This is a genomic window from Bacillus sp. PAMC28748 (assembly GCF_014250415.1).
Lineage (GTDB): Bacteria > Bacillota > Bacilli > Bacillales > Bacillaceae > Bacillus > Bacillus licheniformis.
The window spans coordinates 1,728,002-1,785,385 of sequence record NZ_CP060192.1 but is presented as its reverse complement, the minus strand read 5'-3'; the positions used below and the strand labels follow the sequence as shown (position 1 = coordinate 1,785,385).

The window sequence follows — 57,384 nt, the reverse complement described above, 5'->3', positions numbered from 1 at the left end:
TTGGGTCCACCTCATTTTTAAAAACATTGAACAGGACAAATTCCGGGCGGCATAAACTAATACACGACACCCATACTCTTATGATAAGAGCCTGAGGAGGGATGAGCAATGCCGAATTGGCTCAAAAACCAGATGCAGAGAGCTTTTTATGAAAAAGATCATTACCAGATTAAATTGCTGAATCAGTGCTGGTATTTTTACAGAAAAAAACACTGCTGATGAGCAGTGTTCATCCGAGTCCGAATGGAATTTTCTTCTGTTTCCTCATCATCTTCACCGGTCCTTTTATCATCTCACACAATGGCGCCCGTTACTCCCCAAATGGAGCTGACCGCCCGATTTCGGGGAGCATGGGCGAATGGTTCTTCTGCGGATGGACGAGCCGTTTATTCTTTTCTTTTAAACGGAAACCAGTTGGCTGAGCCGAAGATCCGAACCATTACAGGGACGAACAGCGGCAGCATGACGAATGCATACAGCAAAAGACCCGTCAGCACAAGGGTGGCGATTTGCAGAAGCGATAAAACGCCGGACGGCAGCATCGCCGCGAAGGTTCCCGCCAAGATGACAGCGGCTGAAATAATAACCGATCCCATATTTTTCATCGATTCCGTCATCGCCGTCTTAATATCCGTTCCCCGGTATTCGTTAAACCGTTCCATCAGGAAGATCGAATAGTCCACACCAAGCGCCATTAAAATCACAAAGCCAAAGAAAGGCACCGCCCAGTTGAGGCCGGGATAGCCGAAAAACGCCGTGAAAATAAATTCGGTTACACCGATGGATGCAAAGTACGTCAAGACCAGCGATCCGACCAAATACACCGGCATGACGATTGAACGGAACAGCAGGACGAGGATCAGGAAGATTCCGATCATCATATAGATCACCGTGTTGCTGAAGTCCTGGTCTGACAGCTGCTTCAAATCGGCGTTGATGCTGGAAACGCCGCCGACGCCAAACGATGCATCGTGCAAATGCGTGTCGGGAAGAGCCCGTTTTACTGATGCTTCAATGTCTTTGACCTTGGCAATCGCTCCGTTTCCATACGGATTGTCTTCCAATATCACATCGATCGTCGTGATATGGCGGTCGTCTGACATATAGGAATTAAACACCTGCTGAAATTGCTTGTTTTTCAGCACTTCTTTAGGGACAAACCAGCCGGACATTTCTTGATCCGATGCGTTTTTCAGCTGATCCAGGTAGTCGCCTGCTCCCATCAGACCGCTTGAAATTTTTTCGAGGCCGTCCACGCTTGAATTCAGCCCTTTTGTTAATTGATCGAGCTGGCCGGCGAATTCTCCGACTTTTTCCTTCATCTGCTTTTGGCCTTCAGCGACCTCACCTGCGCCTGATTCGAGCTTAGGCAGCGAATCGGCGAGCTGTCCCTGCCCCTTCGATGTCTCTTCAAGCCCTTTTTCGATTTGGCCGAGGCCGTTTATCAGAGCATCGATTTTGCTTGTGTACACTTTTTGCTCTTCCTGCGCTTTTGCGATAAATGCATCTGCTGCTTCAAGCTGCTTTTTCGCGTTTGCCGCCTGCTTCGTGTAAACGGCCGCTTTCTGTGATCCCTGCTTGATTGCCGATGCAAGCTCTGTGTAAGAGCCTTTGATCGCCAAATAAGAAGGATTCTCCTTCACTTCGGGAATTTCGCTTTCAAGATTTTTGAAATTTTGATTTGTCTGCTCAATCATCTTTTGCACGTCAGCCGTTATGCCTTGGGCATTTTCGGCTTGAGACAATGCCGCTTTTAAGATTTTCGATATTTCTTTGTAGGTTTCGATTTGTCCATTTAATTGATCGACTTGCGCCGTCAGCTGTTTTTTCGCAGTTTGGATTTCTTTTTTCGCCTGGGCGACGCCTTGTTTGCTTTGGTCTGTTCCTTCCTTCAGCTTTCTCATGTTGGCTTCAACGTCGCTGATTCCGGCTTGGATCGATTCGGTTCCTTTGATCAGCTGGTTGATTCCTTTTCCGGACGCTTCGATTTGCGGCTTTTGATCCGCGATTGACTTGCTCGCTACTGCAAGCCCGTCTTTAATCTTTTTCAGACCTTTATTGCCGCTTTCAAGGCCTTTATTCAGCTCGTTCGCCTGTGTTTTGACGTACAGGTCGCTCAGCCCTTTTCCGACCGGCCGGGTCGCACTGCGAACTTTGCTGACGCCGTTTGTCTGTTCAATGGCGCGGCTGATTTTTTCAATCGCGATCAGCCCGTCATTGGTATCGAGCGCATCCGATGTTTTGAGCACGACCGTGACCGGCAAAGATTCTCCCGGCCCGAACTTGTCGGAAATGGTGTTAAATGCGCTGACGGATTCGTATTGATCTCCGATTTCGTCAAGGCTGTTGTAGGAAAGCGTTCCTTTATACATCAAGATCGGCGGCACGGCCACGGCCGCTACGATCAACAGGCTGATCAGCGGCTTACTGAAAGCGAAACGGCCGGCGGTTTCCCATAGCTTTGACTGCGGGTGCCCGATATTTCCTCTGACAGGCCAAAACAGCACTTTCCCCAAAACAGCCATGAAAAACGGCACGATCGACAGAAGCGCCAAAATCAAGACCGCGACACCCACCGCTACTGCGACCGCAGACTTGTAAAGCTGGAATTCGGCAAAGCCGATGCAAGTAAAACCGATCAAAACGGCGATTCCGCTGAACAGAACGGTTCTCCCCGCCGTTTTATACGTTGTCAGAATGGCTTCGATCTTGTCTTTCCCGCGGGCGATCTCTTCCTTAAAACGGCTTAAAAGAAGAATGCAGTAATCCGTGCCGATTCCGAACATGATCGCCACCATAAAGATTTGCGTAAACGTGGACAGCGGAAAATCAGCGTATTTGACTAGATAGGCGACGACGGACTGGCTCACAAGGTATGAAAGCGCGACCGCCAAAAGCGGAACAAAAGGCGCAACCGCAGAACGGAATACGAGAATCAGCACGATTAAAATAAAACCGACCGTGATATATTCGGTCTTCTTCAAGCCTTCCTGCGAGCTTGTCATGACATCATCATCGATGAGCGGCTGCCCGGTCATCTCGTAGTCAAGTTTTAAAGTTTTAAGCTTTTCATTGACCTTTGCTTTAAATTCGGCCGCACTGATTTTGTTTGCATCAAATGTGACAGGCACGAGCAGCGTCGTTCGATCCTTTGACAACAGCTGCTTTTGAATATCCTCATCCGCGTTAAAGTACGATGTAATATCTGAGACGTGAAGGGAGGAATCCTTCTCTAAAGTGGTGATCGCTTTTTTTAAAGCCGCCTCCCGATTCGGCAGGAGGTGTTTGTCCTGAAATACGACGACAACCGATTTGTTCGTATCCCCGTCTTTTGACATTTGTTCGAGAAGCTTGTTCGCATAAGAAGACGGATAGCCTTCAGGAACCGCTATCTGGCCCTTCTCCTTTGTTAATTGCCCCATATCGGGCGCCGTGATGAATAAGACGGCGGCCATTGCAATCCAGAGCGCCGCAATGATCCATCTCGCCTTTATAATCGTTCTCATTGATGTTTTATTCCTCCTCTATGAACTTTGCAGGTAGATTGATTTCTTTGTATTTTAAGAAAGTCGGCAGAAAAAGCCGCCTGCTAGCCTTGTCCTTGCTGTTTTTCATTACTTCACCACTTTATTCGCAAAAGTGAAAGATCATTCATTTTACAGGAAAACAGCTGAAACCGCTTGATTAACTTATCGGCTGATAGGCCATTGATATTTGAAGGTTTTAAAAAATAAACACCTATTGATTAATAAACACATGTTCATTATAATTTGGGGCAAATGGGGTGTTCAATCGGCAATTGGGGTTGAGATGTTCAATAATGAACAACATACGTAAATTTGTTTATAAACGGAGGTCACCGATGGAGGACAGAAGGTCAATTAAAACAAAAAGAGCGATAAAAGAGGCTTTTTTAAAGCTGCTCCATGAGAAAGAAATCAATAAAATTACCGTTTCCGATTTATCGAGGCGCGCTGATTTAGGGCGCGGGACTTTTTATCTTCATTATCGGGATGTTTTTGATTTGTATGAACAAATCGAGAATGAGTTGTTTGATCAGCTGGGGAAATTTTACGATGATTATTTTCCAAGCGAAGATCCGCACCATCTGCTCACCTTCATCGAAAAAACGACTGAATATATTTATCAAAACGCTGCAATCTTCACTTTATTGACGAAACCGAAAGGAAACATTTTGACCATCAATAAATTTAAAGATTTTTTCAAGCAGAAGATTTTCGAAGAATTGAGCATGATGCAGCAATCAGGTAATGAGATGGCATGCGATGAAATGGAAATTACATTTCTAGTATCCGGAGCGGTCGGCATTTTTGAAGAGTGGATCAACGGCGGCATGGTTCAGACGCCGGCACATATTGCAGGCGTCGTCCACCGCATCCTGTTGAAAATCGCGATGTAAAAGATAAGCCCGCCGGAAAATAAAGCTTCCGGCGGGCTGACTTCAAGTCCTATCGATCTTTTACCATCGATAAGGAGACCCTTCCTTTTGCAGCGTCGACATCTTCCACCCATACGGTGACGATGTCCCCGACCGACACAACGTCGAGCGGATGCTTGACGAAGGAATGGCTGAGCTTGGAAATGTGGACGAGCCCGTCCTGTTTCACGCCGATGTCGACAAACGCCCCGAAGTCAACGACGTTCCGCACTGTCCCCTGAAGTTCCATCCCCTCTTTTAAGTCCTCCAATTGAAGCACATCGGTTTTTAAGAGCGGTTTAGGGACTTCATCCCTCGGATCGCGCTCAGGCCTCGTCAGCTGGGCGCAAATGTCTTTCAGGGTGATTTCCCCGATCCCCAGCTGTTCAGCTGCTTCGGAAATATTCAGTTCGTTGATTTTGTCCTGAAGCTCTTTTGTGCCGATTTGGGCTGTTGAAAGGCCCAGCTTTTTCAGGAGCTCTCTCGTCTCTTTATAGCTCTCCGGGTGGATGCCTGTCCGGTCGAGCGGTTCATCGCCGTCAGGCACCCTTAAAAAGCCGATGCATTGCTCATACGTTTTCGCGCCCAGGCGCGGAATGTCTTTCAGCTCTTTCCGGCTCGTGAATTTTCCGATCTCATCCCGTTTTTTGACGATGTTGGCCGCGACTGTTTTCGATAGTCCGGCCACATATTGCAAGAGCGCGGCTGATGCAGTATTCACGTTGACGCCGACCTGGTTGACGACGGTTTCCACGACAAAGCGGAGCGAATCGTTTAGTTTTTTCTGGCTGACATCGTGCTGGTACTGGCCGACCCCGACCGACTTGGGATCGATTTTGACGAGTTCGGCGAGCGGGTCTTGGAGTCTGCGTGCGATCGACACGGCGCTCCGTTCTTCAACCTGCAGATCGGGGAATTCTTCCCTCGCAAGCTCTGATGCCGAATAGACGCTGGCTCCCGCTTCATTGACGATCAGATAGTACACCTTTCTGTCGATGTCCTTCAAGAGATCGGCGATAAACTGTTCCGTCTCTCTTGATGCCGTTCCGTTCCCGATTGCGATGACCTCGATTTGAAAGTCTTCGATGATGCGTTTTACTTTTTCGATGGCGGCGCTTTTCTTATTGACGGGAGGGTGCGGGTATATGACGTCGATCTTGAGCATCTTTCCCGTCTCATCCACGACTGCCAGCTTGCAGCCTGTGCGGAATGCCGGGTCGACGCCGAGAACGAGCTTTCCTTTCATCGGCGGCTGCAGCAGCAGCTTGCGCAGATTTTCGGCAAATATGTGAATCGCTTGGTCTTCCGCCTTTTCCGTCAATTCTTTTCTGATTTCCCTCTCGATTGACGGCTGAATCAGGCGCTTATAGCCGTCTTCGATCGCGCTTTTCAGGACATCTTGAGCACTTGTTTGCTTTTGTTGTAAAATCCGTTTTTCCAAGTAAGCTTGGATGCGGTCTGCCGGCGGCTCGACCGACGCTCTCAAAATCTCCTCTTTTTCGCCGCGGTTAACTGCGAGTACGCGATGAGGAACGATTTTTTGAATCGGCTCTTCGTATTCATAATACATTTCATAGATTTTCTTCTCATCCGCTTCGGCATCTTTTGCCGCGGACTTCAGCGTTCCTCTTTTAAAAGTCTCCTGCCTGATCCACTTCCTGTATTCCGGTTCGTCTGAGATCCGTTCAGCCAGTATGTTCTTTGCTCCTTCAAGCGCTTCTTCGGCGCTCATGACTTCCTTTTCTTCATTTATGTACTTGCGGGCTTCGGCTGCTACATCTTCATTACGCGGGAGCGAGATGATGAAATCAGCCAAAGGTTCAAGCCCTTTGCTTTTGGCGATCGTCGCCTTGGTTTTTCGTTTTTGTTTAAACGGTCTGTATAAGTCTTCAACTTCCTGGAGCTTGTCCGCTTTTTCTATATCCAGCTTCAGCTGTCCGGTCAGCTTGCCCTGTTCATCGATCAGCCTGATGACTTCGTCTTTCCGCTGATTTAAATGCTGAATGTATCCCCAGCGTTCGGAGATAGTTTGTATTTGGACTTCATCCATGGAGCCCGTTTGTTCTTTTCGGTATCTCGCAATAAAGGGGACGGTGTTGCCGTCCTCTAATAATTGAATGACACTCTCGACATGCTTTGGCGCAAGCCCCGTTTCTTTTGCGATTTGTTTGACGATTGACGCTAAAGTATCCATTGTAGCCTCCAAAAGAATGTTGTCTTCTTAGTGTACCAAAAGAAACGGAAAAACACCTATATCAAAGGGCAGCTTCCTTAAAAAAGCTGTCCAATGATATAGGTGAGATCGTCTTTTCCCATTCGTGTGTATGATTCAAGCTGATTCGATATATCTCCCGGTGTATGGTGCTGTTTTAAATAAGTCCGGAGGGCGGGTACTTCCAAACCGTCTGAATAAATGATGAATCTTGATCCTTTTTCATACGTATAGGTGAATGTTTTGTATGTTTGCGGTTTTCCCGACATGTATCCCGTCACAGGGAGAGGGTGGATATATTTGTCCGAAGGAGCGTATAAGATAAAGCGAATATTGCCTACAGAGCTGTAAGCGATCGTCCTTGTTCGAAAATCGACTTTTAAAATTGAAACGGTCGCACCGCGCTTATGTTTCAGCGCTTGATTGCACCGTTCCATCAAGCTTTCGACATCTTCATGGCCGTGCTCTTCGACAACTTCGCTGATGACCGAAGAGGATTCGCGTGCCAACGCACCGCTGCCAAGCCCGTCAGCCAGTGCGCACACCATGGTTTCGTCAGTCGCATGGAAATAAAAACTGTCACCGCAGACGGCTTTTCCTTCTTTAGGAAGCTGATAAACAAGCGCTTGCATGTGTTCATTCGACTCAGTCCAAATCATGGTTTAAGCTCCATATACGGATCTTCAGCCAATGCTTCCCTCAGCCTTTTGACAGCTTTGCGCTGCAGCCGTGAGACGTGCATTTGCGATATGCCCAGCATTTCGCCGGTTTCTTTTTGGCTTTTGTTTTGAATGTAAGTCAGCTCAATGATTTGCTTTTCACGGTCGGATAGTACGTGTAATACGCTTTCAAGCATCAGCTTTTGGTTCACCTTTTCATAGCCTTCCTCCTGCGAGCCGACGATGTCCAAGATCGTCACCGTGCTGCCGTCTGCATCAGCTTCAATGCTGTGGTCGACGGAAAGCGCCTGATAGCTTTTGCCCATCTCCATCGTTTCCAGCACTTCTTCTTCTGTAACGTCAAGAAACTCGGCAATCTCATCGACTCTTGGAGACCTTTGCGTTTCAGTCGTTAAATGATCCACCGCCATTTTGATTCTCGGCCCGAGCTCCTTGATCCTTCTCGGAACGTGGACGCTCCAGGTCTTATCTCGGAGAAACCGTTTGATTTCTCCGATGATGGTCGGAATGGCAAACGCTTCAAACGATTTTCCCACATCGGGGTCATAGCGTTTGATGGCTCCAAGCAATCCGAGCATCCCAACCTGGCATAGATCTTCGTGAAAGCTTTTTCCTTTTGAATATTTTTTGGCGAGTGTTTCCACCAGATTTTTATATGTTTGAACAAGGGTCAGCTGAGCGTCTTCATCCTGGTTCTCCTGATATTTTTTAATCAGCGTGTCGACTTCGGTTTTAGTTAGTTTCGTAGTTTTGGACGGTTGTGCCATCATCAACTCGCTCCCTGTTTAAGAACTTTGTCATCGAGACGGTTACGCCTGAGTCAATCTGGACATGCACTTCATCCATGAGCGTCTCCATTAAATATAAACCGAGCCCTCCTTCTGACAATTGATCTACCGTATGCTCAGGGGAATATGGTCCGAGCTCCTTCTGTTTATCCTGAATATCAAAACTGTCTCCCTGATCGGCGACGACGATTTCGAGGCGGTCTTCGAACACGCCGAATCTGACGGAGACCTCTCCTGTGTTGTTGTCTGCTTTATAAGCATGCTGCACAGCGTTTGTGCACGCTTCGCTGACCGCAATTTTCAAGTCTTCGATGTCATCATAAGAATACCCCATCTTGCTTGCAATCCCCGACAGGGTTAAACGAATGATTCCTACGTATTCTGGTTTGGCAGGTGACTTCATTTCAATGTAATCAGCTGCTCTCTTCATTATAATCCACCCTCTGACTTTCCAGAAATGTCAATGATGTCCTTTAAACCTGTAATATCAAACAAACGAATCAAACGCTCTGACAGATTTTCAAGCACTAAAGAACCCCCAGTTCTGTTTACCGCTTTGTAAATGCCGACGAATACACCCAGCCCTGTGCTGTCCATATATGAAACGTCTTTCAGACTAACTTTGAGATCTTTTCCTTCTTCCGCGAGCGGCATCAGCTCATCCCGCAGTGTTGGAGCCGTGTGCACGTCAATTTCGCCCGCAACTTTTACTTCTATCACATGGTCATTTTTATTCGTATCAACTGCCAAATTCACAATATCACCTCTGGTTCTCTTAATGAGCTACTGGTTTATTACCCAGCGAAGAGAAGCTTTAAACCTTTCTTTTTAAAACAATGAGAGTAAAATCATCATGAAGCTGAAAATCCTGAAGCTTGAGCAGATGTTCGTATATATTGTCAACCATTTGCTGAGCCGGTTTCTCCATATGTACAGTAATCAGGTTCTGCAAGTCAGACCGCTCCAAAAACCCGCTGTCTGTCCGGCATTCAGTTACACCATCTGAAAAAAGAACGATCATATCGCCAATATCCAGTTTTTGCTCGTACTGCTCATAGTCGTAATTTGATGAAATGCCAAGAACGAGGCCTTTTGCGTTTAAATCGTAAAATTTATTTTCCCTGCAAGAATAATAAAAGCCAGGTTCATGACCGGCAGATGAAAACGTAAATAGGTGTTTTTGAAGATGATAGTTGCCATAAAACATTGTAATAAACATGCTTGGGTCTACATTTTGTTCGACGACCCTGTTCAGGTTTTTCAGCACCTGTGAAGGAGACGTGCCCGAATCCGGCAGAGAGTCCATCGCATATTTGATCATCGACATGCATAACGCAGCCGGTATTCCTTTCCCGATTACATCCGCAATGGCGATATTAATCGATTCCTTGTCGCGCACAAAATGATAATAATCACCGCTCATTTGCTTGGCCGGAATGCTGACCGCACCGATTTCGAGCGCTTCAACTTTCGGAACCGTCGTCTCAAGCAGCGTTTGCTGGACATTCGCGGCAATTTCAATTTCCGATTTAATTTCCTGCTGAATTCCTCTTAATGTTTGATGTTCTTGATAGGCCAAACCGTATCCAATCATCACTTCAATTAAAAAATCGAGAGAATGGAACACATGGTCTGGAAGATCCGGATATAATTCAGACAGAACTTTTCGGTGTATGCTGATAATCTCTTCCGGCGGCACTTGATGTTCAATCGTTTTTCTGCTGAATTTCTGCCCCTGATAAAGGGATGTCTCTGTTAATTCAGATATATAACGGCTAAGCAGCTGTCGATAGCGCTGCTCAATCACTTCCCTGAAATCCATTCCTTCCCTCCTACCGCAGCCATTTTACGGCTTGTATATCCGTTCCATTTTCCGCGTCCGAATGCAATTCAAATTGGTCCATCAGACGCTTTACTCCCGGCAGGCCCGCTCCGAGGCCGCCTGAGGTTGAAAAACCGTCTTCCATCACTTTTTTGATGTCAGCGATTCCCGGCCCCTCATCCTCCGCTACGATTTTCAACCCCTTTTTTCCTTCTTCCTGAACCTGTTCGATGCAGATTCGGCCTTTTCCGGCATACAAATAAATATTACGCGCCAGCTCTGAGATGGCTGTCGTGATTCTGGCCTGGTCCACTGTGCCGAACCCCAGTTCTTTTGCGACATTTCGCCCAAGCTGTCTGGCGGCCACTATGTCCCATTCAGTCAAAATCTTCACACAGGATTGGTCTGCCATATTTATTCCCCCAATTCCCGCTGCAATGTCTCGAGCCCCTTTTCGAGATCGAGCGCCGTCTCGATCTCGTCCAAAGAAATGCCGAGTTCAATCAATGTCACCGCAACAGCCGGCTGGATGCCAGTCAGAACGACTTTGGCGCCCATCAGTTTTGACATTGTAATGACATCGCCAAGGACTTTGGCGATGAATGAATCGATGATGTCCACTGAAGTCAGATCGATCACCACTCCGTTCGAACCGGTTTCATATATTTTGTTCAGCAGGTCCTCTTGGAATTTCAGAGCGGTTTGGTCATCGAGCTCTACTTGAATGGATACCAATAAACAGTTATACAGCTTCAAAATTGGAATGTTAGGTACCCTCAAAGATTATTCCTCCAATGAAACAATTTTTCTGTCTGTCATTTCTAATGCGGTTTGAATTCCTTTTTGCAGGGTATTTTTTGTAATAACCTGAGTTAAATCGATTCCCAAATTCACAATCGTCTGCGCGATTTCCGGGCGGATTCCGACGAGCAGGCATTTAGCTCCGACAAGTCTGACGGCTTCGGAAGCCTGCATGATGTGGTGTGCGACCATCGTATCGACGACAGGCACGCCCGTAATGTCAATGAGCACGACTTCAGACCGGTGTTTGACGACGCCGCTCAACAGGTTTTCCATAATCTTTTTGGCCCGCTCCGTATCGATCGTGCCGACAAGCGGCATCACCGTAATATTTTCAAAAACCGGGATCAGCGGCGCCGAGAGCTCCTGTAATGCGACCTTTTGCAGAGCAACGGTTTTCTCCCAGGAGATCGCATACTGATTCAAGATTTCGCTGTTGATCGGTTCGATAAATTTATCGATTTCCCAAATCAAATCATAGCACTGCTGATCTTCCGGCACATCCTTGTTCATTTCATAGTAAAGGTGCTTCCAAAAAGCTGATAATCCCGACGACAGCAGCTTCAGCGGAACGCCGAGCTGTACGGCTTTTGAAGAGAACTGGTAGATGGTGTCGATCGATTTTTCATTCCCGTCCCCGGACTCATTCATGAGGATATGAATATATTCATTGCTGATCGTCTCATACATGTGTTCAGTCAGCTTCACGTTTGTCATGTTGCTGTTTAAGTCTTTCAGAATATCCGCCAAATTCCCGGCGAGTACATTTTGGTGTTCCGAGATAAATTTTAACACCGCTTGATTCGACATGTTCATCCCCCTGACTACATCTGATAACATTTTTTGGACTAACAGTTCCATTATATCGTTTGTTATTTTTGAACACAAAAAAAGTTGCTCTTTCGCCTCGAGCAACTTTCATCAATATTAAAAATCAATGAGTGCCAAACTGATTTGTAAGGCTTCGTTGACCTTTTCCATCATTTCATCATCGAGATGGGTGATTTTGTCCGTTAATCTTTGCTTGTCAATCGTCCGAATTTGTTCGAGCAATATAACGGAGTCTCTTTCAAAACCGTAGCGTTTCGCATCAATTTCGACGTGGGTAGGTAATTTTGCTTTCTGTATTTGGGCTGTTATGGCTGCAACAATAGCAGTTGGGCTGAAGCGATTGCCGATGTTGTTTTGAATCACTAAAACCGGGCGCACCCCGCCTTGTTCTGAGCCAACAACAGGAGATAGGTCAGCAAAATAAACATCGCCGCGTTTAACAATCAAATGATTATCCTCCGCTTACTAAGCGCTCTACTGTGTTTTCAGCCTCATACTCTGCAAATTGAGCCTCAGAAGAGATGTTCAAATTGATCTTGGCCATCTCCATATAACCGCGTCTCATCGATTCCCGAATTTGTCGATTTTTGCGTTCGCGTAAATACATTTTTGTGGCTTGGTAAATCAGTTCATTTCTGCTCCCGTTATCTTGCATGACGACACCATCCAGTTCTGATACTAAAGCTTCTGGCAAGCGAATCAATATTTCAGTTGTTGCGCTGGATTCAGACAAAAACATACACCTCCACCAAACTTACGGATACAACACTCTATCCATTCCATTCATAATCATATCATTATTCTTTTCGCAAGCAAAGTTGTTTTTCCGCTAATTCATCAATTTTCAGGATTGATCAGGCAAGATCGGATTCCTTATTTCCATTATACTCCCATTTTCCAAAAACATACGGGGCACCCTTGAACTTATCATACAGGTAATTTCATAATTGATCGTCTGCAAATTTTGGGCGATTTCGTCGACTGAGATCCATTCGTCTTTTTGCTTTCCGATCAAGGTAACCTTTGTGCCGACAGGGTATTCTTCGGCAAGGGAAATCATGAACTGGTCCATGCAGATTCTCCCTGCTATTTTTTGGCGTTTTCCGTCGATCAGCACTTCCGTTCCGGCCAGGCGCCTCAGCCATCCGTCGGCATACCCGACGGGGACTGTCCCGATCCATTCGTCGCGCTGAGCTGTATATGTCGCCCCGTAGCTGACGCTCTCGCCTTTTTTAATTTTTTTCACATGGGTGAGTTCGGTATGAAGCGAAAACACTTCCCGCAGACGAAACGGCAGCTCGTCTTTTATTTCGGTTGACGGCGCCAAACCGTACATGCCGATGCCGAAGCGGACGGCATTAAATAGCTGTTCCCTGAAGCGCAGACCCGCGGCGCTGTTTGACGAATGCACCATCAAACGGTCAAGCGGGAGGGGGCTGATCAGCTCTTTAAAGCGGTCAAGCTGCATGTTGAAATAATCGGTGTCCTTTTCGTCCGCCGTGGCGAAATGAGTGAACACGCCCGTACAATTGAGCTTATCGCTCGATTCGGTCATCTCCATCATTTCTTTGATCTCTTCTTCCGTTTTGCAGCCAAGGCGGCCCATGCCCGTGTCGATCTTCAAATGATATTCAAGAGGAGCTTCGGCCTCATTCAGAAAACCGAGCACGTCTTTCAGCCAGCCGACGGAGTAGCCAGTCACGATAATGCGCTTTTCCGCGGCAATGCTTGCATATTCGGGCGGCACTGCACCGAGGACAAGAATCGGTTCTTCAATCCCCTGCGCCCTCAGCGAAAGCGCTTCATCCAGTAAAGCCACAGCAAGAATGGACGCCCCTTCTGCAAGAGCCGCCTTCGCTACCTGTGCATCCCCGTGTCCGTAGGCATTCGCTTTAACGACGGCCATCAGGTGGACATGCTCGCCGATGTGCCGCTTCATATTGCGGACGTTTTCTTTTAAAGCCGTTAAATCGATTTCGGCCCATGTCTTTCTATAGAATGGTTTTAAGCTCATCATGACACTTCCTGTTCCTTGTTTCACTCGTCCTTCCCATCATACTAAAAAGTTCGGAGAAAGGGAAATTTTGCACGGGATCATCAGCCCTGAACAAAAGAAAAATTGCTGGCACGGTATACATTTTACGGAAAAGCTGTCGAAATCATACGCTTGCGACGCAAATATAAAAAAGCCTGCTTTCCGCTTCCGGGCGGAAAACAGGCTGCCGGATACGGCACAGTCTATTTCGAAGACTGTCCCTGCATGCTTTTTGCAACCATCAGAAGTTCATCTTGAGAAAGATCTTCTGATGAGATAAAGTAATCGACTCCGTCATATGTCCATGACAACGATTTATCCGTCAGTGCGCCGACCGTGAAGCCGAGGTCAACGGGCTCTCCGTTCATGGATACGGAAGTGGATGTTTTGGCGACGCGGGCTTTTTCCTGAATCAATGTAAAGGATTTTTCACCGCCATATGTGATGACGATCCGTTTGCCGTCTTCAGTCGCCATCTCTTTCTCCTCAAGTTTTTTCACGCCCTGAGGCACATCGAGCGGCGTTTTGACAGCGAAAGAGTCTGACACGTCAGCACTTGTCGCTACGTCAATTTGAGACAGCGTCATATTTTTCTTTTCATCAAAAGAGTCTTTATCGAGCGGCTTATCGAATTCAAAGCTTGTAAACTCAACCTTTACCATCGGTTTGCGGTCGGTATCCATCACTTTAACCGATGAAGGAGCCATGGTCTTTTTATGGAAAACGATTTCCTGAGTCGGCAGCATCTGATTATGCTGATAATTCGTTTTCGTTTCAAAAATGTATTTTGAATCCTTTGCGGAAAAAGAAGCTTCCCCATCATTTTTGACATCCTTTACGAGCGATTCGAATAAGTATACCTGGCTGCTGTTATTGGGCCAGTCGCTGTGAAAGCGGAAGCTTTTATTCAGCGACGGAGTCAAAACAAACACGCCGTTTTCATTGCGCAAGATCACCTGGCTCTGGTCTTTTTTCGGGTTTTCCAAATAGACCCGGTAAAGAGAAGGTTTTTTATGCCAGATTTCCACGTTGTACTCCTGCGGTTCATTTCCCGTTTCAATGGTCATTTTCGCTTTTGCCTTATAGGACGTGTATTCTTTTGCCTTCTTGTCGAGCCCCGTCACAACATCTTCTTGCGATTTTTGGCCGCAGGCAGAAAGCATAAGGATTACAAGCAGCCCCGTTAAAAGCAAAACAAAGCTTTTTCTCACCTTTTTTCAACCCCTTTTTAATCATTGATGTAAAAAGGAAGAAACCGCTTGTTCGACTTTAACGGTACGCCATAAGAACAGGGCCGGCTGTATCGGCGTGCGTACCATAAAAGCCTGCAACGACTCGTCTCCCTTATTGCACTACCCAATATATGAGCGTGTCTCAGACAATATGCAGACTAGCATGACAACCTTCCAAAATCATTTTCTCGTCCGTACTAATCGCCGCTGCCTGTTCATAAACGTGTTACTATATATGTACGAGATCATTGTAAAGGGGCTTAAATCATAAGCATGTTTATCAGAACAGAAAATTTTCAGACGTTTATCAGGCTCTACCCGGTCACATCCGCCATATTGGCCCTGCAGCTTGCCATTTGGATTCTTTTTTTATTTCCGTTTACGGCCGTACAGATGTGGTCTGATTTATTGATTGGCTTTAACTGGGGAATAGCGAACGGAGAATGGTGGAGGTTTGTGACGCCAATCTTTATTCACGCCGGTTTCGGCCACCTGCTCTTTAATTCGATGTCGATCTTTTTGTTTGCCCCCGGGCTGGAACGAATGCTCGGGAAACTCAAGTTTCTCATCGTTTATATCGGAGCAGGAGTGATTGGCAATATCGGCACATATTTCATCGAACCGCTGGAGTATATGCATGTCGGCGCTTCGGGAGCCATTTTCGGCTTGTTCGGCGTGTACCTGTACATCGTGCTGTTTAGAAAAGAGCTGATGGGGAGCGCCAATTCCCAAATCATCGTCACCATCCTCGCCATTTCGGTTTTGATGACGTTTGTAAACCAAAATATCAATATGATGGCGCACATCTTCGGTCTGCTGGGCGGACTCGCCTTGGCTCCGCCATTGTTAAACAAAAGAGTGAACGGCTTTTAACCGTTCACTCTTTTTTCATATGAATACCATGCAATGATATCGTCCGAATCTTTCTCCTCAACATCAGCCACCGAAAACTTCTCCATTAAAACAGACGATTTTGTTGATGTATGAATCGAAACAAGCTGTTTTCTGCGCTGGAAATACGAGCGGCTGACTTCGAAAACCTGCATGCGCCTGCGTTGAATGACAGCGGTTGTTCTGCCGATGAAGCGCGATGACATGATGATTTTGCTGCCGCTGATCTTCCATCCGGCATCGCGGTATGAGAAATAGCCGATGATCCAGTAAAAAGGAATCAATACAGCGGACAAATAGCCCCATGGCGGAAACAGAATGGAAAGCGGAACGACGGCGAGAACCGGCCAGGATGCGCGCAGGATATAGCGGCGCAGCGCGCGTTTCGGCAAGCGGTTCAAATCGTCTTCCGGCGCATAATCCGGAATGAATTCGCCGAGACGCTGATTGATTATTTTTTTGCTGATGATTGGAAATAAGATGGCTGATTTATCTTCTTCCAGGACGTTTCCGCCTGCGCTGACGATCGTGACGGCTGCAAGTCCAAAAGGCTGCCTGATCAGGCTCTCCTTGATTTTAATCGCTTGAATCCGCTGGAGCGGAATCGTGATTTGTTGCTTTTCAATCAGCCCTCTGGAAATGACGATTTCTTTCTCTTTACGCACGACAGTAAAATTCGCATATTTCAAAAGCATCCCGACGATGCTGAGCAGCCATGCGATGAAAAGGGCAACAAAGGCGGCCAATGCGATGACGGCGGCACCTGCGCTGTTCAAAAAAGCAAAGCGGTCATACAGCCAATCCAAATCAAAGAAATCATCGACTTGAGTGAAAAAAGCGAATACCCCTGAAATAATAACGCCGATGCCGCTTGAGGTTGAAGCGGCGGTTAAGAGCTCCTGGCCGGTCATTTTGTACATCATTACCGGCTCTTCCGCTTCCTCCGCCTCTTCAGCAGTTTCTTCCAGCGGAACCGGGACATCGGTCCCCGTGTCTTCCGCCGCTTTTTTCCTTTCGAAAAGCGCTTGCTGAATACGTTCGGCTTCTGCCTGGGTAATGGCGACCAGGGAAACTTCCGCTTCCGTTCCTCCGCTTGCCGTTTCGACTTGAAGCTTCACCAGCTTGAACATTTGTTGAATGAGGCCTGCGCTTGTGTTGATCGTTTGAATCCGTTCGATCGGAATATACCTTTTTTTCTTATTGATCAAGCCTTCCTCTATTCGCAATTCATCCTCTTCGATACGGTATGTAAATTTGCTCCACTTGATGATGCTCGTCACAACCAAAGCAATGAAAAACAGCACGGCCGCGGCGATCGCTATCATTTTGACTGTTTGCGATTGATTTAAAAAAATCACCACGCCAAATGGAATGATAAAATTTTTAACCGTCTCAACAAGGCCTTTGATAAAGTTGAGAATGACGGCGGCAGGGTGCATGCGTCTCGGTTCAGACATCATCTTCAGTCACCCTTGCCAGCCTGGAAATGGAATCTCTGAGCTGATCGGCCTCTTCAACATCCAAAGCGGGAATGGAATGGGTCGTCGCTGCTGTTGAAATTTGCACGGAGGCGAGATTATATTTTCTGAGGATGGGGCCCTGCGATGTATCAACATGCTGGACTCTGACCATCGGAACGATCACGCGGGTCACCACAAAGATGCCGTGCTGAATATCAATTTCGTTCTCATGGACTTCGTAGCGCCAGACTCTGTGGCGGATATTCGGAATCATGATAATGATGACAAATGAAATCCCCAGCCAAACGGCCGCTGACAAAATGCCGATCCATACCGGCCACTTAAATATCTCCCCGGCGGCAATCAGGCCTGCTGCAGCCAGCATTAAAACGAATGATGTGATACAAGCCGTGATTCTCCAGACTTTAACGCCATCACGGCTGATTTGATTTTTCGGCTCGCTTCTCAAAACTCGATTCCCCCAATCTCATTCTATTTACGGTCTTCGGTCTGAAAATGTTTCGTTTAAAGGCTTTAGTTTTTAAAAAAAGGCGAATCCGTAAAAAAGGATCCGCCTTTTGATTATGAATTATATGATTTTTTTTGGCGTCTGTCATTCGAAGAACGCTTTTTATCATAAGATGAACGATTGTTCTTTCCTCTGTAGCCGCCGCCGTCTCTGCGTTTTGATGAACGGTGGTGGTGGTTTTTGTTTCGCTTCGTTCTGAGCGGAGCCTCTTCCGTCAAACGGACAGGTGTGTTGTCCGGCTCTTTAGTCATCATTTTAATGGCAGCCGCAACAACTGTCACAGAATCATGGTCTTCCAATAATTCCGCTGCAGCCGTCATATAGAAGTTCAGGTTATTTTCCTCGATGATCGTCCGGATGCGGTCAACCGTCACCTGCTGCTGTCCTTCAATGGCCTCATCGAGAGTCGGTGCTTTCATGCGGTCCATTTTGCGTTTTGTCGTCTGCTCGATGGCGCGCAGCATATCCTTTTCACGCGGTGTAATGAAGGTCATCGCCATTCCTGTTTTGCCCGCGCGTCCCGTTCTTCCGATGCGGTGAACATAGCTCTCAGGATCTTGCGGCACATCGAAGTTGTAGACGTGCGTTACACCTGAAATATCAAGGCCGCGAGCCGCAACGTCTGTCGCAACGAGCACTTCAATCGCGCCTTGCTTAAATTTCCGGAGTGCAACCATCCGCTTCGCCTGGGTCAAATCTCCGTGAATTCCTTCAGCTGTATACCCGCGCAGATTAAGCGCTTCTGTCAGTTCATCGACACGGCGCTTTGTCCGGCCGAATACGATCGCCAATTCCGGAGACTGGATGTCAAGAAGGCGTGTCAGCGTATCAAACTTTTTGCGTTCATGAACTTCTAGGTAGAACTGCTGGATGTTTGATACTGTCATTTCTTTTGCTTTCACTTTTACGTGCTCCGGGTTGGTCATGAAACGTTCTGCAATCCGCTTAATCGGAGCAGGCATTGTTGCAGAAAACAGCAATGTCTGGTGTTCAGCAGGCACATTGGAAAGGATGGATTCGATATCTTCGATGAATCCCATGTTCAGCATTTCATCCGCTTCATCAAGCACAACGGTGTTCACTGTTTGAAGACGCATTGTGCGGCGGTTAATATGGTCAAGCAGACGACCAGGTGTGCCGACGATAATATGAGGGTTTTTCTTAAGCGCGCGAATCTGGCGTCCGATATCCTGTCCTCCGTAAATCGGCAGCACGCGAGCGCGTTTATCCTGTCCAATTTTATATAGCTCTTCAGAAACTTGAATGGCTAGTTCACGAGTAGGTGCGATAACAATGGCTTGAATGTTAGGAGACTCGGGGTTGATTTTCTCAACAAGGGGGATGCCAAATGCAGCCGTTTTTCCTGTTCCCGTTTGCGCTTGTCCGATCACATCTTTATTTGCAAGGCCGAGTGGAATCGTTTGTGCCTGAATCGGTGTTGCCTCTTCAAATCCCATACGCTTGATTGCTTTTGTGAGATCAGAACTTAATTGAAAATCTTGAAACGTTATTGTCAATGTATTCAAACTCCTTCTGCTTACTGTTTCAGTAATCGTGTTTTATCAATAAAAACTGCCCTTTGTGCAAAGGACAGGTTCATACTTATGCAAAGCCCGAATTACTTTACATGTTATATTACCATTCCATTATACGTTTTTCAACAAGATGAGAATGAGCGGTGTGCTCTCTCGCCGGTTCGGCAGTCTCCTATGAACCTCGGGCGAAGCCGTCCGTCCGCGCAACTAAAGCCCGCCCGAAGGCGTCCTTTACACATTGTAACACAGGCATGTGCTGCTTTCGACAGCATACGTTCATTTTTTCCCTGTCAGCATCCCGGATTATTTTTTGCAGATTTCCGTTCAATTATTTATTTTTTTATAGATTCAATCGGCGTTTTTTTGAGGAACGCCTCAACGGTTTGAAATAGGATAGAGGAGTTTTCTTCAAGGCAGACATGGTGCTTGGATTCCGGCAAGAGGCACAGCTCTTTTTCTTCGGAAGGAATGGTTTCATACAAGTAATACGCGCTTGACACCGGCACGATGGCATCACACTCCCCCTGAACAATGAGCACAGGGATCCGGAGGTTTTTCAATGCAGGCTTTGTCATCTTGACGAGCTTGCGAAACTGAAATGCAGAAGACACCGGAGTGCTTGTCAGCTTTTGTTTGTACCTTTTGTAAAGCAGATTATCCTCTAGCTTGCCTTGCAGTGAATCTTTGATCACATTCTTCAAATCCTGGATCAGCTGTCCCGGGCTGATGTACTGGGCGGCCGCACTCAACAGGACAAGGCGGCTGACCGGATATTTTCCGGCTAAATAGCCGGCAATCATCCCGCCCATTGAAAATCCGATTAAAAATACCGTATCACACGTTTTCAACAAGCGGATGAGCTCCACTTCAGCACAAGCGATCCATTCCTGAAAACAGACGCCTTTTAAAACCGGCATCTCACCGTGCCCGGGGAGCGTGATCATTTCAACTTGCCAATCTGCCGTTTGTTTTAAATGAGAAGCCAGCGGTTCCAATTCATACGGCGCTCCGGTAAATCCGTGAATGCATAAACATCCTATCATGACCATTCACCCGTTTTCTTTTACTGATCATCACATAAAAAACGACTTTATGATTCAAAGTTCCCTTACAAATCTTTTATAACATCCTCAAGGCGCATGCCTCTGGACGCTTTGACGAGGATTAAATCCCCTGTATTCGCTTTTTCTTTCAGTGTCTTTTTCAAACTGTCTTTTTCTTCCGGGTTGAAATGAAGGACGCGGTGTTCCGGGAAATGTTTAAGCGCCCCTTTTGCAATATATGCACCGAGTTCTCCATACGTAAATAAAAAGTCGATCGAGTCCGGGTTGACCGCCTGCCCGATTTCTTCATGAAACGCTTTTTCTCCTTCTCCGAGCTCCAGCATATCGCCGAGAACAAGAATCTTCTTGCCGTATCCCTTCATCTGTTCGACAAGCTCGATCGCCGCTTTCATCGATGTCGGGCTGGCATTATAGGCGTCATTAATGATCGCAACGCCGTCCGGCGTCTTTACTAGCTCAAGCCGCATTCCGGTCACTTTCAGTTTAGTCAGCCCTTCTGCAATGTGAGCGCGGCTGACATTCAAGAGGTCTCCGGCCGCAATCGCGGCTAATGCGTTTTTCACATTATGCTTTCCAAGGACCGGGATGAAGAACCCGTTTTCGATTCCTCTCACGCGGAATGCCGTCCCCTCTTCAGTCTGTGTCATATCCTCAAGCTGATAATCGAAAGCCGGATCCTCTCCAAACGTCTTTGTATCGTAAGGCGGCTGGTTCAGCCTTTCGGTGAGCAGCGGTTCATCTCCGACATAAATGAGTGTGCCTTCTTTTGAAAGCCCATTGACAATTTCGAGCTTCGCCTCTGCAATTCCTTCTCTTGATCCGAGTTCAAGGAGGTGTGATTCACCAATGTTTGTAATGACTGCAATATCAGGCCGCGCCAGACGAGTGAGAAAATCGATTTCTCCTTTGGCGCTCATCCCCATTTCCAAAATGGCGACTTCTGTGTCTTCGGGCATCGCCAGAATCGTCAGGGGCAGGCCGATATGGTTATTGTAGTTTCCTTCTGTCTTATGCACTTTATACTCAGTGCCCAAAACAGCATGAATCATGTCTTTTGTCGTCGTTTTTCCGTTTGAACCGGTCACGCCGACGACTTTTACGTCCAGCTGATTCCTGTATGCCTTCGCAAGCTTCTGCAGCGCTTCCAGCGTATCGTCAACTAAAATGACCGGCTTCCCTTCCGGAGGATTCGGTTCACTTCGGTTCCACAGCACGGCCGCAACGCCTTCCTGAAAAGCCTGCTCTGCAAAAACGTGTCCGTTGAACCGCTCGCCTGCAAGCGGAATAAACAGTTGGCCTTTCGCCAGTTTTCTCGAATCGGTTGAGACGCCTTTGATGAGACGCCCTTCAAAAGCTTCATTCGTCAAAACGCCTTCCGACATTTCAGCAATTTCTTTTACCGTTCTTGTTATCATGTATGTCCCTCTCTTTCTTCTGCAAGGAAAAGAGACACTACCACAAATAAGGATAGTGTCTGCAGCTGTATCTAAGGGCGAACCGCCTTCAGCGCCTTTCTCCATGAAAGCTCCCGGATTCGGTCCGCTCCGTCCCGTTAAAATGTATGTTTAATCTGCTGTTTTTCTTCGTGGCGCTCGATTGCCAAAGCGACAAGCTTTTCAATCAGTTCAGCGTACTCAACCCCTGATTGCTTCCAGAGAAGCGGAAACATGCTGAACGGGGTGAATCCCGGCATCGTATTGACTTCATTGATCAGGACCCTGCCTTCATTTGTAAGGAAAAAGTCCGCTCTCACAAGGCCTGAACCGTCAATCGCCTGAAACGCTTTGACCGCCATGCTGCGCATTGTTTCGTATTCGTCTTCTGTCAGGGAAGCCGGAATAATCAAATCAGTATCGCCGTCTTCATATTTTGCTTTATAGTCATAAAAGTCTTTCTTCGGAGCGATTTCCCCCGCGACTGAGCAGACAGGTTCATCATTCCCTAAAACGCCGAGTTCTATTTCCCGTCCGATGACGCCCTCTTCAACGACAATTTTCCGGTCATATTGGAATGCAAGCTCAAAGGCTTGGTCAAGCTCTTCACGGCTTCTGCATTTGCTGATCCCGACGCTTGATCCAAGGTTGGCCGGTTTTACAAAGCACGGATAGCCAAGTTCCCCTTCCACTTGAGCATAGCATTCTTCTTTAGACTGACTCCAAGTTTTTTTCAAAAATGAAACGTATTTCGCCTGGTCAAGACCTGCCTGTGCAAACAGATGCTTCATGACCACTTTATCCATGCCCGCAGAGGAAGCCAAGACTCCGTTGCCCACATATGGCACATTCAATAGTTCAAGCATCCCTTGAATGGTGCCGTCTTCCCCATTCGGTCCGTGCAAAAGCGGGAAAACAACATCGATAGAGTCTTCTTTTGCATCAGCTTCGCCAGGAAACATATCGCGGTTCAACACAGCCGGAGAAAATGTCTGGCCCGTCTGTTCAAATTGCAGCATTTTCACATTTGAAACCGGTTCTGTCAGTTGCGGCCCTCTCACCCACTCGCCTTTTTCTGTTATATAAATCGGGTGTATATCAAATTTTTCAGTATCTAATGCTTTCGTGACGGCCAGCGCGGTTTGCAGAGAAACGTTATGCTCCGCTGATTTTCCGCCGTATACCAATCCTAATCTTGTCTTCAATTCGTACTCCCCCCACTGGATTCATCTTTACTATCTTATCACTTTCCCGGGAAAATGATCTAATTATTTTAATACGGTCTAAAAACAGCATATAAAAAGCATTTGTATGTAAATCCTTTTCATTTTATATTAAAATGGCATTGAAAAGGAGAGGTTGCAATTGAAAAAAATCACAACAGAAGCGCAATTTAATGAATTGATCCAATCCGATAAAGAAATCATCGTCAAATTTTACGCTGACTGGTGCCCGGACTGCACACGCATGAACATGTTCATCGGAGACATTCTTGAGGCTTATCAGGAAAATGACTGGTATGAGCTGAATAAAGACGACCTTCCTGAACTTGCCGACAAGTACCAGGTCATGGGCATTCCAAGCCTGTTGATTTTCAAAAACGGCGAAAAAACGGGACACCTTCACAGCGCAAATGCCAAAACGCCTGAAGAAGTGAATGAATTCCTGGCTGAACATATTAGCTAATTCGTTTAAAGTCCTGATTTTTTGTCTGAACCGCCGGACATGGGAGCACCCCCATGTCCTTTTTATACAAGACGGGACAGCAGCAAAATTTGTTTCATAAAAGAATGAGCTTTAAAAAATTCGACACGAGTATTTCCCGGGAAACTTAAAATGTCGAAATTTCATAAAAAGTTCTTGATTCGTTTTTTATATTCCGGTAGAATGTTTTTTGTTCCTATTTTGCAATTATTTTTTCTAGTTGTGAAGCCCTTGTCGGCTTCTTTTTTTATATATTCTTTTGGATAATAATTCATATTTTTCGATTTTATTCAATATTCTTTCGAAGATGTCGCTTTACATTCGGTGATCAGGTTTAGTATAATGCAATTAATTGATAATGATTATCAATATCACTAATGGTTGACGAGGTGATCACATGGCCCCTCAATTAAAGAAAGCGGTGGAAATGAGAAAGAAACAACTCATTCAGCGTCTTATCCAGCTTGGCATATATAAAAAAGAAGAGCGCCACCTCTACGAATTGTCTTTAAGCGAACTTGAAAGCGAATACCAATCCATCAAGAAAGGCGGATAAACATGTCAAAACGGAAGATTAAAACCTTTCATCAGCTTGTCGAAGAATATAAAAAAGAAATCGCCAAGAACCCGAAAGAAATGGAAGTCATTTATGACAAGATCGACCGCAGACACGAGAACCGCCTTTTGGCCATTTCAAAAGCAAAACAAACATAAAAAAGAAGCCGCTGATTTTGAACGGCTTCTTTTAGCGGATCGACACCCCGCTAAAGCTTAAAGAATGACAAAACTATTCGCTGAATGCAATTCCTGCAAGCTTGGCGATTGTCGCATCATCCATCGGCGGGTTGTGGAGGCCCGCCCGGACATCGCGGTAGAATCTTTGGAGCGGGTTCGTTCTTGCGAGACTTTTCGCTCCGACGACTCTCATCGCCTTGTCTACGACAGCAATGGCCGTATTCGTTACCGTGTGCTTAACCACTCCAAGCTCACCTGTCAAAAGGGCGCGGCGCTCCGGATCATCATAAAGCTCTGCAACATGATACATAAAGTGGCGGGCTTTCATGAGTTCCAGATCGATTTCGCCGATATGGCGCTGAACAGCGGGCACCTCTTTGATCGGACCTTTCAAGCTGTTCGGCTGATAGTCTTTTGCAAATTGGACAGCATAGTCTCTCGCTGCTTGTGCGATCCCTAAATAGACAGCCGGTATATGAAGCAGCCAGCCGTTGATTTTATCGGTTCTTTTACCAGCCAACAGTTCAACAAGCATGGATTCGTCCAGACGGACATCGGTCAGCACCAAATCGTGGCTTCCCGTGCCCCTCATCGCCGCCATATCCCACGTTTCTTCTATTGCCAAGCCTTCCGCATCTTTATGGATCAAGAAAACGCCGATCATTTGCTTCTCTTCAATCCAAGCGGTGACAAGAAAATAGTCGAGAACCGGAGACATCGTTGTGAATGTTTTACGGCCGTTTACAATCCAGCCGCCGTTCTTTTTGACTGCATGGGTTCCGGGGCGTCCTCCTCTTGTCGGGCTGCCTGTCTGCGCTTCACTTGCAGCTCTGTTGATCAGCGCGCCCTTTAATGCTTCATGGGAAAGCGATGAAAACACATCCCGGTCCCAGCTGTTTCCCTCCGCCAGTTCCCCCATCACGCTTAAGTGCCAGCCGATGCTGAGAGCCGTCGGTCCGTCTCCTTTGGCAAGCCGTTCCTGAAACAAAAGCATATCGTAGAGCGAAATGCCTTCTCCTCCGTAATCTTTTCCGACCGTCAGCGCTGTGTAGCCTGAATCCCGCAGCTTTTGAATATGTTCTGCGGGAAATTGTGCATGTTCGTCATAGTACGCTGCTGTTTTCTCAAATTCATCCGCCAATTTTCCGATTTTATCGAGCCATTCCTGCTGCCTTTCCGTTTTCACAAATATTGAACACACGCCGGCATCCTCCTGACCAAATTCCGATAGATTTAATAAGTATTATAGTTCGTTCTCGGCTCGTTGTGCAAATGATAGCCTTGGCAAAACAAAAAAGCCCACCTTCAGCGAGGTGCGCTTTTGACTAAACGGCTTGACCGCCGCGGCGGTCAACCTTCATACCGAGATAAATCAGCATGTAGGTTAAGTAGCCCATCGTGATCGTGAGGCCGCCGAAGAAGAAATCGGAAAAAAGCGGTTCTTCATATGCGGCGATTCCGGCCAGCACGATCCAGCTTCCATAAAGGTATGCCATAAAGAGGCGGACGCCGTTTTTCAATTTATATAACAGAAACAAACCTGCAAGCGAAAATAGTCCGAGCGCAAGTCTAAAATATACGAGATGATCAAAGTTAAAGGCAAAAGAAACAAATGAAAATGACAGCAGCAATACAATCGGCAACGCCGTAATAAACTTTTTCATAGATGTCTCATCCCCCATTCCCTTCCTAAAATTATAATTGAGAATAGGAGATTCACACGGTAATTACGACATATTTCACAAAAATGTCATTCCTTTTGTCACACTTTGGACAATTATTTATACCTTCATATCGCGTTTGCAAAAGCCCCACCATGCCGTTCCGAGAAAAAACACGAGATGGATAAAGACGATGAAGAGCGAGAATAAAGGCGTCATCCCGGCAAAAAGCGGCTTTGCCTCTCCGGCGTACTGCGTTAAATCGGTATTGGCGAACAATAAAAACTTGCCGAGCGGCTTTTCCAAATACGCCATAATCGTCACAAGCATTTTGGCGCCGTACAGCACGACAATCGACACCATGATGCTGAGCGCGCTGCTTTTGAATAATGCCGAGCATAAAAACGCAAATGAAACCATCATCCATACTTCAAACCACTGCGTCCCGATCATTTTCACCGTATTGATAAAGAGCGGCTCCGCTTTTTCGTCGAGCTTCACGCCGAAAAAGAGCAGGCCGAACAATATAGAAAATCCGTAGTAAATAATAAAAAGCCAAATGCTTGCGAGCACGCTCGTCACGTATTTAGAAACGAGAATCTTTTCTCTTCTGACAGGGCGGATCAGCAAAAACTTGATCGTCTTTTTATCATATTCAAAGGATATAATTGAAGCCGCCACCACAATCGAAAGCCCCTGCAAGAGGATATTCAGGTTTGGGGTGAATGAAAAATAGCCGATAAAATGATCCTCTGCCCCGGCGCCCATCAGGATTCTTTTGGTGATGAGCGCGAGGAGAAATTGAAAGACTACAATCAGCGCCAGCGATACAAATGTTACTTTGCGCTTCAGCAATTTAACATGCTCGTTTTGAATCAGTTTAAACATCAGCATTCCTCTCTTCTATTCCATTCGTCCGCGCCATATATTCATCCTCAAGAGACTGCTTAAACGGAGCGATCGAATAGACGTCAATATCATTGGCGACAAGCTGTTGATTTAAAGCCGGAATTTGCGCTTTCTCCACCTTTACGGCAAGCAGGCCTTTTTCGGTGCGAGCTTCGTATCCTTGGTCTTTCAGCCACTGAAGCGCTTTGTCATGAGGCTGTACCTCCAGCATCGCCTTTTCCTGTTTCTCGTCCGCTTGATTAAGGACGACAGTTGATTTGATTTTCCCTTTTTGAAGGATGACGACCCGGTCGCATAAATCTTCCACTTCCTTCAGCAAGTGAGTCGCAAACAGGATCGCCGTTCCTTCTTCTTCGGCGAGTTCACGCAAGTGTTCGCGGAAATCTTTCATTCCCGCCGGGTCCAATCCGTTCGTCGGCTCGTCCAAAATCAGCAGTTTTGGCCGGTGAAGAATCGCCTGGGCAATACCGAGGCGCTGTTTCATTCCAAGCGAGTATGTTTTGACCTTGTCTTCTGCGGCATCTTCAAGGCCGACTCTGCTGATGACTTCCTCCAGTCTTTCCCGTCCGATTCCAGCGTGCATATTTGCATAGTGCTTCAGATTTTCATAGCCTGTCAGATACGGATAGAATTCAGGATTTTCTACAATGGCTCCGACGGACTGGATCGCTTTTTCAAATTGGCGGTCAATCGGAAAGCCGTTTATGACAATTGATCCGCTCTTCATTTTGATTAAACCGGTGATCAATTTGATGAGGGTCGTTTTTCCTGATCCGTTCGGACCAAGCAGACCGATGATCTCCCCTTCATCCGCCGTTAAGCGGATATCTTTCAATATCGTTTTGCCGTCTATGATTTTATCAACATTTTCTATATGTAAAACAGGCTGCTTTGTCATAGCCCCCTCCTCTTTCCAAAAAAATAAACAGTGCCGAAAAGGCACTGTTTGATTATATCATTTCTTAAGTTACACGGACACTTCACTATGAGGGGCTTCGATTTTGCCGTGTTTCTTTTCCGTCTCGGTGACGATGACCGCACATGCTGCATCGCCTGTTGTATTGACAGCCGTACGAATCATGTCCAGAAGTCGGTCAATTCCCAATATTAGCGCAATTCCCTCAACTGGAAGGCCAACTGTTTGAAGAACCATGGCGAGCATAATGAGTCCGACACCCGGAACACCCGCTGTTCCGATGCTGGCAAGCACTGCCGTGAGAACAACCATCAACAGCTGTGTGAGCGACAGGTCATTGCCGTACACCTGAGCGATAAAGACTGTTGCCACCCCTTGCATGATCGCCGTTCCGTCCATGTTGATCGTAGCTCCGAGCGGCTGGACAAAGCTTGAGATTGGCTCTGGAACTTTCAGCTTTCTTTGAGCGACATCCATCGAAACCGGAAGCGTCGCGTTGCTGCTGGACGTACTGAAGGCAACAAGCATAACCTCTGAAAAATCTTTAAAGAATGTGAGCGGGTTCCGCTTTGCCAGAAGCGCAATCGCTGCGCCGTATGTGACGATGGTATGAATGAACAGCGCCAGAATAACGACGATCATATAAAGCCCCATTGCTTTAATGGCGTCCCAGCCCTGGCTTCCGATTGCCCCGGCAATCAAGCCGAACGTACCGTACGGCGCGAACTTCATGACAAGATTGACCAGGTACATCATCAGATCGTTACCCTGTTCAACCACTTTGAGAAGAGCGTCCGCTTTTTTGCCCAGCATCGTAATTCCGAGACCGACCAAAATGGAGAAAGCAATGATTTGCAGCATATTTCCTTCAGCCATTGCCTGAACCGGGTTTGTCGGAATGATATTCAAAAGCGTGTCAGAAATGCTTGGCGCTTTCTGGGCTGAATATTCCGCAGCGCTTGTATCATATGTTCCGATCGTTCCAGGTTTGATGACCAACGCTAAAACAAGTCCGATAATAATGGCAATTGCAGTAGTTATTAAAAAGAAAGAAATCGTTTTGGCACCGATTCTGCCCAATTTCTTTGGATCTCCAAGTCCTGCTACCCCTAAAGTCAGAGAAAAGAAAACAATCGGTACAACGAGCATCTTGATTAAGTTAAGGAAGATCGTGCCGAGCGGCCCGAATAAAAATGTATTAAGCTTGCTGAATAAATCCGGTGAAGTGACGTTCAGTATAATACCGACGACTGCACCGAGCAATAGAGCGATAATAATTTTTGTTGCTAACTTCATATAACATATCTCCCCTTTCTAAAAAAAGCCCATGAGAGATCTCCCACGGGCTTTTACCATTAAAATTGGTTCCACATGACTCTCTTCACGTTGATGAGGTTAGCTGACGGGTTCGGACGAAGAGATGTCCGTCTTTCGGTTCGCACGGGAACAGAAAAATTCACCCCAAATGATCGGGTCCCCCACTCCTACTAAAGGATTAAACGTGTGGCGCTATTTCGTTATATAACAGTTATACCTGAAAATTCGAAATATGTAAACCGAATTTTTCGATTTACAAATATATGCTATTTTCGTGTGCCTGCTGTTCGGTTTTTCTCCTGATTTGTAACATCAAGTATATCAAGCAGGAAAACAAATATTGGAATACCGATAATTAAACCCCAAATCCCAATAAAATGTTCAGAAAAAATCAGCACGATAAACGTGAAGAAAATCGGCAGCTCCGTCTTTGCGGACATCAATTTCGGATTGAGGAAATAGGCCTCTATCGCATGGACGATCATGATGACCAATACCAGTGATACGATATAAGCGATTCCGCCGATGCTGTAGGCGATAATGCTTAACGGAATAAGGGAGAGCACAACGCCTGCGACCGGAACCAGCCCGAGGAAAAACACCATGACGGCAAGGCCGAAAAGCTGAGGAAAACCCATAATGGCGAGGGCAATGGTCGTCAGTGCGCAATTGATGGTGGCGATAATAAACTGAGCCTCAAGCACCTTGCCGAACGTTCTCGTGAATTTTTTCCCAAAGTAAGCAATTTCCTCGTAGAAAATAGCTATTTTGCTCGTCTTAAATTTATCCATTAAGCTCATGACTTTGTCTTTTTCGATCAATAAGAACATGCTGAGAACCAATGACATAACCACCTGCAGGCCAAACGTGCTGATATCCGTGATATATGTATAGATAAAGTTAAGACCCTTTTCCAAATAGGATGTCAAATTGATATCGCCGAACATACCGGTGATCATATCGAGAAAAGGAATGCTGTCAGGGTGAGAAGCGATATACTTTCCTTGTTTGATCAGCTGCTGAATCTGGGTGACGATTACGGGGTAATAGACCACACCGCCGATCGAAAGCGCGATGGCAAGAGCCGCATACAAACAAGAAATAATCAGTCTCTGGCTGACTTTAATAAAGCGGTTTAAAAAACCGCGGATCACATTTTCCAGACGGTTCATCAAAAACGTAAAGATAAATGTGAGCAATATGAGATTCATCATGCTGCGGAACAGATATAAAACCCCCGCCAATACAACAAAAACTGAAAAACGCCTGACCCCAGGATGCTGAAAAAATTTAATCAACGCTGCCATTCGGTACACTCCCACCAGTACTTTAGTCCTTAACTTTTAGCATTCAAACTTTTATAACTACAATTTGATGCATCATCTGTAAATTATATAACAAAACAGACCGGAAATCTCTTCAGAAGATCAATAATTTATAATAATTTAATATGGGCGTTCAAGCGGCAGCGGCAGGCATCTTCATAAAAAGAGAGGGGCTGTTTGTCAGCCCCTCTCTTCACCGCACATTAACCGCTTCTTCTTTGGCGTCCGCCTTTTTCGCCGTTTTCTTGATAGAACTCCTTGTCATGGTTGCGGCTTGTGGCTTCTCCGCCCTTTTCACCGATTTCTTGGTAGAATTCTTTATCATGGTTGCGGCTTGTGGCTTCTCCGCCTTTTTCGCCGATTTCCTGGTAGAACTCTTTGTCATGGTTGCGGCTTGTGGCTTCCCCGCCTTTTTCGCCGATTTCCTGGTAGAACTCTTTGTCATGGTTGCGGCTTGTGGCTTCCCCGCCTTTTTCGCCGATTTCCTGGTAGAATTCTTTGTCATGGTTTTGGCTTGTAGCTTCTCCGCCTTTTTGACCGATCTCTTGGTAGAATTCTTTATCATGGTTGCGGCTTGTGGCTTCTCCGCCTTTTCTGCCTGCTTCTTCCCTGCTCATTTTGTTGTCGTCATTATTGTTTGCCATTTTTGATTCCTCCTTTTGAAGTGTTATGGTTTTTACATTCCACATTTCAAAAAGAGTAAACACAAATAGCACATTCACGAAAGAGAGTGTGGATCGCGCAATCGTCCGCTGCCCATTACCGTCCATTCCGGTACCGGAGCCGGCGTATTGTTCTGCAGCGTTTCAGATATCTCGGCAGGATCTTCAAACAGCGTAATGTTGATGGATTCGAATGTGCCTTTCTGATGCGTTCTTTCATATATCTCATCATGATGTTCCGCCATAAAGTTCAAATAATCGTGCTTCGATTTCCAAAGCACCAGGACGACGGCTTCCGGCCCGTCTTCTGTTTCCATCCATCCGCCCCACTGCCTGATGAATCCGCTGACGTTTTGCAGCGGAGCCCATTTGGCCTGCGCCTCGCTGAATGCTTGAAGCTTTTGTTCGGCTGATTTGCACCGTATCAGCTTCAGCACATTCCCTTCCGCGAACGGGACGGTTTCCGCATTAGTTTTTTCTATACAAAGGTTAACCGACCTGACATCAGCGCGTGTCCGGTGAATGACGCCTTTCGGAATCAGCAGGGAATCATTCGCTTTCAGAACTTCTGTGGGGCGATCCTGAAAATCGATCAACAGCTCCCCTTCCAAAACAATAAACAGTTCATCTGAGCCGGGATGGATATGCCATACGTATTCGCCCTCCAAAACGGCAATTCGCATACAATGGTCGTTCACTTCCGAAACAAGAAAATTGGCGTGCTTTTCTGCGACTTCCTTTGTCAATTCAAGAAGATTCGTTTTGCGATCCATCGGCTTCCCCCGCTTTTGATTTGATTTTCTCCAGAACTTATTTTACCATTTGACTTTTGCGCGTGCGCCTTTTAAAGTGTTGGATATTGGTGAAAAAACGGTTTGAACCTACAGAAGAGGTGTACATCATGCAAAATCAAAACGGAAAAGCCTCAGGGCTTTTGCCGCTGTTTTTATTTGTTTGTTTATTCGTTGGATCAGGCTTGATCACAGGCGACTTTTACAGCCTGCCAATCGTGGCCGCGGCGCTTGCGGCATCGGTTGTCTCACTGGCGATGAACAGGAAGGAGAAGCTCAGCCAAAAGACGGAGTGGTTTGCGAAGGGCGCCGGGCACCCTGACATAATGATCATGGTGATGATCTTTATTTTGGCCGGAGCGTTTTCATCAGCCGCAAAGGCGATGGGGGCCGTCGAATCAACCGTTAATCTCGCGCTTTCATTTGTACCGGGGCAGTTTATGGTTGCCGGTTTATTTATCATCGCTGCGTTTATCTCTGTGTCGATGGGCACGTCAACCGGAACGATTGCTGCGCTCGCTCCGATCGCAGCGGGGATTAGCGCTGAAATCGGCGTTCCGGCGGCATATTCGGTTGCTGCGGTTGTGGGGGGCGCGATGTTCGGCGATAACTTATCATTTATTTCCGATACGACCATTGCCGCTGTCCGCACTCAAAAGACGAAAATGTCGGACAAGTTTAAAACGAATTTCCTGATCGTTCTGCCTGCCGCGGTTGCCACGGTCATTCTGCTGATGGTGTTCTCAGCCGGAGGGCATCCCGGAGCACAAGCCGGGACTTACAGCTGGGTGAAGGTGCTGCCGTATCTCGGGGTTCTGATATTTGCCCTTCTCGGATTTAATGTTATGGCCGTTATTTTCGGCGGCATCGTATTAGCCGGGGTAATCGGAATTTCCGACGGAAGCCTGACGCTTCATACGTATTTGACGGCGATAACCGAAGGCATCGGCGGGATGTCTGAACTGATCATTTTATCGCTTCTGATTGGCGGAATGGCGGAAATGATGAAGCGAAACGGCGGGATCGCGTTTCTCCTTCAATTTGTATCGCGGAGAATCCGTTCAAAAAAAGGAGCTGAAGCGGGCATTGCCGGCCTTGTCAGCGCGGCAAACCTGGCGACGGCCAACAATACGATTGCCATCATTACAGCGGGGTCGCTGGCAAAAGATTTATCTGACAGGTACGGAATCGACAACAGGAAATCGGCGAGCATCCTTGATATTTTTTCCTGTGCGGTTCAAGGATTGATTCCTTACGGTGCACAAATGCTGTCAGCTGCACAAATCGCGAAAATATCGCCTATCAGCATCCTTCCTTATTCTTTTTATCCGATTTTAATCGGCGTCTGCGGCATTTGCGCGATTATCTTCAGACTGCCTCGCTTTACAGAAAAAGCGTAACTCTATAAGAAAGGCTGCCGTTATCAAACGGCAGCCTTTTTATCCCTCTGTTTCTGTCGCGTCCAGCTCCGCAAGCCTTTCCATGATGCGCCGCTTTTTATACATCATCATCCCTGTTTCGGCAACACCGTTCACCATCGAACGATTTGAGATTGCACCAAAAAGGATTCCTGCTACTGGCACCATTTGAAACAGCTTTTTCCATCCGAAAGAATCGCGGTATGTATAAACAACTTCCCGCCAGCCTTGAATTTGCGAAATCATATTTTCACGGGAGCCTGATGGTTGATGGTATCGGCTGAGTTCCTGAATGATCGCCCTTTTCCCGACAATATCAGCAGCGCTGAGCTGCAGACATTTAATAATAAACATCCGCTCCGTTTTTTCTTTAGGATCGTAGCCGTAAGATACCGCGATGTCCTGCAATGTCTTTAAAGAAAGGCCGAGGATTGCGGGAATATCGACGGCAAGCGTGAACAAGCCGCCCACACCGGTTGTCGCTCCTTGGACTGCTGCGGTATTCGCCCTGTTTTTCCCGAGATTTTCACATATTTGATCCATCACTTCCAAAGGAGCCCATTGAATATCTTCAATCGTTTCGATCGTTTCATCCGGCAGCTTTTTTTGAAACTGGCGGATCAGATGCTTTTCGGACGTCAAATATTGGCCTCCATTTTGAATAAAGCCGCCGATTTCGTCTAGCAGCAGGCCGATTTTATCTTGAATGAATACCGGCGTAAGCTTGTCCAGAACTTTGAACGGCAGCCGGCCGATCCTTTCCCAAAACCATGCTTTCTGCTGTTCCTTTTCCCATTTTTCAATTTTTTTCAGTTCGTTTTCCAAATCTGTTTTGTCGTAGCGCACGGAAGGTTCGCCCTCTCATTTGTGTTTTTTTATAGTATACAATGATTCATCTGATGAATCCGTGTTTTTTGATCGGCATCCAGCGGGTAAAACTTTATGAAAAAGGAGGAATGGCCAAATGCCATGGTCAATGGAAGACTATCCTGCTTCATTGAAACATTTGGACAAACCGGTGAAAAAGAAAGCTATTGAAATTGCGAATGCGATGGTTGACGAAGGATACGACGAAAGCCGGGCAATTCCGATTGCGACGAGTCAGGCGAAGGAATGGGCGGATAACAGAAGCAAAAGCGAGCTTAAATCCTATGCAGAAAAAGCCGATGAAACAAAACGTGGTGACAGCGGTTCGAGCAGCAGGCCGGAGCTTGCGGAAAAGTGCGAGCATGTCATCAAACATGAAAAAGGCTGGGCAGTCAAAGCCGAAGACGCTAAGCGGGCCAGCGAAGTAAAGGATACAAAAGCAGAAGCCGTCGAACGGGCGAAAGAAATCGCCGAAAATAAAGGAACCGCCGTCGTCGTCCATAAAAAAGACGGCAGTGTTGAGCGGAAGATCAGGATGAACTAGCGAGACGCTCCGTTTTTGGAGCGTCTTACTTTCTCCCCGCCAACTCCAATACGGCATCCGCTGCTTTTTGATAGCCGCCGGCATTGCGGAGCGAGCGGCCGATTTTGGCGGCGTCGTCTTTATAGGAGCGGTTTTCAAGCATATCTTTAATCGTTTTTTGTAAAACAGCCGGGGAAAGTTCATTTTTGTCCAGCTTGATCCCGGCGCCTGTACGTTCCACCTGATCAGCGACGAAAAACTGGTCTGCCCCCATCGGGATGACGATGAGCGGTGTATCAAAGTAAAGGCCTTCATTTGTACTGTTCATACCGCCGTGTGTGACAAATACATCAGCTTGTTTCAAAACCTCCAATTGCGGGATATACGGCCTCACGATAAAATGATCCGGTATGCTGCCGAGATCCCTAGGATCCGTTGATTTCCCGACAGACATGACCACCTTGCCGTCAAAGTCTTTCAGCGCTTCGATACACATATGATACAGCTCTTTTTGCTGATTAAAGATCGTGCCCATCGAGATCACGATGACGGTTTCCCCCTCCAGCTCGGCGAACGGGAAGCTTCCCGGATCCTGCCTGCTCGCAATCGACGGCCCTACAAACAAATAGTCACTTCCAAATCGTTCGGCATGAGGCTGAAACGCTCTGGAAGTAAAGACAATCGTGATATCCCCCGGACAGGAGAATACGTCAAACGGCTTGTCGAGACTGACAGGATACCGCTCACTTAATTCGCCGAGGGATCCTTTCAATTTTTCAAAATAAGGCGAGCTTTCAAGGTCGCCTTGCGGGGTAAACGTTTTTGCAAACTGCTCGTCCATTGCAAATGTCGTGCATAACGAAACGCTCGGCAGCTCAAGCATTTCAGCAATAATTTTCCCCGCTAAGAAGTGATGGTCATATATCACATAATCATAAGATTCACTCTTGACTTCCCGGTAGATGAACTGAACGATCTCATTGACTTTACTTGACATATTGTAAACCACTTCGGCAAAGTCCATCTTTTCTTTTTTCTTCCCGGGTGATAGAACCTCTCTGAAATCCGGGTATAAACGGACTTCTGCGCCTGTTTTTTTAATTTTTTCAGCGTATTCCTCAACTGCATAATATACGATGCTTTCCCCTCGCCTTTGCAGCTCCTTTGTGACGCCGATAGAAGGATTGATGTGCCCTTCCCCCGGGAAATTAATCATCAGTACATGTCCCATCATAGATCTTCCTTTCTCATACGAAAATTTTATATAAGGAAATTTACTACAAATAGATAAATGAAGTAAAGAAATTTAATTAAGTTAATAATAAATAAACATAATTATTTGACCATTTGTCTGTTTCTTCATATCTTTCCTTTAAATTTTTTTGGCATGCAAATGAGCGTATGTCATTAGATAAAACAGGCTTTTTATTACTTGACAGCCCCATGTCGGAAGACGATTTTCCTTTTTTTAAAAGCAAATTAAAACATGGCGGATCGAGGCACAATACATCATAAGAAACAACCTACGGAGGTTTTGCCATGGATACGAAAGCAACCAGGATCGAGAAGGATTTTCTAGGTGAAAAAGAAGTTCCCGTTGACGCCTATTACGGCGTACAAACCATGAGAGCCGTGGAGAACTTTCCGATTACAGGCTATCAGATTGATGAAGAGCTGATTAAAGCTTTGGCAATGGTCAAAAAAGCGGCGGCTCTCGCCAACATGGATATTAAACGTTTATATAAAGAGCTTGGCGAAGTCATCGTAAAAGCTGCCGGCGAAATAGCGGAAGGGCTCTGGCACGAGCATTTTATTGTCGATCCCATTCAAGGCGGCGCCGGCACTTCAATGAATATGAATACGAATGAAGTTATCGCAAACAGAGGTTTAGAACTTTTAGGGAAAGAAAAAGGGGATTACTTCCATTTAAGTCCGAACACACATGTCAATATGGCCCAATCAACGAATGATGTGTTTCCGACAGCCATTCATCTGGCCACATTGAATCACTTAAAACGGCTCTTATCGACGATGGAGCATATGTTGGATGCCTTCCGCAAAAAAGCGGCGGAATTCGATTCAGTCATTAAAATGGGCCGCACCCATCTTCAGGATGCCGTCCCGATCAGGCTCGGCCAGGAATTCGAAGCCTACTCCCGGGTGATCGAACGCGATATTCAGCGGATCAGGCAGTCGCAGCATCATCTCTATGAAGTCAATATGGGGGCCACGGCCGTCGGCACAGGTTTGAACGCCGATCCGAGATATATTCAAAACGTTGTCGCGCACCTCTCAGATATTAGCGGCTATCAGCTGACCGGCGCAGACCATCTTGTCGATGCCACACAAAACACGGATGCCTACACAGAAGTATCGGCTGCTTTGAAAGTCGGCATGATGAACATGTCCAAGATCGCCAACGATTTACGTTTAATGGCGTCTGGCCCGAGGGCAGGTCTAGCCGAGATCCGGCTGCCGCCCCGCCAGCCCGGCTCCTCCATCATGCCCGGCAAAGTAAATCCGGTGATGCCTGAGCTGATGAACCAGATCGCATTTCAGGTGATCGGCAACGATAATACCATCTGCCTTGCATCAGAGGCGGGTCAGCTTGAGTTAAACGTGATGGAGCCCGTGCTTGTCTTTAATTTGCTGCAGTCGATTAAAATCATGAACAACGGATTTCGCGTATTTACCGATTACTGCATCACCGGGATTGAAGCGAATGAGATCAGGCTGAAGGAATTCGTTGAAAAAAGCGTAGGGACCATTACGGCTGTCAATCCGCACCTTGGCTATGAAGCCGCCGCACGAATTGCGAAAGAAGCGATCGCCACAGGACGATCAGTGCGCGAGCTGTGTTTGCTCCATGATGTTTTAACAGAGGAAGAATTGGATCTCATTCTGGATCCTTATGAAATGACGCATCCGGGCATCGCAGGCGCTTCGCTTCTCGAGGAATAGCCATCCGTCTTTCTCAATATGCTTTCAAGCGTTTATAGACGCCCGAGACGGGCTAAACATTTAATATAAATCAATTGAAAGAGGGTGGAAAGACAATGTTAGGATTTCTCGTTTCTTTAATCGTAGCCATTGTCATCGGATTAATCGGAGGTGCAATCGGAGGCCACGGTGCACCGGGCTCCATGGTCATCGGCTTTATCGGAGCTTGGATCGGCCACGGGCTGTTTGGTACGTGGGGGCCTGATATTGCGGGATTCGCCATCTTTCCGGCGATTATCGGAGCCGCAATTCTCGTCTTCATTTTAAACCTGATCTTCCGCGGAAGAATGGGTTCTCAAGCATAACTTCCAGCCAGCATCGCCCGAAAGCGGTGCTGGTTTTTTTGTTTGGCCGAAACCATTCTCGCATATACTATAGCATCTTATGGTTGACAATTGATCATTGCGGGCATATGATGATGATATAAATTTGCACTAAGGAAACTTTTATGTACAAGGAAAAACAACTGAGAATATAGGTGAATAAAATGGTCAGTCACGATTTGTCCAAACACTCGCAAATATCAAAAGAAGCCCAAGATGCACTGGATGGAAAAAGCAAAGGCTTCAAAAGGCTGCTCCCTTTTTTGGGTCCGGCGTTTATCGCGGCTATAGCCTATATTGATCCAGGCAATTTCGCCACAAATATCGCGGCTGGTTCGAAATACGGCTACTTGCTTTTATGGGTAATCCTTTTTTCAAATATTATGGCTTTGCTGATTCAGTCATTGTCAGCCAAACTGGGAATTGCAACGGGTAAAAACCTGCCCGAAGTCGCCCGGGAAGAATTCCCCAAACCGGTCTCCATCGGCTTGTGGATTCAGGGAGAGCTTGTCGTGATCGCGACGGACTTGGCCGAATTTATCGGAGCTGCTCTCGGGCTCTACTTGCTGTTCGGCATACCGATGCTTGAAGCATCGATTATTGCTGCCGCCGGATCTTTCGCCATTTTGGAACTGCAAAGGCGCGGCGTCAGACCGCTTGAAGCGGCGATAACAGGAATGCTTTTCATCGTCGTGATCGCATTTGCCTTTCAAACGTTTTTTGCAAAACCTGATATCGGATCGGTTTTGGAGGGCATGTTTGTCCCCCGCTTCGATGGTGCTGACAGCATCCTGCTGGCGGCGGGAATCTTGGGAGCGACGGTGATGCCGCATGCCATCTATCTTCATTCCGCTCTCACACAGCGAAGAGTGGTCGGAAAAACGGAAGCGGAAAAGAAAAAGATATTCCGCTTTGAGTTCATCGACATTTTGATCGCCATGCTGATTGCCGGAGCAATCAATGCGAGCATGCTGATCGTAGCCGCTGCACTGTTTTATAAGAACGGCATTTTCGTCGAAGACCTTGATGTGGCCTTCAGCCACTTCAGCAGCATGGTCAGTCCGCTTTCCGCCGTATTGTTCGGCGTCGGCCTGTTAACAGCCGGTTTATCAAGTTCGTCTGTCGGAACGCTTTCAGGAGATATTATCATGCAGGGCTTCATTAATTTCAGGATTCCGCTTTATTTAAGACGGTTCATTACGATTTTGCCGCCGATCGCTATTATTGCTTCAGGGGTGAATCCGACAACCGCTCTTGTCTTGAGCCAGGTCGTCCTGTCATTCGGCATCGCCTTTGCCCTTATCCCGCTTATCTTATTTACGAGCAATAAACGCATTATGGGGAGCCTGAAAAATGCAAAGTGGATAACAGCCGTCTCATGGCTGATCGCTGCCTTAATCGTCGCCCTCAATATTTTCCTGATTTACGATACATTTTCTGGTTAAAAGTCGGCCTCGGTCGGCTTTTTTATATTATACTGAGAAAAAGGGGGATTCTGGATGTTTAAATTAATGGTACGTGATGATCTGTATTTAAAAATGCTCGAACCAAAAGATGCCAGGGCCGTTTATATGCAGATCCAACAGTCTAAAGATGTGTTGCGGAAATGGCTGTTTTGGGTGGACGGCACAAAGCAGCTGGAAGATACCGAAGCTTTTATCGAAGAAAGCATGAAACAGGCCGCTGCAAACAACGGGTTTCAAGCGGGAATATGGCATCAAGGCCAATTTGCCGGAATCATCGGACTCCATTACATTAACTGGATCAACCGCACGACTTCGATCGGCTATTGGCTCGGGGAGCCTTTTCAAGGAAAAGGAATGATGACGGATGCCTGCCGGGCGCTGATCGATACGCTTTTCAGCGAATACGATTTAAACCGGATTGAAATCAGGGCCGCTGTTCAAAACGTAAAAAGCCAGGCCATTCCGGAAAGGCTCGGCTTCACGAAAGAAGGCTGCCTCAGACAATGCGAGTGGCTCCACGACCACTTCGCCGACCATTTCGTATACGGGCTTCTGAAAGAGGAATATGAGGCCCGCAGCAAATGAGTCCGGGATTTGTCACACGCATTTTACGCTGCAATCTGGTATGATAGATTAAAAAATATGGAGTTTTGAACATGAAAGTATTTATACTGTTTTATCTATGGATTGTCCCGCTCGTCATCGGGCTGATATTTTTTCGGATTACCCAGCGGACAAGCTTTCAAAAAAGGTTTTATCCAGGCTACATCATGATCGGTCTTGCTGCGGCTGTATTTGCCGTCTGCTACTTGATCGGACAGCCTTACCTCGGGAATTTCTTCGGCGGTACGATGCTGTTCGGCACCCTGCTGCCGTTTATGGCTGCCGCAATGAAGAAAAAGAAATAACGAATCTCAAAAACCCCGGCTCTCCAAAACATGCCGGGGTTTTGATCGCTTATTTTCTCTGTTTGCACCAAAACCCGCTGATTCACAAATCGGTTTTCCAGACAGACAAGAAAAGTCCAGGCTTTATTTGTTTACTAGATCAACATCAATCACTTGATAGAAAGCGTTTTCAGTATCAGCCACATCCCAAACGGCAAGTATGACATGATACCCGAGGCGGTCTTCAGGAATATAAATGTGGTGAGATAAATTGCGAGATGCAGGGGAACCGTCATGCGGAACGGCGCCAATCAGTTCAAAGTCTGCGCGCTTAAGCGGTTTGTCAGGATCCCAGCCTTTTTTGGTGATATAGTAGTGCCATTGGCTCGTATTGTGGGGGGCGGTATATGTCCAGGTAAAGGTGTGTTCTCCGCCGGTCATGATATGTTTAAACCAGCGATTTTCCGACTGCTGATCAAGAATTCCGCCGAACAGCCCGCCTGCGGATGCAATTTGTCCATCTGCCGGGCCGCTATGCGGAAACCCTTTTTTCGCTTCCAGGCTTTGCGGCTCATACATCACGCTTCCACAATTCAGATTGAGAAATCCGAAAGCCTCACTGCACAGAGCCGCTCTGCTCCCCGGTTTTTCGATAAAACCATGAGCGAAGGCCTGCTGAGGAACGATGGACATCCACAGCAATCCGGCTGCTAATATGAAAGCGGTGCTGAAGGTGGTTTTTGGCAAACGATACACGTTACAATCCCCTCTCTTTTCACAGTGTTGAGACGGGTTTTGATGCAAAAAGAAAACATACGCGGCCATTCCAATATTACCCATTCAATTTTAACATCTGACCGTTATAAAGCCAAGGGACGATCTCCCTTGGCATCATACTAAAAAATCCTTTTTAAACTTTTTTTCAGCGGCGGCAAGTCGAGCTCTTTTTTCTCAACTAGTTTTTTGATCATATATTTGCTGTAGTTTACAGCTTGTGTATAGGATATTTTTCCCGGAAGAGGCGGTTCGTCTTCAATTGCCACATCGATAATCGACGGCTTTTGTGAATGAAAGGCGCTTTTCAAAGCAGGAATAAGCTCTTCGTGCTTTGTCACGCTGAAGCCCTTCCCGCCGCAGGCTTCGGCAAACTTGGCATAATCGACGTTTTCGAGCGCCGTCGCATAATTAACATGCCCTTTTTCCTGCTGTTCATATTGAATCATTCCCAAGTTCTGATTATTTAAAATCACGACAACAATGGGCAGTTCGTATTTGACAGCAGTCGGAAAATCGTGCATAGACATGCTGAAACCGCCGTCTCCGCATACGGCTACAACCTGGCGTTCCGGATGGGAAAGCTTTGCAGAAATCGCGCCTGGAAGACCGCATCCCATCGTGCCAAGCCAGCTTGATATCAAAAAATCCTGATTGGTCATATTAAAATGGCGTGCCGTCCAAACCGTCACATTTCCGACGTCAACGGACAGAACCGCATCATCTGCGACCGCGTCCTCAAGTCTTGCAATCACCTGCTGAGGCTTCAGCGGCTCTGTCGCTACCTGTTCGTCTTTTTCAACTTCATAACGCCACTTCCTCATATGTTGTATACAGCTTTCCAAAAATGCGCGGTTCGATTTCCGTTCAATTGTTTTCGTCAGTTCAAAAAGCCCTTTTTTCGCATCGCAGACAAGGCCGGCGGTGACAGGATACCGTTTGCCGATTTTCGCCGGATTGTTGTCAAGCTGAATAGCCGGGGCATCTTCCGGCAGATAATCGCGGTACGGAAATGAAGTCCCCAGCATGATCAACAGATCGCTTTCCTCCATCGCTTCATATGCGGGCTTTGTGCCGATGTGTCCGAGGTTCCCGAGCATATGCGGGTGCCGATCAGGTACGACCCCTTTCGCTGGGAGTGTGACGATGATCGGAGCGGCCGCTTTATCTGCAAACTCGACCAGCTCGTCTCTCGCTGATTTCATTCCCCGTCCCGCTAAAATCACCGGCTTTTTTGCCTGGTTAATCAATTGTGCACACTGCATCAGCTGGCTTTTCTTCGGTTCAAGATCGCCTTCGATATAAAGCGCAGACGTATAAACCGCCTTCCGCTTAATCTTTTCTGCAAACAGATCATCGGATACGCTCAGAACGGCGGCCCCTTTTTGGCTGTATGCGGTACGGATCGCCTGATTCAAAAGGTCAGGCAGGGCTTCAGCCGAATGCACCTGCTGATTAAAGACAGCCACATCCTCAAACATTCGTTCAAGACCGATCTCCTGAAAATAATCTCTCCCGATTTCATCCGAAGACACCTGTCCTGTAATCGCAAGCACAGGCGCCCCGTCAGCTTTCGCATCATACAAGCCGTTCAGCAGATGAACGGCGCCCGGGCCCGCTATCGAAAGGCAGACGCCGATTTTGCCTGTCAGCTTTGCATCGGCTGCGGCAGCGAGAGCAGCGGTTTCTTCATGGCGCACTTGAATGAAGCGGAGGCTGTTTTCTTCATGCCGCAATTCATCGATAAATTCGTTGACGCTGTCGCCCGGCATGCCGTAAACATGATCAATGTTCCATTCCTTCAGCAGTTCTGCAGCTATTTTTCCTGCGGTTTTGTTTGCCATATCACGTCCTCCTTTGTTTTTTCCATACCTCCTTCCATTTCTGCTGAAACGTTTTGCAGCGTACCCGCCAAAAAAAACAGCCTGCAGAGGCATGGCTCTGCAGGTTTTTTACTTTTTAAAATGGTATGGAAGCGTGGCAACAACTATGTCTTTTTTCCACAGGAGCCTCAGCCGCAGCAAAAGCGCGGACTGATTGTGAAGAATGTTGTGCCAGCTTTTTTTCGGAATGAACTGGGGTACGAGAACCATCACAGAGTAGTTGTAGCTCGCCGCTTTGGCTTCAACTGTTTCCAGAAACTTTTCCAATGGGTGGATCAAGCTTCGGTATGAGGAATAAAGCGTTACAAGCCTGACCCCGTTTTGAAGAGCCTCCCATTTCTTCTCAATCTTTTTCTCTTCTTCTTTGTCAAATGATACATGAACCGCAATCACTTGATCTGACAAGGTTTTTGCGTATTGGACCGACTTTTCGACGACGCTTGTCACACCCGCGACAGGTACAATGACGATATTTCCTTTGATCGGCTCCAAAGGCTTGCCTGTTATTCTCAGCTGCTCGCTCACCGCTGTATAGTGCTTTTTCACCACATAAAAGGCCCAAATGACAATCGGCATGAAGATGACAATCGGCCAAACAAGCGCAAACTTTGTAATGAATAAAATCAGCAGCACGACAGCGGAGATGGCGGCTCCTGCTGCATTAATGATCATTTTTGCAATCCAGCCGTCCGGCTTTTCCCTCATCCATTTCAAGCACATCCCCGTCTGCGAAAGGGTAAACGGTATAAACACGCCGACCGCATATAAAGGAATGAGATGCTCCGTCTGTCCGTTAAACAGCACAATCAGCACAATCGATGCAATACCGAGAAAGATGATCCCGTTTGAATACCCTAAGCGGTCTCCTCTGACCGTAAACATTCTCGGCATATATTTATCCCGGGCCAAATTAAACGCAAGCTGCGGGAAGGCCGAGAACCCGGTATTTGCCGCCAGCACTAAAATCATTGAAGTCGTGCCCTGAATGAAAAAGTAAAGGAAAGACCGCCCGAATGTTTCCGATGCAATCTGCGAAACAACCGTCTCTTCGCTTTTCGGCGTGATGCCGTAACCGAAAGCAAGCATTGTAATCCCCGAAAACAGGACAGCCAGCAATATCCCCATCATCGCAAGGGTATTTGCGGCATTTTTTGGCGCGGGATCTTTAAAAGCAGGTATCGCATTGGAAATCGCCTCTACGCCGGTTAATGCCGAACAGCCTGAAGAAAAAGCTTTAAGCAGGAGAAACAGGGACAGCCCGGCAACAGGCGTGCCGACTGCAGCATGCTCCGCCGGCTCGATTTGCCCGGTAAGCAGCTTGTAGCTGCCTGCCGCGATCAGAATCAAGAGAGCGGCCACAAATAAATACACAGGGTATGCCAATATTGAAGCCGATTCTGTCAGCCCTCGTAAATTTAAAACCATAATCAAAAGCACCAGCACAATCGCTATCAGAAGATGATACGGATGCAACATAGGAACTGCCGATGTAATGGCGTCGGTTCCCGCGGAAACGCTGACGGCTACTGTCAAAATATAATCGACAAGAAGAGACCCTCCTGCGACCAGCCCCGGGTTCACTCCAAGGTTTTCCCTTGATACAACATAAGCTCCTCCTCCGTGCGGATAAGAAAAAATGATCTGCCGGTATGAAAGAATTAATGCCGTCAATAAAATCATGACGCCTGCGGCAATCGGCAGAGAATACCATAATGCGGCGGAACTGACAGCCGCCAAAACGATCAGAATCTGCTCTGTTCCGTAAGCGACGGAAGACAGGGCGTCAGAGGAAAGCAAAGCCAATGCTTTTGTTTTTGTAATCTTTTGTTCTCTAAGCTCTTTTGATTTCAATGGCTTCCCGATTAAAAACCGCTTTATTGCACTATACATCATTGTCTTCTCCTTCTTTGCTGTTTTTTCAGTATTTTTTCGCACAAAAAAGCGCAGAGGCAAAAGCCCCTGCGGAATCGGATTTTTATTCCCAGGTTATCTCCCTCTCTCTTAACGCTTACGAGGTTAGCTGACGGATTCGGGCTCACGAGAGTTTGCCCTACCTTTAAAAGGATTCACCCCGGAGGCTGTACGCCTCTAAATGGTTCCCCCGCTCTTTTTTAGATTAAGCGATTTTGGATTATTATAGAGAGATCATACTCCCGTTTACGAGCATTGTAAATACTTTTTTAATATAAAAAAAACCGGCGGTAGACAGGCTTTCTGACCTATTGATTGTACATCAATTCTTTTCTTAAACCCGACAGAGCAAAAGAGAAAATCGAGATATCATGCTTCGTTTTCCGGCTGTGCTCAACTTCGCTAAAATTCCCCTGCCACAAAAGTGCGGGGCGATTTTCCAAAGGCGGAGTCGGTCTTTATACAAGAGCGGCTGACAAGGATTTCAACATTGATCGGCATCCAGAATATCCTCATGTTTCAATCCGATTTTCCTGGGCGCGGCTACATGAATTTCCCGGTTTTTTCCGCGCAGTGAATCTCCTTCTATCATCGCGTCATAACAGCAGCTTTTTGTGATATTTGGACAAATTAAAACAGCCTGCCGTCCCCGGCAGGCTTCCCGTTTTATTGATCAAGCTTCAGCTTCTTCAGCTGTTCGGCGAGCGCATTGTTGATCGGCTCATCCTTGTTTTGCTTTTTCATGTAAGAGTGTACATCGCGTTTTGACGCTTTTGAATTTTTGTCTTTGGCTCTGCGCTTTTCGAAAACGGAGAGCTTTTCGCGGTGGCCGCAGACACAGGCAAAGGTTTGGCCTTCCCCGTGGCCGCGCAGCTCCATGCGCTTATGGCAAACCGGGCAGCGGGCGTTCGTCTGTTTGGCGACCGTTTTCCGATGGCCGCACTCCCTGTCCTGGCAGACGAGCATTGTGCCGCGTTTGCCGTTTACTTTCAGCATCAGTTTTCCGCAGTCAGGGCAATGTGTTCCTGTGATATTGTCGTGCTTAAACTTTTGATTGCTGCTTTTGATTTCTCTGATCGTCTGCTTTGCGTACTCCTTCATTTCTTTAATGAAGGCTGAAGATTTCAGCTTTCCTTTCGCAATGCCTGACAGCTTCTGCTCCCATTCGGCGGTGAGGGCCGGAGATTTTAAATCTGACGGAACAAGCTCAAGGAGCTGTTTTCCTTTTGAAGTAATGTAAATATCTTTTCCTTTTTTCTCAATCAGGAACGTGTTGAACAGCTTTTCGATAATATCGGCGCGTGTCGCGACCGTCCCAAGTCCGCCCGTCTCTCCGAGGGTTTTCACAAGGTTTTTTTCTTCTCCCTGCATAAATGCGGCTGGATTCTCCATCGCAGACAGCAATGTTCCTTCATTAAACCGCGCCGGCGGTTTTGTTTCACCCTTCGTCTCTGTCAAAGACCGGACGGAAAGCGTGTCGCCTTTTGCGAGTTTTGGAAGGGTTTGATCCTTTTCTTCCTCGTCATCATCTTCGTCTGCGAAATCGTACACCGCTTTCCAGCCTTGCGACTGAACTGTTTTCCCTTTTGCCGTAAAGGTTTCTCCGCCGATTTCGGCAAACACTTTTGTTTCTTCATATTCAAACGGCGGCATTAAAACAGCGAGGAAGCGCTTCGCGATCAAATCGTAAAGCTTTCTTTCCTTTTCGCTTAACGCGCCGAGCGCAAGCGGCTCTTCCGTCGGAATAATCGCGTGGTGATCGGATACTTTCGCATCGTTGACAAAGCTTTTATTGGCTTTAACCCCCCGCTTCAGGATCCGGGCCACATGCTGGGCATAAGGCTTCACCTGCATGCCTTCCAAACGGTCTTTCAGCGTCGGGACGATGTCATTGGAAAGAAACCTTGAGTCCGTCCGCGGATAGGTGACGAGCTTGTGCTGCTCATAGAGCTTCTGCAAAACGGACAGCGTTTCTTTTGCGGAAAAGCCGAAGCGTTTATGGGCGTCCCTCTGCAGCTCAGTCAGATCATAAAGTCCGGGAGCAAAGCTTTTTTTCGCCGTTTTTTTCAAGTCGACGATGACGGCCGGTTTGCCTTGCAGCGCTCCTGCAAGCTGCGACGTCACAGATGCGTTGAACGTGCGTGTCTGTGACGTCTTTTTGTCCTGCCATGTCAGCGTCATGCCGTCGACCGCTGCGCGCAAGCCGAAATAAGGGACGGGTTTAAAGTTCTTAATATCTTCCTCTCTTTTGGCGATCATTGCCAGCGTCGGCGTCTGTACGCGCCCGCAGGAAAGCTGGGCGTTGAATTTCGTTGTCAGCGCCCTCGTCGCGTTGATGCCGACGATCCAATCGGCTTCAGCTCGAGCCACAGCTGAATGGTAAAGGTTTTCAAAGTCTTTGCCGTTCTTTAAGTTTTTAAATCCGTCTTTGATCGCTTTGTCAGTAACAGATGAAATCCACAGACGCTTCAATGGCTTCGTGACCTTTGCTTTTTCGATGATCCAGCGGGCGACGAGCTCGCCTTCCCGGCCGGCATCGGTTGCAATGACGATGTCTTTGACATCTTTTCTGATCAGCTGCGATTTTACCGCCTGAAACTGTTTTCCGGTCTTTTTGATCACGACGAGCTTTAAAGGCTCAGGGATGATCGGCAGGTCTTCAAGCCGCCAAGACTGGTATTCCTTTCCGTATCCTTCAGGGTCCGCCAATGTGACCAGATGGCCGAGCGCCCATGTCACGATATAGCGGTCGCCTTCAAGATATCCGTTTCCTTTTTTATGACACTTCAGCACGCGGGCCAAGTCACGGCCGACTGAAGGTTTTTCTGCTAAAACAACTGTTTTAGACACGTCCATCATCACATCACTTTCTTGTTCATGCATCCTTATATTATAACAGATGATACAGATGCATCTCTAATGTTCACGATTCCTTTGTTTCAATTTCCGAAAAAATCACGTGTGTCACGGTTTGGGCATATGGAGACGTTTCATTGATAAACGCTTCGATCTTCGCCAGGCTCTCTGCATTGATTTTCAGCATATAGCAGGCAGCTCCCGCGATCCGGTAGCAGAATTCAATGTTCGGGAGGCGTTCGATATACGCTTTAAACCTCTCGTATTCCCCGTTTTTCACCGTTGCTTCAATGATGCAGGAAACGGGAAGACCGACCTTTTGGTAATCGATGTCAGTCGTATATTTTTTTATGACGCCGAACGATTCGAGCCGCCTGACTCTTTCGGTCACAGACGGTGCCGAAAGGCTGATCTTCCTGCCCAGCTCCCGCATCGATAAACGGCTGTCTTTCTTTAATTCGGCTATGATTTTAAAATCGAGATCATCAATTTTCATATGTAACTTTATTCCCTCCATTCTATTTCATTATTTTAATATTTTCACGAAAATTCTTTCGTTCGAAATTCATATTTCTCTTCTGCTTATATATGATTATGAAGAGGTGATCATCATATGACAAGAATCAATTTTTCAGACAGAGGAGAGACGCCGTTTCAGCGGCTGCTCGGACACTCTGAAAGCCTGATGTCAAGCTGGACGGCTTTAGCTGAGGAGCTGTCAGGAGATGGCTTTTTATCAAAGGAACTGAAGGAGCAGGTGCGCCGTGTGCTGGCTCAGGGAAACGGGTGTGAATATTGCAAGGCCAAGGGGAAGCCCGAGATTCCGAATCAGCAGAAAACGAGCTTTGCGATGGGGTTTGCAGAGGTCTTTTTGGCGCAGAGGGAGCGCGTGTCAGACAGGCAGTTTGATGTTTTAAAAGAAGTGTTTTCAGAAGAAGAAATAACGGAATTGACCGCATTTATTTGTTTTACGACTGCCCAGCAATACTTCGGCGCTTTAATGAAGCTTCCGGCAGACGCATAAATCAATCGGAGAAAAACCTGTCATATTTGTCCCCTTTTGGTTTATAGTATAAAGGTAGACTATCACTCCACAGGAGGTATACTATGCTGCAAACGCCGATTGGCCGCCTTCGGTTGATGGGTTTTATTGAAGGCATGTCGCTTTTAATCCTGCTGTTCATCGCCATGCCGCTTAAATATTGGGCGGATTACCCGATGGCCGTTACGATTGTCGGATCGGTTCACGGCGGATTGTTTATTTTGTATTTGTTTGTTCTGTTGTATGCAACTTTTGTGCTGAGGTGGTCTGTGAAATGGCCGGCTGCCGGTCTTGTGGCCGCATTTGTTCCATTCGGCAATTTCCTTTATGACCGGGGACTAAAAAAATATGATCAGTAAAATCCGCCGGGTTTCCCGGCGGATTTTTTGATCACTCATTTAAAAAGCGTTTCAGCTCTTCCTTGTTTTGTTCAAGGTCTAAATCAAGGACTGCCCCGTATTTTGGATCGTCTTTGTTCGTAAATGATCCGTCAACCGGCAGCCTGAAGCTTTTGGTTTCTTTTACGCTTCCAAGCAAAAAGTCTTTGCCGACGGAGAGTATGACGCCGTTCGGAATGTTTGTTTCAATATACGGATCGACGAGCCCCCACAGCTTCGGAAGCTGTGCGATATTTCCGATGCTCACCGCTTCTTTTTGAAGCTTTGAAAAGACTTCCTGCTGCCTTCTGACCCGTCCAAAATCGCTTTCTCTGTCATGCCTGAACCGGACATAGCCCAGCAGCCTTTCACCGTGAAGAACTTGTTTTCCCGGCTGCAGTGTCATGCCGATTCCGTATGACATTTTTTTCGGAACATCGACTTCGATGCCGTCAGGCGCCACCGCATCAACGATTTTGGCAAAACCTTTAAAATCGATGACAGCGTAATAGTTAATGTCCAAATCAAAGGATTCTTTTAATGTTTTTCTGACGAGTTCCGGGCCTCCGTATGCATAAGCCGCATTGACTTTTTGCTTGTCATATCCCGGAATGTCGACATAGCTGTCCCTCATAATCGAAATCAATTTAGGCTGTTTCTGCTTTTTATTATAGTGGATGACCATCATGGAGTCAGACCTTGAATGGTCTTCCCCTCTTGAATCGATCCCAAGAACGAGGATGTTCACTTCATCAAGATCAGAGCCTTCCCCGTTAAATTCAAACTGTCCGTCTTCTTTAAAATCTCCGTCAGATTCAGATAAGCCTTTTTTGTATTCAAAGTAGGTATAACCCGCTGCTGCTATGATAACCAGCAAAGTTAATGTAAACAGGCGCTTTATGATTTTTCGCCTTTTTCTTTTCGGTTTTCTTACTCTTACTCTAACCCTCTCCACTTTTATCACCGCCACACATAAGACTATCACAGGATGAAACAGCGGGCAATTAATAAAAGAAAGATCAAGCTGTCTAACCCTGTCGAAAAAGATAATATTTTGTTTTCATTTGTTTCATAATGTAATGAAAATTATCGAATTTTGATCTTTTCGTCAAAAATCGACTACATCCACTTCGTCATCCATGCGATATAGTAAGAAGCGGGAATAAATAGTACTTGGGCAAAAATCGTCCCGGCCACCCTCGATGCTGCCATTGTGATCGAAGCCCATTTCAAATACGTATAGCTCCGCTTCCCTTTTGCTACGTCATCTGCAAGTACCGACACCTTTGGATCGACAAACAGCGCGAGCAGCATCGTCGCAACCCCGTTGACAAGGCCGGAGGCCATCACCGCGGTCGTATGCCTTTCGGGCACAAGGACGCCCGCATAAAGAGCGGCAAGAACGCCGATTGTATAAATCGCCGTAATGACCATGTTCAAGACAAACAGCCGTTTCGGTATATAGCGGAACCGAAAGTCTTTCACATATTCCAGGCTCGGTCTTTTTGCATAATGCTTTGCATGCTTGAAGCTATTTTTTGAAAACGCCTTGCGAAACACTTGCAAAACGGAGCCATTTTCTCCTGCCAAATGAACAATCGCTCTCGAAAATACGGCGACGAATGTCGGCAGAAGCAGCATTCCGAAAATTGTGCCGACGGTTGAACCAAAGATCAAAAACCGAAATTGGCTACCGACGAGGGAAAGCGCATCCGCCCCCGCGACATCAACAAGCTTTCCCGTCACAGGCTGCTGAACCATGTTTGACATTCTCGAGACGATGACCATCACATTAAATAATGACAGAGCCGATGCGATAAATCCGACTCTCGCGCCTGACAGCCGGGCAGCGTAAGCGAGCGTTTCGATGGAATGGATCAACAACAGAAAACAAAAAATCAATAGCACCTTGGATGTTAAAAAGTCCATTTACCTTCCTCCAGTCTATAGGTAAGACTGTTTTTAAAACGGAAACGTTTCGGCAAATCAAAAACCGCTCCGGCAAAAGCCGAAGCGGTCTCAATTATCATATTTATTCGAGCAAATAAATTATTATCCGCTGCCAAAGGCGGTCATTTGAATTTCGTAAAAGATCAGCATCTATCGTTCCGAGCGAAAGTAAACACCATGGAATTTCTGATACAAGACAACGAAAGCCCTACCTCTCATTCGTCCTTGCGGCTCCGAAGCCGCGCCAGTGTGAATTGTGAAACAAAAAGTCTTTTTTCCCTCTATCCTGTTAGGGGCGGGTCAGAGGAAGAAATTAGCATCTTCTAAGAAAGAAAAAAGAAGTTTACTTTCCATTTATTTGCTCTTTTGCGTGTTCCTGTTTTTTATTATACTACAGTTCGCCCTTTATGACAAACTGATTGAGCACAGTGCTACATGTCAAGCGTGACCGGGGTGCTTTCGCCTTCATTCATCAGTCTGATTTCCGAAGGCTCAATCTCAAGCACGGTCAAGTTCGGATCGTCCTTTCCGTCAAACCATTGCTCAAGCCTTTCATCCCAAATTTTGTCCTTTAAATCCTTTGAATGGTTGAGCTTTGCCGTACCTGTAATTTCAAGGTATGCATCGCCTAATCCTTCGCCGTTATAACCCAACAGCACGTGGACGTTCGGATTGTTATCAATCTCTTCCGCCTTGTGCGTCTCATCGCTTGTCGGTGTATAAAGCGTCAGCCCGTCATGGAAAAAGGTCATGTAGCGGGAATGAGGCTTGCCGCTTTCAACCGTTGCAAGCGAACCGATTTTATGATGATCGAGAATATCAAGCACCTTGTTCTTCAATTGCTGCTGATCCATTTTGAGGTTCCCTCCTTTGTATCGTCTCCACTGTTACTTTTCCACAATGTCTTGTATATTAAACAATTGAATGGAGGTTTTTGACGTGAATATTTTCATATCGTTTGATGCCGAGGCTGATATGGGCTACATTGCTTTAACGGAAAGGCGGGCCGGATCGGTATCAGCAACAGATGATATCGGCGACACGGCTTTGTCTGCAGACTTTGACCGCCATCAGCGGATCATCGGTGTCGAATTTCCGGGGGACGAGGCTCCGGAAATCGCGCGGCTTGGAACGCTGACCGGCAGAAAATATAAACTTGAACCGGCTTACCTAAACGGGACGCACGTTCGGCGGTTTCGACCGACGGCACAGGAAGCGGTCAAAACACTTTGTGTGAACGGTGTTCAATTTTATTTTGCCGATCATGACGGACGGCACTTCATCGGCTTTGATGTGATGGAGCGAGCGAAAAAAAGCGAATGAGATGGACTCCCATTCGCTAAATTCTCGGATCTGTGAACACATCGTGATCATCGGTGCTTGTTGAAGAAAACTCCGTGACCACCGCACCTTCACTCCCCGCTTTGAACCAATGCTTCGTGTCCGGCGGAATCGTAAACTGTTCGCCGGGCGTGAGCTGAATTTCGTGCCAAACGGTGAAATGTTCAATATCCTCGTCCGGCGGCATAACGGCCGGGGCTTCCGTTTTTTCTCCTTCTACATACAAATACACTTTTCCGTATCTGCACCTGAATGTCTCTTCCTTCCCTTTCTGCTTGTCTACAGGAGGATGCCGGTGTTCGGGGCATGTTTGTTCAGGGAATAATACGAGCTCTTTGGCGCAGTAGCGGTCTGTGTTGACATAGACGAACAGCTGAAGCCCCAGCTTATCCAGCTTATTTAATCCGTAGTCCATGATTTGGATGTTTTCTTTATCATCGTCGTTCAGCACAATGCCCGCTTTCTCGTAGTATTCAATTACATCTTCCTTTGTCACCTTCACACGAGCTTCCCCCTTTTATGTCGTGATAAAGTCTCCGCCGTTGACGTGGAGGGTCTGCCCTGTCATATACGAAGAATCGTCAGATGCTAAAAGCACATAGCAGCCCACATGGTCGACCGGCTGACCTGGACGGCCCATCGGTGTATCTGTACCGAACTTCGCCACTTCCTCCCCTGAAAACGTTGACGGGATCAGCGGCGTCCAAATCGGTCCCGGTGCAACGGCATTGACACGGATGCCGTCTTTGACGAGCGCCTGTGACATCGACCGTGTAAACGCATTGATCGCCCCTTTTGTTGCCGTGTAGTCAATCAGCTGCGGATTGCCCCGGTAAGGGTTGATCGATGTTGTATTGATGATCGCGCTGCCCGGCTCCAGATAATCAATCGCTTTTTTTGTAAAGTAGAAATAAGAGAAGAAATTTGTTTTAAATGTTTTCTCGAGCTGTTCACTGGAAATCTCTTTAATGCTGTCTTTAGGATGCTGTTCGGCCGCATTATTGACAAGAATATCAAGACGGCCCAGCTCCTTCACCGTCTGCTCAACCGCGTCATTGCAGAAAGCTTCATCCCTGACATCGCCGGGAAGCAGCAGGCATTTGACGCCCTCTTTTTCAACGCGCGCTTTCGTCTCCTGAGCGTCTTCGTGTTCATTCAAGTAGACGATCGAGATGTCCGCGCCTTCTTTAGCATAGGCAACGGCAACAGCTCTGCCGATTCCGCTGTCGCCTCCTGTGATCAGCGCGACCTTTCCTTTCAGTTTATCCGTTCCTTTGTAATTTTCATCCTCATAGATCGGACGCGGATTCATGACGCTTTCGATGCCGGGCTGGCGGTCTTGCGTCTGCGCCGGCTGCCCGTTTGTCTGCTGATTGCGCAAATCCATTTGTGATTCCTCCCTTTAGCTGATGTTACTAGACTTTTAACCGGAGAAATTTTTGTTTAAACATGACCATGTGCGATAAAAATGAAGAAAGCCCCGGGTTAACCCGGGGCTCTCACCACTCTTTATCCTGTATAAACCGGTGAAACAGCACGTTCAGCATGCCGTACAGCTGCTCGCGGTCTCCGGTCTGGTATGCTTTTATGCTCTCATCACTTTCTATCATCGAAGAGCTGATGAAGCTCAGAATCTCGGAACCTTCCGGAGACAGATCGGCCGGCGCCAGCATGATGAGCATCCGCATCATCTTCATGGCGCTTCCGTCCATCCCTTTGATCTCGAACGGTTTGGACAGATCATAAGCTTTAAAGAGGGGAACCGCGGCCGCTTCACTTTTTAAATGAAACAGCGCGAAGGTTGTTCCGGGAATTCCGAGGCCACCCTGTGCTTCTCTTTTCATCAGTCCATCCGCCATCTGCCCTGCATCCTTAACCAGGCCTTGATCTTCCAGGGTTCCGCAAATCCGTTTGACCGTATGTTCCAGGCTTGATTCAGCTTCCATCGTTTCAACCGTAAAATGGCTCAGTATATGTTGAATGCCGGCCGCGTAATGGCCGATTTTCCGCGCAATCTGAAGCATATCTGGAAACGGCTCCGGTTTTTTGGGCGCCATCCGCTTTTTCCGAAGGATGAGCGGGATTTTTCGGGTGAGCTGGTGTTTGATCTGTTTCACATCTTCCGTGTCAAGGAGCGGACTGACGGTGACGCAGTCAATGTTTTCATATGGGATCGGCACGGTTGAAACGATGATGTCAAAGGCATCAGTGTTTTTCGTCTTCAGTTCCATCAGAGAGGATATCTCAAAGGAAGCGATTTCAGGAAGCTCTTTTTTCAACCGCGAGGCCAGCATCTTTGATGAACCGATTCCGCTCGAACAAATCACGAGCGCGTTGATGTCTACTTTTTGTTTGCTCATCTCAAGCGCCGATCCAAAGTGAAGGACGATAAAAGCAATTTCTTCATCTGGAAACCGGATTTCCGGGAAAAATATTTCGACGCCTTCCTCTATGGCCATATATAGGAGAAAATAATCTTTTTTGACCTGCTCTGTTAACGGATTATGCACCGACATCTTTTCTTTGATCCGGATGATCGCCGGTTCAAGGTGGGCGATTAATCCTTCATAAAGCGAATGATTGCCGGTTAAATTCATGCCCGTTTTTTGCGAGATGAAATCGATCAGCTTTTTCGTTCTGAGCGCAGTATCCAGCTCGATATCTTCCGCTCTGTAGTCGATTTTGAAGCTTTTGTTGGCGCTTCTTAAATGCATCGTAATATACCCCGCCTCAGCTTCGGGTATCTTCACGTGAAACGCATCTTCAAGCGCCTTTGCAAGCGCAAGCGCCAGTTCAAACTCTTTCGTACGCTTCAGATCCGTCAATTCTTCTTCATTCATATTGATCATTTCACCGAGCTGTATCCGCTCGATCGCAAACGTCAAGTGGACGACCAGAGCGATGTATGCACTGTCGGAAAGAGAAAGTCCATACTTTTCTTTCATCTGAAACAGCACTTTTTCCGCTTTCAGCAATTTCCCCCGGCTGACGACACCGAATATTTTCTCCGGCGCTTCGTTCTTGCCTTTAATATTCATTTCGATCGTTTCCAGAAACTGCTGAACATCGAGCTTGTCGGCCATCAAGTTTCCGACGATTTTCCGCTTGGCGTCCTCCGGCCCCCTCAGCTCTATACCGTAGCCTCTTTTTCTGATCAGCGAAAGGCCGAATGGAGCGATCCACTTCTCCAGCTCGTCAAGATCGTTGCTGATCGTTGCCGCCGTCACCTGCAAGTCATGGGCAATTGTATAAAGCTTGATCGGCTCTCCCGTTTCAAGCATCGCGCATAAAATCAAAAGCTTTCGTTCATCGGCACTGTATTCGACATGACTGTCCCGGGACAGATCTTCAAGAAGCCGCTGTTTGTCTCTGTAGGCTCCGACCAGTTTCAAGCCTTTTCCCGGCTGCTTATCAAGCTGAAGCCTGTACTTGTCCAGAACGGATTTAACCGCTTTGAGCTCGCGGTGGACCGTTCTTGTGCTGACTTCTATATAGCCGGCAATTTCATTGACTTTGACATAACGGTTTTGATGCAAAAGGTATTTCATTAGTTTTTGTTCCCTTGCTGTCATATACATAAAACGCCGCCTCCGGTGTTGTCGTTTTTGCGGGGGGGGGGGTGAAAGGGGTTCCGGCGGTTGAAACGGTATCCCTATCATAAAACGCTGTCAAAAAATCTTCAATTCAAACTAATTAATTTTTTATTAAAATCTGTGCAAATACTTTTCAAGAAGTGAAGAAACATCAGCTCACAGCTGATGTTTCTAGATTAGGTTGCATCTGCGCCGCCCTGTTCATACATTCTGTTTTCGGCAGCCCCCGCCCGGCTGCCGCCCTCTCCCGATTCTATCTAAAGCTATGCTTTCAAATGGCTGATTACCAGTTTGAATAAAGAATGATCCTCTTCGAGTCCGCATACGTCGCGAAGCACGCCGGCATAGCCTTTTTCAGCGATCATGCTTTGAAGCTGAACGGCTTCCGGATCATCGGCACAATCAAACTGCAGCGCCAGGGCAATGCCTTCTGCAAGGCGGACAGGTTCAAAGCCGAGATCGCAAAGCTTCCGGGCCGGGCCGACAAGACGGTCATCCCTGCCAAGCTTGCGAAGCGGCGACCTGGCCACACGGGTGACATCGTCTGACAGGCATTCATTCTCAAAGCGGCCGATAATTTTTGTCATATATGCCCGGTGCTCTTCCTGTGTAAAATCGTATGTTTGGACAAGGTACCGGCCTGTTTCTTCTAGCGCGCCTGCCACCGTTTGGCGGACCTCCGGATGATGAATGGCGTCTTTTATCGTCTTCAAACCTTTCTTATAGCCGGCATACGCCGCCATGGCGTGTCCGGTATTGACCGTAAACAGCTTTCTTTCGATGAATGGCGCAAGATCCGCTACATATGTCACACCTTCAATATCCGGCACTTTTCCGGCGAATTCCGTTTGATCAACGGCCCATTCGAAAAAAGGCTCCACCGTTACTTTCAACGGATCATCATGGTGCTGGATCGGCACGATTCTGTCGACTGCCGAGTTCGGAAAGCCGACTGAATCGCTGATTGCGGCGCGCTCCGTTTCAGTTAAGCGGGCGAAAATTTCCTCGCGAAGATGAGCGCTGCCCCCGATCATATTCTCGCAAGCTATAATATTTAAAGGCTGCTTGTTTATTTTCATCCGACGCTTCAAACCTTCTGCAATCGGCTCTGCGATCAATTTAAGCACCGCCGGGCCTACCGCTGTGGTGACAAGGTCGGCTTTCGCTATCAAATCATACAATTCGTCAAGCTGGGTCGCACTGTTGATCGCCCGGACCGGTCCGATCGTTTCCTGCTTCCTTCCGGCATCGGCCATTTCGACGGTATAGCGGCCCTTATCGTTCAGTTCATTGATCACGGCATCATTTACATCGGCGAACACGACATCATACCCCGATTTGCAGAGCAAGGCTCCGATAAATCCGCGGCCGATGTTCCCCGCACCGAAATGCAGTGCAATCA

At 47.0% G+C, this 57,384-nt stretch carries 57 protein-coding genes, 3 pseudogenes and 2 riboswitches (2 of these 62 only partly in view); of the genes and pseudogenes, 16 read left to right on the top strand and 44 right to left on the bottom strand.

Annotation, left to right across the window (positions count from 1 at the left end):
* Positions 1-108 precede the first annotated feature (108 nt).
* Entirely contained in the window at positions 109-219 is a 111-nt protein-coding gene (cmpA, locus tag H7F26_RS09030) for a cortex morphogenetic protein CmpA (RefSeq protein ID WP_003179153.1), read from the top strand.
* A gap of 167 nt (positions 220-386) precedes the next feature.
* Here the strand turns inward: cmpA and H7F26_RS09025 are convergent, their stop codons facing one another.
* On the bottom strand, positions 387-3,506 hold the full coding sequence (locus H7F26_RS09025; protein WP_145721976.1) for an MMPL family transporter: 3,120 nt from the start codon (positions 3,504-3,506) through the stop codon (positions 387-389).
* A gap of 356 nt (positions 3,507-3,862) precedes the next feature.
* Between H7F26_RS09025 and H7F26_RS09020 the strand changes: the two genes are divergently transcribed.
* Positions 3,863-4,420: a TetR/AcrR family transcriptional regulator gene (locus H7F26_RS09020; RefSeq protein WP_003179149.1), complete on the top strand. Its 558-nt coding sequence runs from the start codon at positions 3,863-3,865 to the stop codon at positions 4,418-4,420.
* A 49-nt stretch (positions 4,421-4,469) separates the two neighbouring features.
* Here the strand turns inward: H7F26_RS09020 and H7F26_RS09015 are convergent, their stop codons facing one another.
* The 13 genes from H7F26_RS09015 to H7F26_RS08955 all read right to left on the bottom strand — a co-directional run bounded on the left by H7F26_RS09015 (position 4,470) and on the right by H7F26_RS08955 (position 14,770).
* The gene (locus H7F26_RS09015; protein ID WP_011197570.1) at positions 4,470-6,632 is read right to left on the bottom strand and encodes a Tex family protein; all 2,163 of its coding nucleotides are present in this window, start codon (positions 6,630-6,632) and stop codon (positions 4,470-4,472) included.
* A 77-nt stretch (positions 6,633-6,709) separates the two neighbouring features.
* A complete protein-coding gene (locus H7F26_RS09010) occupies positions 6,710-7,309 on the bottom strand; it encodes a PP2C family serine/threonine-protein phosphatase (RefSeq protein WP_003179145.1) in 600 nt (199 codons plus the stop codon).
* Entirely contained in the window at positions 7,306-8,097 is a 792-nt protein-coding gene (gene sigB, locus H7F26_RS09005) for an RNA polymerase sigma factor SigB (RefSeq protein WP_003179144.1), read from the bottom strand. Before sigB ends, H7F26_RS09010 begins: the two co-directional genes overlap by 4 nt.
* Positions 8,063-8,548: an anti-sigma B factor RsbW gene (gene rsbW, locus H7F26_RS09000; protein WP_003179142.1), complete on the bottom strand. Its 486-nt coding sequence runs from the start codon at positions 8,546-8,548 to the stop codon at positions 8,063-8,065. Before rsbW ends, sigB begins: the two co-directional genes overlap by 35 nt.
* On the bottom strand, positions 8,548-8,874 hold the full coding sequence (locus H7F26_RS08995) for an anti-sigma factor antagonist (protein WP_003179140.1): 327 nt from the start codon (positions 8,872-8,874) through the stop codon (positions 8,548-8,550). The genes rsbW and H7F26_RS08995 overlap by 1 nt, the downstream gene beginning before the upstream one ends.
* 58 nt (positions 8,875-8,932) lie before the next feature.
* Positions 8,933-9,940, bottom strand: coding sequence for a PP2C family protein-serine/threonine phosphatase (locus H7F26_RS08990; protein WP_003179137.1), 1,008 nt, complete (start codon positions 9,938-9,940; stop codon positions 8,933-8,935).
* A gap of 10 nt (positions 9,941-9,950) precedes the next feature.
* Complete coding sequence (locus H7F26_RS08985; protein ID WP_003179135.1) at positions 9,951-10,352, bottom strand: anti-sigma regulatory factor; 402 nt, start codon at positions 10,350-10,352, stop codon at positions 9,951-9,953.
* Between the two features lie 2 nt (positions 10,353-10,354).
* Positions 10,355-10,720, bottom strand: a complete 366-nt coding sequence (locus tag H7F26_RS08980; RefSeq protein ID WP_003179132.1) for an STAS domain-containing protein — start codon at positions 10,718-10,720, stop codon at positions 10,355-10,357.
* Between the two features lie 3 nt (positions 10,721-10,723).
* On the bottom strand, positions 10,724-11,551 hold the full coding sequence (locus H7F26_RS08975) for an RsbT co-antagonist protein RsbRA (protein ID WP_003179130.1): 828 nt from the start codon (positions 11,549-11,551) through the stop codon (positions 10,724-10,726).
* Between the two features lie 117 nt (positions 11,552-11,668).
* Positions 11,669-12,019 (bottom strand): type II toxin-antitoxin system endoribonuclease NdoA, encoded by a 351-nt coding sequence (gene ndoA / locus H7F26_RS08970; protein WP_003179128.1) that lies wholly within the window; start codon positions 12,017-12,019, stop codon positions 11,669-11,671.
* 4 nt (positions 12,020-12,023) lie between these two features.
* Positions 12,024-12,305 (bottom strand): CopG family ribbon-helix-helix protein, encoded by a 282-nt coding sequence (locus H7F26_RS08965; RefSeq protein ID WP_006638778.1) that lies wholly within the window; start codon positions 12,303-12,305, stop codon positions 12,024-12,026.
* Between the two features lie 111 nt (positions 12,306-12,416).
* Complete coding sequence (gene alr, locus H7F26_RS08960; protein WP_026080763.1) at positions 12,417-13,586, bottom strand: alanine racemase; 1,170 nt, start codon at positions 13,584-13,586, stop codon at positions 12,417-12,419.
* A gap of 224 nt (positions 13,587-13,810) precedes the next feature.
* Positions 13,811-14,770, bottom strand: coding sequence for a LolA family protein (locus H7F26_RS08955; RefSeq protein ID WP_152847888.1), 960 nt, complete (start codon positions 14,768-14,770; stop codon positions 13,811-13,813).
* Positions 14,771-15,112: 342 nt separating this feature from the next.
* Between H7F26_RS08955 and H7F26_RS08950 the strand changes: the two genes are divergently transcribed.
* A complete protein-coding gene (locus tag H7F26_RS08950; protein ID WP_003179118.1) occupies positions 15,113-15,712 on the top strand; it encodes a rhomboid family intramembrane serine protease in 600 nt (199 codons plus the stop codon).
* Here the strand turns inward: H7F26_RS08950 and H7F26_RS08945 are convergent.
* The 6 genes from H7F26_RS08945 to H7F26_RS08920 all read right to left on the bottom strand — a co-directional run bounded on the left by H7F26_RS08945 (position 15,709) and on the right by H7F26_RS08920 (position 22,956).
* Positions 15,709-17,190 (bottom strand): PH domain-containing protein, encoded by a 1,482-nt coding sequence (locus H7F26_RS08945; protein ID WP_009330132.1) that lies wholly within the window; start codon positions 17,188-17,190, stop codon positions 15,709-15,711. The two genes, H7F26_RS08950 and H7F26_RS08945, sit on opposite strands and share 4 nt — an antisense overlap.
* Entirely contained in the window at positions 17,180-17,659 is a 480-nt protein-coding gene (locus tag H7F26_RS08940) for a PH domain-containing protein (protein ID WP_003179113.1), read from the bottom strand. Before H7F26_RS08940 ends, H7F26_RS08945 begins: the two co-directional genes overlap by 11 nt.
* 113 nt (positions 17,660-17,772) lie before the next feature.
* Positions 17,773-19,236, bottom strand: coding sequence for a degradosome RNA helicase CshA (gene cshA, locus H7F26_RS08935; protein ID WP_003179112.1), 1,464 nt, complete (start codon positions 19,234-19,236; stop codon positions 17,773-17,775).
* 350 nt (positions 19,237-19,586) lie between these two features.
* Entirely contained in the window at positions 19,587-20,297 is a 711-nt protein-coding gene (locus tag H7F26_RS08930) for an alpha/beta hydrolase (protein WP_011197568.1), read from the bottom strand.
* Between the two features lie 65 nt (positions 20,298-20,362).
* Complete coding sequence (gene murF, locus H7F26_RS08925) at positions 20,363-21,733, bottom strand: UDP-N-acetylmuramoyl-tripeptide--D-alanyl-D-alanine ligase (protein WP_003179108.1); 1,371 nt, start codon at positions 21,731-21,733, stop codon at positions 20,363-20,365.
* A 137-nt stretch (positions 21,734-21,870) separates the two neighbouring features.
* Complete coding sequence (locus H7F26_RS08920) at positions 21,871-22,956, bottom strand: D-alanine--D-alanine ligase (RefSeq protein WP_003179106.1); 1,086 nt, start codon at positions 22,954-22,956, stop codon at positions 21,871-21,873.
* Between the two features lie 160 nt (positions 22,957-23,116).
* Between H7F26_RS08920 and H7F26_RS08915 the strand changes: the two genes are divergently transcribed.
* The 3 genes from H7F26_RS08915 to fbpB all read left to right on the top strand — a co-directional run bounded on the left by H7F26_RS08915 (position 23,117) and on the right by fbpB (position 24,169).
* Entirely contained in the window at positions 23,117-23,437 is a 321-nt protein-coding gene (locus tag H7F26_RS08915) for a thioredoxin family protein (RefSeq protein WP_003179104.1), read from the top strand.
* Positions 23,438-23,852: 415 nt separating this feature from the next.
* Positions 23,853-24,011, top strand: a complete 159-nt coding sequence (gene fbpA, locus H7F26_RS08910; protein ID WP_003179102.1) for a Fur-regulated basic protein FbpA — start codon at positions 23,853-23,855, stop codon at positions 24,009-24,011.
* Between the two features lie 2 nt (positions 24,012-24,013).
* On the top strand, positions 24,014-24,169 hold the full coding sequence (fbpB, locus tag H7F26_RS08905) for a Fur-regulated basic protein FbpB (protein WP_003179099.1): 156 nt from the start codon (positions 24,014-24,016) through the stop codon (positions 24,167-24,169).
* A 73-nt stretch (positions 24,170-24,242) separates the two neighbouring features.
* On the opposite strand, the gene H7F26_RS08900 is transcribed toward fbpB, so the two are convergent.
* From H7F26_RS08900 to H7F26_RS22145, 9 genes and pseudogenes are all read right to left on the bottom strand, one after another.
* Positions 24,243-25,391: an acyl-CoA dehydrogenase family protein gene (locus H7F26_RS08900; RefSeq protein WP_021837156.1), complete on the bottom strand. Its 1,149-nt coding sequence runs from the start codon at positions 25,389-25,391 to the stop codon at positions 24,243-24,245.
* Positions 25,392-25,515: 124 nt separating this feature from the next.
* Positions 25,516-25,854: a hypothetical protein gene (locus H7F26_RS08895; protein ID WP_009330142.1), complete on the bottom strand. Its 339-nt coding sequence runs from the start codon at positions 25,852-25,854 to the stop codon at positions 25,516-25,518.
* A 117-nt stretch (positions 25,855-25,971) separates the two neighbouring features.
* The gene (locus tag H7F26_RS08890) at positions 25,972-26,739 is read right to left on the bottom strand and encodes an ABC transporter permease (RefSeq protein ID WP_003179094.1); all 768 of its coding nucleotides are present in this window, start codon (positions 26,737-26,739) and stop codon (positions 25,972-25,974) included.
* Entirely contained in the window at positions 26,732-27,658 is a 927-nt protein-coding gene (locus H7F26_RS08885) for an ABC transporter ATP-binding protein (protein WP_003179091.1), read from the bottom strand. Before H7F26_RS08885 ends, H7F26_RS08890 begins: the two co-directional genes overlap by 8 nt.
* Positions 27,659-27,727: 69 nt before the next feature.
* The gene (locus tag H7F26_RS08880; protein ID WP_003179089.1) at positions 27,728-28,972 is read right to left on the bottom strand and encodes a dicarboxylate/amino acid:cation symporter; all 1,245 of its coding nucleotides are present in this window, start codon (positions 28,970-28,972) and stop codon (positions 27,728-27,730) included.
* Positions 28,973-29,046: 74 nt separating this feature from the next.
* Positions 29,047-29,188, bottom strand: a riboswitch (cyclic di-AMP (ydaO/yuaA leader).
* Positions 29,189-29,259: 71 nt separating this feature from the next.
* The gene (locus tag H7F26_RS08875) at positions 29,260-30,300 is read right to left on the bottom strand and encodes an AI-2E family transporter (RefSeq protein WP_017473961.1); all 1,041 of its coding nucleotides are present in this window, start codon (positions 30,298-30,300) and stop codon (positions 29,260-29,262) included.
* A gap of 221 nt (positions 30,301-30,521) precedes the next feature.
* Complete coding sequence (gene gsiB, locus H7F26_RS08870; protein ID WP_061576134.1) at positions 30,522-30,962, bottom strand: glucose starvation-inducible protein GsiB; 441 nt, start codon at positions 30,960-30,962, stop codon at positions 30,522-30,524.
* A 74-nt stretch (positions 30,963-31,036) separates the two neighbouring features.
* Positions 31,037-31,354: pseudogene (locus H7F26_RS22150) on the bottom strand (YdbC family protein); the annotation flags it as partial.
* A 69-nt stretch (positions 31,355-31,423) separates the two neighbouring features.
* A pseudogene (locus tag H7F26_RS22145) lies at positions 31,424-31,753 on the bottom strand (cupin domain-containing protein); the annotation flags it as partial.
* A gap of 128 nt (positions 31,754-31,881) precedes the next feature.
* On the opposite strand from H7F26_RS22145, the gene H7F26_RS08860 reads away from it, so the two are divergent.
* Complete coding sequence (locus tag H7F26_RS08860) at positions 31,882-33,171, top strand: Na+/H+ antiporter NhaC family protein (protein ID WP_061565995.1); 1,290 nt, start codon at positions 31,882-31,884, stop codon at positions 33,169-33,171.
* 39 nt (positions 33,172-33,210) lie between these two features.
* Here the strand turns inward: H7F26_RS08860 and H7F26_RS08855 are convergent, their stop codons facing one another.
* On the bottom strand, positions 33,211-34,035 hold the full coding sequence (locus H7F26_RS08855) for an EcsC family protein (RefSeq protein WP_185855253.1): 825 nt from the start codon (positions 34,033-34,035) through the stop codon (positions 33,211-33,213).
* Positions 34,036-34,153: 118 nt separating this feature from the next.
* On the opposite strand from H7F26_RS08855, the gene H7F26_RS08850 reads away from it, so the two are divergent.
* Complete coding sequence (locus H7F26_RS08850; protein ID WP_011197564.1) at positions 34,154-34,600, top strand: DUF2188 domain-containing protein; 447 nt, start codon at positions 34,154-34,156, stop codon at positions 34,598-34,600.
* Positions 34,601-34,625: 25 nt separating this feature from the next.
* On the opposite strand, the gene H7F26_RS08845 is transcribed toward H7F26_RS08850, so the two are convergent.
* Positions 34,626-35,810, bottom strand: coding sequence for a macrolide family glycosyltransferase (locus H7F26_RS08845; RefSeq protein ID WP_011197563.1), 1,185 nt, complete (start codon positions 35,808-35,810; stop codon positions 34,626-34,628).
* 308 nt (positions 35,811-36,118) lie between these two features.
* On the opposite strand from H7F26_RS08845, the gene aspA reads away from it, so the two are divergent.
* The 5 genes from aspA to H7F26_RS08820 all read left to right on the top strand — a co-directional run bounded on the left by aspA (position 36,119) and on the right by H7F26_RS08820 (position 40,276).
* Complete coding sequence (gene aspA / locus H7F26_RS08840; RefSeq protein ID WP_003179075.1) at positions 36,119-37,540, top strand: aspartate ammonia-lyase; 1,422 nt, start codon at positions 36,119-36,121, stop codon at positions 37,538-37,540.
* Between the two features lie 95 nt (positions 37,541-37,635).
* Positions 37,636-37,884, top strand: coding sequence for a GlsB/YeaQ/YmgE family stress response membrane protein (locus H7F26_RS08835; protein WP_003179074.1), 249 nt, complete (start codon positions 37,636-37,638; stop codon positions 37,882-37,884).
* A gap of 182 nt (positions 37,885-38,066) precedes the next feature.
* Complete coding sequence (locus H7F26_RS08830; protein ID WP_003179070.1) at positions 38,067-39,347, top strand: Nramp family divalent metal transporter; 1,281 nt, start codon at positions 38,067-38,069, stop codon at positions 39,345-39,347.
* 54 nt (positions 39,348-39,401) lie between these two features.
* Complete coding sequence (locus H7F26_RS08825; protein ID WP_003179069.1) at positions 39,402-39,953, top strand: GNAT family N-acetyltransferase; 552 nt, start codon at positions 39,402-39,404, stop codon at positions 39,951-39,953.
* 71 nt (positions 39,954-40,024) lie between these two features.
* Positions 40,025-40,276 carry a hypothetical protein gene (locus tag H7F26_RS08820; protein WP_009330151.1) on the top strand — a complete coding sequence of 84 codons (252 nt, stop codon included), beginning with the start codon at positions 40,025-40,027 and terminating at the stop codon, positions 40,274-40,276.
* Between the two features lie 129 nt (positions 40,277-40,405).
* Here H7F26_RS08820 and H7F26_RS08815 read toward each other — a convergent pair.
* The 5 genes and pseudogenes from H7F26_RS08815 to H7F26_RS08795 form a co-directional block, all read right to left on the bottom strand.
* Positions 40,406-40,972, bottom strand: a pseudogene (locus H7F26_RS08815) (lytic polysaccharide monooxygenase); the annotation flags it as partial.
* Between the two features lie 179 nt (positions 40,973-41,151).
* The gene (locus H7F26_RS08810; protein WP_026699246.1) at positions 41,152-42,873 is read right to left on the bottom strand and encodes a pyruvate oxidase; all 1,722 of its coding nucleotides are present in this window, start codon (positions 42,871-42,873) and stop codon (positions 41,152-41,154) included.
* Positions 42,874-42,981: 108 nt separating this feature from the next.
* Complete coding sequence (locus tag H7F26_RS08805) at positions 42,982-44,802, bottom strand: APC family permease (protein ID WP_011197562.1); 1,821 nt, start codon at positions 44,800-44,802, stop codon at positions 42,982-42,984.
* A gap of 99 nt (positions 44,803-44,901) precedes the next feature.
* A riboswitch (cyclic di-AMP (ydaO/yuaA leader) is annotated at positions 44,902-45,045 on the bottom strand.
* Between the two features lie 444 nt (positions 45,046-45,489).
* A complete protein-coding gene (locus H7F26_RS08800; RefSeq protein WP_025805960.1) occupies positions 45,490-47,673 on the bottom strand; it encodes a DNA topoisomerase III in 2,184 nt (727 codons plus the stop codon).
* A 73-nt stretch (positions 47,674-47,746) separates the two neighbouring features.
* Positions 47,747-48,175 (bottom strand): transcriptional regulator LrpC, encoded by a 429-nt coding sequence (locus tag H7F26_RS08795; protein ID WP_185855252.1) that lies wholly within the window; start codon positions 48,173-48,175, stop codon positions 47,747-47,749.
* A gap of 117 nt (positions 48,176-48,292) precedes the next feature.
* On the opposite strand from H7F26_RS08795, the gene H7F26_RS08790 reads away from it, so the two are divergent.
* Both H7F26_RS08790 and H7F26_RS08785 read left to right on the top strand, forming a co-directional pair.
* Positions 48,293-48,703: a carboxymuconolactone decarboxylase family protein gene (locus H7F26_RS08790; RefSeq protein WP_003179047.1), complete on the top strand. Its 411-nt coding sequence runs from the start codon at positions 48,293-48,295 to the stop codon at positions 48,701-48,703.
* An 83-nt stretch (positions 48,704-48,786) separates the two neighbouring features.
* A complete protein-coding gene (locus tag H7F26_RS08785; protein ID WP_003179046.1) occupies positions 48,787-49,080 on the top strand; it encodes a DUF3817 domain-containing protein in 294 nt (97 codons plus the stop codon).
* A gap of 31 nt (positions 49,081-49,111) precedes the next feature.
* On the opposite strand, the gene H7F26_RS08780 is transcribed toward H7F26_RS08785, so the two are convergent.
* From H7F26_RS08780 to H7F26_RS08770, 3 genes are all read right to left on the bottom strand, one after another.
* A complete protein-coding gene (locus tag H7F26_RS08780) occupies positions 49,112-50,053 on the bottom strand; it encodes an LCP family protein (RefSeq protein WP_003179044.1) in 942 nt (313 codons plus the stop codon).
* A 164-nt stretch (positions 50,054-50,217) separates the two neighbouring features.
* On the bottom strand, positions 50,218-51,027 hold the full coding sequence (locus H7F26_RS08775) for a lipid II flippase Amj (protein ID WP_003179042.1): 810 nt from the start codon (positions 51,025-51,027) through the stop codon (positions 50,218-50,220).
* Positions 51,028-51,479: 452 nt separating this feature from the next.
* Positions 51,480-51,902 (bottom strand): pyridoxamine 5'-phosphate oxidase family protein, encoded by a 423-nt coding sequence (locus H7F26_RS08770; protein ID WP_003179040.1) that lies wholly within the window; start codon positions 51,900-51,902, stop codon positions 51,480-51,482.
* A gap of 85 nt (positions 51,903-51,987) precedes the next feature.
* Between H7F26_RS08770 and H7F26_RS08765 the strand changes: the two genes are divergently transcribed.
* Positions 51,988-52,371: a DUF2283 domain-containing protein gene (locus H7F26_RS08765; RefSeq protein WP_003179038.1), complete on the top strand. Its 384-nt coding sequence runs from the start codon at positions 51,988-51,990 to the stop codon at positions 52,369-52,371.
* A 16-nt stretch (positions 52,372-52,387) separates the two neighbouring features.
* Here H7F26_RS08765 and H7F26_RS08760 read toward each other — a convergent pair whose 3' ends face one another.
* Positions 52,388-52,891, bottom strand: a complete 504-nt coding sequence (locus tag H7F26_RS08760) for a D-lyxose/D-mannose family sugar isomerase (protein ID WP_003179036.1) — start codon at positions 52,889-52,891, stop codon at positions 52,388-52,390.
* Positions 52,892-52,906: 15 nt separating this feature from the next.
* Positions 52,907-53,776, bottom strand: a complete 870-nt coding sequence (locus H7F26_RS08755) for an SDR family oxidoreductase (RefSeq protein ID WP_003179034.1) — start codon at positions 53,774-53,776, stop codon at positions 52,907-52,909.
* A 112-nt stretch (positions 53,777-53,888) separates the two neighbouring features.
* Positions 53,889-55,967, bottom strand: coding sequence for a BglG family transcription antiterminator (locus H7F26_RS08750; protein ID WP_003179031.1), 2,079 nt, complete (start codon positions 55,965-55,967; stop codon positions 53,889-53,891).
* Positions 55,968-56,245: 278 nt separating this feature from the next.
* Positions 56,246-57,384 carry the 3' portion of a mannitol-1-phosphate 5-dehydrogenase gene (locus H7F26_RS08745; RefSeq protein ID WP_003179029.1) on the bottom strand. 1 nt of this gene lie beyond the right edge of the window, so the window shows 1,139 of its 1,140 coding nt (coding positions 2-1,140); its start codon straddles the right edge of the window (only 2 of its three bases are visible, at positions 57,383-57,384); its stop codon occupies positions 56,246-56,248.
* Positions 57,382-57,384: the 3' end of a PTS mannitol transporter subunit IIA gene (locus tag H7F26_RS08740; RefSeq protein ID WP_003179027.1), read on the bottom strand. 438 nt of this gene lie beyond the right edge of the window; the window shows 3 of its 441 coding nt (coding positions 439-441); the start codon falls outside the window, past its right edge — the gene reads right to left on this strand; its stop codon occupies positions 57,382-57,384. Before H7F26_RS08740 ends, H7F26_RS08745 begins: the two co-directional genes overlap by 4 nt.

What these genes read in the sequence shown, in the direction of transcription:
- H7F26_RS08950 (WP_003179118.1), top strand. Translation starts at nt 15,113, where the DNA reads ATGTTTATCAGAACAGAAAATTTTCAGACGTTTATCAGGCTCTACCCG.
- H7F26_RS09025 (WP_145721976.1), bottom strand. Translation starts at nt 3,506, where the DNA reads ATGAGAACGATTATAAAGGCGAGATGGATCATTGCGGCGCTCTGGATT.
- H7F26_RS08880 (WP_003179089.1), bottom strand. Translation starts at nt 28,972, where the DNA reads ATGAAGTTAGCAACAAAAATTATTATCGCTCTATTGCTCGGTGCAGTC.
- H7F26_RS08825 (WP_003179069.1), top strand. Translation starts at nt 39,402, where the DNA reads ATGTTTAAATTAATGGTACGTGATGATCTGTATTTAAAAATGCTCGAA.
- fbpB (WP_003179099.1), top strand. Translation starts at nt 24,014, where the DNA reads ATGTCAAAACGGAAGATTAAAACCTTTCATCAGCTTGTCGAAGAATAT.
- cmpA (WP_003179153.1), top strand. Translation starts at nt 109, where the DNA reads ATGCCGAATTGGCTCAAAAACCAGATGCAGAGAGCTTTTTATGAAAAA.
- aspA (WP_003179075.1), top strand. Translation starts at nt 36,119, where the DNA reads ATGGATACGAAAGCAACCAGGATCGAGAAGGATTTTCTAGGTGAAAAA.
- H7F26_RS09010 (WP_003179145.1), bottom strand. Translation starts at nt 7,309, where the DNA reads ATGATTTGGACTGAGTCGAATGAACACATGCAAGCGCTTGTTTATCAG.
- H7F26_RS08830 (WP_003179070.1), top strand. Translation starts at nt 38,067, where the DNA reads ATGGTCAGTCACGATTTGTCCAAACACTCGCAAATATCAAAAGAAGCC.
- murF (WP_003179108.1), bottom strand. Translation starts at nt 21,733, where the DNA reads ATGATAACAAGAACGGTAAAAGAAATTGCTGAAATGTCGGAAGGCGTT.
- H7F26_RS08785 (WP_003179046.1), top strand. Translation starts at nt 48,787, where the DNA reads ATGCTGCAAACGCCGATTGGCCGCCTTCGGTTGATGGGTTTTATTGAA.
- H7F26_RS08930 (WP_011197568.1), bottom strand. Translation starts at nt 20,297, where the DNA reads ATGATAGGATGTTTATGCATTCACGGATTTACCGGAGCGCCGTATGAA.
- H7F26_RS09020 (WP_003179149.1), top strand. Translation starts at nt 3,863, where the DNA reads ATGGAGGACAGAAGGTCAATTAAAACAAAAAGAGCGATAAAAGAGGCT.
- H7F26_RS08890 (WP_003179094.1), bottom strand. Translation starts at nt 26,739, where the DNA reads ATGTTTAAACTGATTCAAAACGAGCATGTTAAATTGCTGAAGCGCAAA.
- H7F26_RS08850 (WP_011197564.1), top strand. Translation starts at nt 34,154, where the DNA reads ATGCCATGGTCAATGGAAGACTATCCTGCTTCATTGAAACATTTGGAC.
- H7F26_RS08750 (WP_003179031.1), bottom strand. Translation starts at nt 55,967, where the DNA reads ATGTATATGACAGCAAGGGAACAAAAACTAATGAAATACCTTTTGCAT.
- rsbW (WP_003179142.1), bottom strand. Translation starts at nt 8,548, where the DNA reads ATGAAGAGAGCAGCTGATTACATTGAAATGAAGTCACCTGCCAAACCA.
- H7F26_RS08805 (WP_011197562.1), bottom strand. Translation starts at nt 44,802, where the DNA reads ATGTATAGTGCAATAAAGCGGTTTTTAATCGGGAAGCCATTGAAATCA.
- H7F26_RS08945 (WP_009330132.1), bottom strand. Translation starts at nt 17,190, where the DNA reads ATGATGTCTGAACCGAGACGCATGCACCCTGCCGCCGTCATTCTCAAC.
- H7F26_RS08775 (WP_003179042.1), bottom strand. Translation starts at nt 51,027, where the DNA reads ATGGACTTTTTAACATCCAAGGTGCTATTGATTTTTTGTTTTCTGTTG.
- H7F26_RS08895 (WP_009330142.1), bottom strand. Translation starts at nt 25,854, where the DNA reads ATGAAAAAGTTTATTACGGCGTTGCCGATTGTATTGCTGCTGTCATTT.
- sigB (WP_003179144.1), bottom strand. Translation starts at nt 8,097, where the DNA reads ATGGCACAACCGTCCAAAACTACGAAACTAACTAAAACCGAAGTCGAC.
- H7F26_RS08845 (WP_011197563.1), bottom strand. Translation starts at nt 35,810, where the DNA reads ATGGGACATGTACTGATGATTAATTTCCCGGGGGAAGGGCACATCAAT.
- H7F26_RS08790 (WP_003179047.1), top strand. Translation starts at nt 48,293, where the DNA reads ATGACAAGAATCAATTTTTCAGACAGAGGAGAGACGCCGTTTCAGCGG.
- H7F26_RS08820 (WP_009330151.1), top strand. Translation starts at nt 40,025, where the DNA reads ATGAAAGTATTTATACTGTTTTATCTATGGATTGTCCCGCTCGTCATC.
- H7F26_RS08835 (WP_003179074.1), top strand. Translation starts at nt 37,636, where the DNA reads ATGTTAGGATTTCTCGTTTCTTTAATCGTAGCCATTGTCATCGGATTA.
- H7F26_RS08975 (WP_003179130.1), bottom strand. Translation starts at nt 11,551, where the DNA reads ATGTCGAATCAAGCGGTGTTAAAATTTATCTCGGAACACCAAAATGTA.
- fbpA (WP_003179102.1), top strand. Translation starts at nt 23,853, where the DNA reads ATGGCCCCTCAATTAAAGAAAGCGGTGGAAATGAGAAAGAAACAACTC.
- H7F26_RS08985 (WP_003179135.1), bottom strand. Translation starts at nt 10,352, where the DNA reads ATGGCAGACCAATCCTGTGTGAAGATTTTGACTGAATGGGACATAGTG.
- H7F26_RS08795 (WP_185855252.1), bottom strand. Translation starts at nt 48,175, where the DNA reads ATGAAAATTGATGATCTCGATTTTAAAATCATAGCCGAATTAAAGAAA.
- alr (WP_026080763.1), bottom strand. Translation starts at nt 13,586, where the DNA reads ATGAGCTTAAAACCATTCTATAGAAAGACATGGGCCGAAATCGATTTA.
- H7F26_RS08755 (WP_003179034.1), bottom strand. Translation starts at nt 53,776, where the DNA reads ATGGATTTGCGCAATCAGCAGACAAACGGGCAGCCGGCGCAGACGCAA.
- H7F26_RS08875 (WP_017473961.1), bottom strand. Translation starts at nt 30,300, where the DNA reads ATGGCAGCGTTGATTAAATTTTTTCAGCATCCTGGGGTCAGGCGTTTT.
- H7F26_RS08770 (WP_003179040.1), bottom strand. Translation starts at nt 51,902, where the DNA reads ATGGATCAGCAGCAATTGAAGAACAAGGTGCTTGATATTCTCGATCAT.
- H7F26_RS08860 (WP_061565995.1), top strand. Translation starts at nt 31,882, where the DNA reads ATGCAAAATCAAAACGGAAAAGCCTCAGGGCTTTTGCCGCTGTTTTTA.
- H7F26_RS09015 (WP_011197570.1), bottom strand. Translation starts at nt 6,632, where the DNA reads ATGGATACTTTAGCGTCAATCGTCAAACAAATCGCAAAAGAAACGGGG.
- H7F26_RS08955 (WP_152847888.1), bottom strand. Translation starts at nt 14,770, where the DNA reads ATGCTTTCTGCCTGCGGCCAAAAATCGCAAGAAGATGTTGTGACGGGG.
- H7F26_RS08885 (WP_003179091.1), bottom strand. Translation starts at nt 27,658, where the DNA reads ATGACAAAGCAGCCTGTTTTACATATAGAAAATGTTGATAAAATCATA.
- H7F26_RS08810 (WP_026699246.1), bottom strand. Translation starts at nt 42,873, where the DNA reads ATGGCAAACAAAACCGCAGGAAAAATAGCTGCAGAACTGCTGAAGGAA.
- H7F26_RS08990 (WP_003179137.1), bottom strand. Translation starts at nt 9,940, where the DNA reads ATGGATTTCAGGGAAGTGATTGAGCAGCGCTATCGACAGCTGCTTAGC.
- gsiB (WP_061576134.1), bottom strand. Translation starts at nt 30,962, where the DNA reads ATGGCAAACAATAATGACGACAACAAAATGAGCAGGGAAGAAGCAGGC.